Genomic DNA, 55,621 nt, shown 5'->3' on the forward strand with positions numbered 1-55,621 from the left:
TCTTTGTTCTCTTCTGTCAATGTGTTCACGTCCTTATGCTGATATTCGTACTCTGTTCTATCATACCGTTTTTTTCCGGGGGAAGCAAACAGGCGAATAACTCTGTGTCTTCCCTGACCATGAAAAACAACCTACCACTTTAGGCAGGTTGTTAGCTGATTACTCACTATACTCTTGAAGAACACCCTTTTCAAGCAAAAATGCTTCTTCGGCCTGAAGAATGGTCACGATCGCTTCGCGTTTAACATACATCCCTGCAGATGCCAGACGGCTCTCAATCGCACGAAGCAGTTCTTCAAAATCAATGATCTGCACTTCTTGGTCGCTCACAAAAAAACCTCCCTTTTCCCATGCAACTTTTTCATTGTACACGAACAGGTCGTTTCTTCCAACTCCACCATTTTCGACGGATTGGTTTTAACAAATAAGCGCTCCATATGACAAGCACAAAGGAAAGAACCACGTACACACATGAGAAAAATAACCATGGTGCAAAACTGATATCATCTGATTGATCGAATGACTCGCCTAAAATATCGAACAACACGATGATCGGGTTCATCCCTGCCAACATCTGCAGTTCATACATGCTCCAAACATCTGAATTGACGTATCGTTCCGGATACGTCTGTTGCAAGGACTCACCGATGAAAAAGAATAGCAAGCCAGTGCCTACTACAAAAAAGAAGGCAATCCCGTATGTGGTGACCGTCGAGATCGACGTTCGTTTAATCCAGGTAGAGCAGAACAACCCCAACGACCCTAGAAAAAACATATTCACCGCGAGAAAGAGGACAAGCTGGGCCATTTGTTCCGGAGATACGCTCCCGTACAGCATCACGATACTGTATAGAGGCATCGATGCAACCAAGAGCAGTGTGGAGAACGCCAAAGATGTGATGAGCTTGCTCAAAATAATCGTGCGCGTCGACAACTGGGTTGTCAGCAAAATATGCAAGGTCTGGCGTTCTCTCTCTCCACTGATCGCTCCAGCAGTCAAGGCAGGTGCCACAAAGCAAACCATCGCGTAGTGTATACCTGCGGAAATCAGGAACAGATCCCGGCTATCCCCTAACGATTCGGCTTTCAGGGGGTCCATGAGCAAAAAGCCCATCGGTATTCCCCCCATGACAAATAAGTAAACGACCAAAATGAGCATGGTCTTTCTCGAGCGGAATCTGTCCCGCATTTCTTTTACCAAAAGAGGATTGAACAAGAAGTCGCTCACTCCATACCGACTCCTTCCGTAATCGCTAAGAAGACGTCTTCTAAATCTTTCTTGGAATCGCCATAGTAGACGACTGCGACTTGCTCATCCAGCAGTTCTTGAAGCAAATCAGCTTTTTGTTGCTCCGTCCCTTGAAAGTAGAAGCGAAAGCCTCCCATATATTCCGTCAATTGATGTACATACGGAGAGCTCGCTAACAGAAGTCCAGCTTTGTCCAAGTTCCGCAGGGCTCTTAGTTGCATACGGCTTTGTCCTGTGTCCCGATTGCTGACCTCGTGTACAGAACCATACGCAATTAATCTGCCTTTTTCAATGACACCAATATCATCACACAGCTCGGCTAGCTCTGGCAAAACATGGGAGCTGATAATAATCGTCTTGCCCATTGCACGTAGTTGCTTCATAATCTCGCGCAACTCGATACGAGCTCGCGGGTCCAGTCCTGATGCGGGTTCATCCAAAATCAGTACAGCTGGATCATGTACCAGACAACGGGCTAACCCCAGGCGCTGCTGCATACCTCGAGACAAAGAATCGACGAAAGCGTCTGCTTTGTGAGACAGATTCACCAGTTCCAAAAGATCAGCGACGAGCGCCCGTCTTTTGGAGGTAGGAATTTTGTAAGCTCCCGCATAAAACTCCAAATACTCCACCGCTGTTAAATTGTCATACACGCCAAAAAAATCGGGCATGTAGCCAACAGACTGACGCACACTCGCAGGATCTTTTCGTACATTGTAGCCACAGACAAATGCTTCCCCTTCACTCTGTTCAAGAAGCGTAGACAAGATAAGCATCGTAGTCGATTTGCCGGCGCCATTTGGACCAATGAAACCGAACACCTTACCTGGCTCGATCGAGAGGTTCAAATCTGTCAATGCTTGCAAATTGCCGTATCTTTTTCCTAAATGAACGGTTTCGATTACCATTTCCGCACCCCCTCTACCTGGAAAATTGGCTCTGGTAGAGCTAATCGCGACGTTCCATTGTGGGAAAAGCGAAGCAATAATGTTTGATTTGGCGTCAATACTTGCTGGATTTCATTGTCGAGGACAAGTCTCCTCCCGCGCTCAACAGGTATCCACCTACCGCTCTGTTGGTGGAAATATTCTATCCGGAAAGGCTTGAATGAGCTGTGATTCAGCGGAACCGTTATTCGCTTCATATTGATCGCAGCTTTGTCTGTACGCAACTCAAACGTAATGTTGCCCTTTCCAAGCTGCCAAATGTATCCGGTACTGTCAAAGTCCCCTGTCACTTCATACATATCAGCATCTAGCATGCCATAAGGAAACGTCACTATGCCTTGTTCATTCGGTTGGATTTGAATAGGCTGCTGTATGACATTCCAGTAAAGCGCTTGATGAGGTACCTGCATTGTCATGAGAGGAAGAGGCTCTGTCGTTGTGCCAATGATACTTACCTGATTTCCCTCTTCATATTCAACGACTCTTTCCTGCATTTCTTTGATTCGTTCTTCAATCGTTTGCAATTCTTTTTTTGCCTGTGGTTTTCTTGGCATAAACAAGGGCTCAAGCACACTGTCAATCTGCTTTTCTTCTCCCTTTTTCAATGGCCCAAGCGGAATTCGCTGAAAACCAATTTCAATATAAGTCTGATCGTAGGCAAACTCCGTATTGTTTTTCACGTGCCCTTGCAGACGATTCTCATTGATTCGCAAGGAAGTATCGAAAGCCCCCATGTCATGCTTTACCCCGATACCGATCGCCTGTTTCGGTGTCAAATAGGGGAGATTGCGGAAAGAGAGAACCTCATCGCCATCCATGAGTCCCTCTGGTCGATAATCATTTCGCCCCACTGTCAAGGGCAGGGCAACGATCGACGGTTCAAGCTGAACGTCGTATTCGTTTTGATCCACCCCCAAAAACGTTGCGGCTGAGCGAACATGAGCCAAAGACTCATCTAAGATGTCGATCTTGGTTACTGCGTAGCTGGTACTCGTTTTCACAACAGCAGGCTTTCCTACCGCGAATATAGCGATGGTCAAGAAAATTCCTCCTGCCGGGATGACTCCCCACGCCCATTCAGGTTTTCTCATTCTTTTCAAAATGAAGTATGTCAATGGTGCGAGTACAATGACATACCCGCCCCACAGCGCCACCATCCAGATCGGCAGAGGAGTCTGTACTTCAGGGATCTTTTTGCTCAAGTCAAGAAAAGGTCGGGTCATTTGATCCATATAAAGCTTCTGTTCAAAAATCTTCTTGGCGCCATGCTGGATCATTGCATTCTGCCACAGTTGTGGATTGAACTGCCATGATGCCAACGGCTCTGCTGTCACATCATAGTTGACAAAAAGCAGCAATCCTCTGCCGTACGATTTTGACACAAATAAGGGCAAGTCACGGTTGTATACACCTATACTGCCATTTGGAGCGACTTTCGCAATGTCATACTCACTTAATGCTTGCTGTAGCTCAATATTACCAGCTTTTCCGGCTTCCACAGGAAGGATATCAGCAAACCGCTGGATCATTCCATCTTGATTAGGACCTGCGGAAACAACCACGATCCCTCCGAGCTGGATCCACTCCTTGATCGCAGCCATCTGTTGATCATTAATCGTGGAACCACTATTGCCTGCCAGCGCTAACATGTCTATGTTTTCGTAAATCCACGATTGGTCAGGCAACATTTGTTCCGTGAGATTTTGTACGGACAAGGGGCGATTCATTTTGGATTGTGATTGATTGACAGCAAGGAAATGAAACGCATTCCCCTCTTCGCTGATCACCCCAATGGTACGCCCGTCTGTTGGATAAGGGATACGCAACTTTTCGCTTTTGACAACTTGACCGTTTTGCGTCACCTGGACGTACCAATCATCGAGCAAGATTTGGGAAGGCATATCAAAGTATACGGTTGTACTTTTTCCTTGCTCAAGCTTTATTGGACGCCGCAGCTTAAATTCATTATTTTTTTTGACTTGTCGTTGAGATAACTCCACAGCCCCAGTGAAATTCTGTTCCTGGCTGGTTACCTTTACGCCTAGTCTCATCCATGATTCATATTTGACGATACCTCCTAAAGGTATCTCGAATTGTATGTCTACGTTGTTCTCTGCCATAGCTGGGCGTATCGAAAAGCTAAGCCATGTGATGACAAAGATTAACACCCATTTCCATCTCATGCTTGTTCCTCCGCTCATTTTCGTGACGCCAAAGAGATAACCAGTTGTTGCAGTTGATCATGGCGTGAGATAAGCAGTAAGTGCTTACCTTTGTTTGCCCAGTTGCCTTTGATCAGCTCTTCAGATGACTGGTTTCGCAATGGTAGCTCGCGTGTCACAAAAGGCTCTTCACCCACGTTTACTTCCATCAGCGTTCCATTTGGGTGTGTATAGGTCAATTTCGTATCGGAGCTCCACGATGCCCACTGTCCCACTGCAAGCGAGGTAACTTTCCCCGTCCGCACTTCCATCAGCTGTACTTCACCGGCTTTATTGAAAGCAAGCAAGCTTCCATCTGGTGACCATTCAGGCTGAGAACCTTCTACAAGCTTCCACTCTTGGAACGATACTGTACTGCTCACCCAAATTTCTTCGACGCCATTTTTGGAGCGGGTAAAGGCAAGCGAATCATCATGTTCAGACCAGCTTGGTGAAGAATACAATACCCCTTCTTCTTCTTTCAGCAATCGGCTACTTCCCATGCTGTAAGCCGTCGGCATCTCCACAATCCATATCCGCGATAATTTTTTATCCTGCTCGACAACAGCAATTTGGTTCCCAGAATTAGACCACGCTACTCCCGTATATTTGCCTTCGGTTGGCGGCAGCTTGATCGTGACTGGCTTTATTTCCACATTGATTGGAATGGTTTTCAGTTCTACATTGTTATTGATATAAGCAAGCTGCGACGCTTTCCGATCAATATCAACAAGCTCCGCGGTCGCTTGTGCTGGCAGCTTAAGTACTTCATGCTCTCGAACGGCAAGAGAGGCATTGTTCCACCACACAAAACCTCCTATGGCAATCGTAAGAGCAGCAGCCGCGATTCCGCTCCAAACCAACCTCCCCCATTTTTGGGGTGCGGCACTTGGAGCTTTTGCCTGTTTGGCTTCGAGTTCTCTCATTTTCTGGAGCAATTGTTTTTTGAGGTCTGATTTCAACTCATAATTGACAGGAACCGATCCGCGCATCTGCTTCAAATGGGCTAGGAGTTGGGTTACGGTCTGATCATCCGATTGATGGTCCTGGGGGTGCTTCTCCTCTTCTCTCATTCGGAGTCCCCCCTCTCATACATCTTCTGAAGTTTTTGTAATCCGCGATAAGAAATCATTTTGATACTCGATTCTGTTTTGCCGAGCACTTCAGCCACCTGACTGATTTTGAGATCAGCAAAATACCGGAGCATCAACACGTCTCGTTGATCCTGAGACAACAAGTCCAGACGATCACGAAGCAGACGAATCTCTTCATTCGTCAGCGCCTGCCGTTCTGGTTGCCATGTGTCGTCCGGTTCTGCTCCTAAAAAATCTTCCTGGTCAACCGGTAACTCCCTGTTTTTTCGCATAAAATCCACATATGTATTGTGAGCAATACGAAAGATCCACGATGCGAAAGGACTTGTTCTGCTATATTGCTCGAATTTTTCTAGTGCTTTTAAAAAGACCACGGTAGTCAAATCATCGGCATCCCACGAACTTTGAACCCGGCATCGTAAATACCGGTTGACGCGATCAAAATATTCGTCATACAGTTCCGTAAATGGACGAGATTCATAATAATCCCCGGATGATGGCCCCGACGGTTGCTTCATAGCCATTCCCATTTGCGTTTTCCTCGGTTTCTTCCAGACTAAAGCATGCTCTCAGAATGGACTTTCTCCACTGCATTCTGAGACTACTCTAACTAAGTATTACGTATTACTTAGGAAGAAAGTTTCAAAATGTGGCAAAGTTTTTTGAATTATTTCCCTAATGCGGCATCTAATTCTAACTGAATGTCTTGAACAGCCTCAATTCCGACCGATAACCGTACTAGTCCCATCGTAATTCCAGTCTCCCTACGCTGCTCCTCAGAAAAAGCACGGTGGGATGTCGTAACAGGATGAGATACACTCGTCTCCACACCTGCAAGGGACGGAGCCAATTTGATCCAGTCAAGTTCCCGGTAAAAGTCGTAAATCTTCGTCTCGTCTGCCAAAACAAAGGATACCATTGCCCCCTGTTTTTGCCTTGAAAAAAAGAAGGTATCCGTAGGACTTGGGTAATACACCTGTCCAACTGCAGGATGATCACGGAGAAACGCAGCGATCTGGCTGGCATTATCGCATTGACGCTCCATTCTCACTGCCAATGTTTTCAAACCGCGTGATGTCAACCAGGCCTCAAAAGGACTGAGCGATGCACCGTAGTTGGCTACGATCTCCGTGGCACGCTTGACTGTCGCATAGGTTCCAACCAAGACACCCGACGTCACATCGCTATGTCCACCTATATATTTGGTTCCACTATGTACCACAAGATCTGCACCGAATGAAATCGGTTGTACCAAATACGGAGTCGCAAACGTATTATCCACCATGACGATTAAGCCAAGACTCTTTGCTTCCTTGATCCAGTAAGGCAGATCCACAACTGTCAATAGCGGATTGGTGATGGTCTCCAAGAAAAACATCCGCGTAGTTGGGCGAACATGATCGGCAAGCTTTGTCTTTTGACCAAGCTGGATGCACTCAAGATCGATCCCAAACCGAGAAAGCTCCTTGTGCAGTAGTGCGTAGGTACCACCATAAATTTCATGGGAAGCTAGCACGTGATCACCAGGAGAAAGAACGGCAAGTAAACCCGACATGATCGCTCCCATACCGGAGGCAGCACTGACGCCTGCTTCTGCGCCTTCTAAAACAGCGATTGCACGAGCCAGCTCTGCTTGGTTGGGATTACCATTTCGGGTGTACAAGTATTCTCCTTCGCCGACGTAGTACTGTTCTACTTCTTCCAAGCCTTCGAAGGCAAAAACGGAGGTTTGATAAATCGGTGTAGATTTGCTCTTTACTCCCCGCAAAGGGTCATGTCCAATATGTACCGTTTTGGTCTCAAATCGCTCTGCCACATTGCTCACCCTTTTCTCCCAATCATACCACGCGAGATTGGAAAGGAAACTAGCGGATTGGCAAAAGCTAGACTATCTGTGTTATAATTCGAAACCGAACCACCCAACAGTACGAAACAAAGGAAGGTGCATAAGATGAGAAAAATGATTACAACTCTGTTCGCATGTCTGACGGCAATCGCCTTAGTTACGGGTTGTTCTACCGGAAGCAATGAGGCCGCTCCTAATCAGCCGACTACGCCAGCAGAGAAACCAGTATCCAAAGAGCCTGCTAACCCACCGGGTCCAACCGGTGAGAAGAAGTACGAGAAGGCTCCGGCTATGCAGATTGACAAAGCGAAGGACTACCAAGCGAAAATCTCTACTTCCATGGGAGACATCACGATCGATCTGTTTGAAAAAGATGCCCCGATTGCTGTAAATAACTTTGTTTTCCTCGCAAAGGACAAGTACTATGATGGCATCACATTCCACCGCGTCATCAAAGACTTCATGATTCAAACAGGTGATCCATTGGGCAGTGGCATGGGTGGTCCTGGATACACGTTTGAAGACGAGTTGAAAAATGGTCACAAATATGAACCAGGCGTGGTTGCCATGGCGAATTCTGGCAAAAATACGAATGGTAGCCAATTCTTCATTGGCTCTGGACCTGACGTGACCGGATTGGACAACTCTCCGAATTACACGATTTTCGGAAAAGTTACGGGTGGCATGGATATCGTTCAAAAAATTGCAGGAACTAAAGTAAAGAAAAACCCACAAACAGGTGAACCAAGTATTCCTGAGCAAACGATTACCATTAAATCCATTACGATTACGGAAAAATAAGAGTAGCCTCCAACTGCACACGAAAGCCACTTTCTCATAGGGAAAGTGGCTTTTTTTATAGGTGAATTCGTCCATTCATGAAAACACTTTCACAAACCGACTTTATTTGTAAATAGTCCTATGGAACCGATTCCCTCTTGAACCATTCCGACAAGACCGATAGACTTGCAAAAGACCTGATTCGCTTCCGCAATCAAAACGCAAAAAGCGAAAAGGAGTGGTTCACACCATGTTGACACGAGAAGCGCCAACGCGCTTTTTCTTCTTTTTGAACAGTTTTGGCTTGATGCTGTTATGCTTATTTGTCACACCGACAAGTGCAATGGCACCACAACCAGTACCAATACTCCCTGTTCTCGGTAGTGCACAGGCGCCATCGGAACAAGTTTCGAAGAAGGAAAAGAAACCAACCACATCTGCTACAGCAGTAAAACGCGAGTCTGTGCAGATTAGTCGTGATAGTCGCCCAAAAGTGGTTCGCAATGGAAAAGTGAAGATTTCGGAGAGGGATATGGAACTGCTCGCCCGGTTAGTGTATGCGGAAGGCCGGGGAGAACCGTATGAAGGACAGGTAGCGATTGCTGCCGTTGTATTGAATCGGGTTGCTTCAGATGCATTTCCAAATACGGTACGGGAGGTTATTTATGCTCCCAACGCGTTTTCGCCTGTCCATGACGGCAATCTGACACATCAATCAGATGGGAGTACGAGAAAAGCGGTCCAGGACGCGGTGAATGGAAAAGACCCGAGCAACGGTTCCCTTTACTTCTTCAATCCTGATACGGCTACATCCAAGTGGATTTGGTCACGTCCTGTAACGGTTGAGATCGGTAACCATCGTTTTGCTCGTTAACGCGCTAATTACAGAAAAAATTTAATAATACTTTATTTTTATTTTATTGATGTTTTACTTTTGCTTGCTATGTTGTAGGTGTAAGCACTTTTTCAACGCATTGAGAAAAAGCTCGATTATCTTCTTTGGATGACTTTTTAACGTAAGCATGTTTAGATCGAACGTTCAATCTGAGTATGCCTACGCTAATAGCTTTGATTGATTGACTGTTTTGGGTGAGAGCAAAACAGTCATAGAACAATCAGTCGTTCTTTTTCTCAATCGCCCCCAATAATTAGGCATTCCCAACTGGGAATGCCCCTTTTTTTATTAAAAGCCGTAAATAGACATACCCCCATCGACCGAAATCGTTTGACCCGATATGTATGAAGCAGCATCAGAGGACAGGAAAATTGCTGGTCCTACCAAATCCTCGACATCCCCGATTCGGCCACTCGGTGTTCGCTGCAACACCTCTTGGACAAACGCTTCGTCGCTAAGCAAGCTCTCCGTTAATGGCGTACGGAAATACCACGGCGCGATCGCATTTACGTTGACGCCAAACTTGCTCGCCTCGACAGGAAATGCCACCCCGCCTTTTGCTTCGATCTCTGTTACCACTTCTTGCAAATCGGAAGATGTCGCGAGACTACCGCAACCTCCGCACCCGCTTCTGCAATACCCAACGCAAGTGCCTTCCCAATTCCTCTTCCAGCACCTGTGATGATTGCTTTTTTCCCATGCAAATCAAAACGTGTCATTTTTGAAACGACTCCCCTTTCGTTTCCTTAGAGGATTCTGCATCCATCGCCTTTTCCCTTGTCTTTTGCTACAATATACCTGTATGGAAAGGGGGGCAGTCCGTTGCGTTTGTACAGTCAGATGACACTCGCCGAGCTGCAGGAGGAAATGGAGCGCCTGCACGTCGAAGCGAACGAGAAAAAGAAGCTTGGTGATCACTCACAGCTCGCTATCATTACACAAAAGTACTTCATGGCGAAATCGTACTATTTAGGAACGGATGAGTTCCGAATCGGCAGCAAATACAGCGTGCCTGATTACGATCAGCCGTTTACCATCGATTATTTCAACGGCGTCTTTGCTTGGGGACGTTTTCCTGATTCGGATGAACAGACAGGTTTTCCAGTAGGAATGCTGGAACTGTGGTTCGACTAGTAAAAAGAGATCGGCACTCGCACTCTTGTGCAATGCCGATCTCTTTTTTCTTACCCGGGCACATGTCGCAGCAGCATGGATATACTAAGAAAAACGAAAGTGAGCCAACCTGCATATGGACTGGATTTCTATCATCCTCTTGATACTACTGGCGCTCGGTGTCGTCGGTAACAACGCAACCGTATCCATTGCAGTTGCGGTCCTTCTCTTAATGAGGCTCTTGTCATTGGACCGATTTTTCCCGCTGCTCGAGCAGCATGGACTACAACTCGGGATCATTATACTCACAATTGGCATCATGACTCCGCTTGCAAGCGGCAAAATTAACCCTTCGTCCATCTTGGAGATTTTTATGAACTGGCAATCGATACTTGCCGTCGGCGTTGGTATATTTGTTGCCTACCTGGCCGGAAAAGGAACCATCTTGATGACGCAAAACCCGTTGATCGTTACAAGCTTACTGATCGGTACGATCGCTGGTGTCACTTTTTTCCGCGGAGTTGCAGTCGGTCCTTTAATTGCAGCAGGTATTCTTGCCTTTATTTTGCAATTTCTCCCTAAGTGATTAGCCCCAGCGCTCTTTCAGCTGAAGGCCATAAGCCAAAATTTGCTGTGGCGTAACCATGCGAAAGCCTTGCTGCGCACGATAATCAATCGTAAGGATATCAGACCCGATATAGGCAATGGTTTCGCGATCTATCAGAAATGTCAAAGAATCGACCTGGTAGACTTCATCTTCTGGACCTTGGGTATCCCACCACAACGCATACTCTACATTCATCCCGCAACCACCGACTAGCTCACCGTTGATCCGAATGGACTTGTCTGTACTTGCCATGCGTTCTACTGCTTCTTTTGTGACTTTCACTATCATGTTTGGTGCCACCCTTCTCATGATTTTCCAGAATGCTGGATGCATCATCTCTTTCATGATAGCATACAATGCTTGAAAGGCAGCAGAAAGGACGATCATCAATGAACATCTACGAACAAGATGGGATTTTTGTCGCGGAAACTGAGTTCCAATCGGAGCAAGTTGTCATTTTTGCGAATACGTGGGAGGAAGCCAAGGAAAAACTACTCGTTCGGCTTCTCGTACTAGAAATGATTGGTTGAGCAAAAAGCGGGTCGCCCAGTGGACCTGCTTTTTTCCATGTAAAAGAGAAGGAGCTACCGATGACTTACCTGACAGCTACGACAATCGATGACCAGCACCTGATTGCTCAAATCAGACAAGCAACAACCAAAGCCAATCGCAACAATGTCACCCGCACACAAGCGTACCTCGCCTTTTATCTCGAACACCAAGAAGTTCACTGGGCGTTATTGGCCCATATGGTCTCACGAAATGGCGGGTGGAACATAACCGATTTAAAAGGGGAATGGCTAGCGCTGATCATGGATGCACAAGCGATTGAGCCCTTTTTTTGGTTTTTGGAGAGATGTAACTGGCTGATTTTTCACGATGCCTATCCGCAATTACTTCTCTATGCGGAGATGAAACGAACGGGAACAGATTTAACAAAGCTTTTAACGCCACTTGGTGTTTCAGTCTTTATGCAATCGTATTGGCAAGAGTTCCTCGCTTCCAAAGACAGCGCACGCATTTCACATGCACTCATCGTCAATGAACAGCAGTATATCGAACAACGTGTCGTCCAAAAGCCGTTTACACTGAATCGTATCTTCGCTTCGTTTGCTTTCGTCGCCCAATCCGCTCTCTCAATGAATCAAGTGCTCATTCCTTATAAAGCCCATCCCACTGACTGCCGACTCAGCTTAATCGGGTTGAATGTCCATCACTTTCCCGACGTCGACAGCCGCATTCAGATTGGAAAGTCGTTGTACAAGCAATTATTTGGGGATCGGTTTCGCTTTGAGAAAATCGTCTCCTACTGCTCTCGTATTCCTCATACAGGCTCACGAGCGGATTATTGGCCACATTTGTTCACTCATGATCATACTCCGCCGATCACAGAAGATGAGTACCAGTTGCGATTGGATGGACATGAGCTGCTAAAAGGAAGTCCGAAAATATACAGTCCGCGCCTACAAGATGCATGGACTGATTATGGACACGATCCGGCAGATGGGGTAGATTGGTTTCGAGATGAAAAATGGCACAAGGTGGTGAAAGAACCTGCTTCTCTGCCTTCTATCGACAGTGATTCTTATGTGCGTTCCTTGCAATGGATCGAATACGGAGTCAAATTCGTCTCAGCAATCAAGTAGCTGGAGAGGAGATCAGCCTCATGGAAAAATGGATGCAAGAAATGGCGTTGAATCAAACACGTTTTTTGCTGTCCTGCCAATTGCCGAGCGGTACCTTTCGTCTTGGCCCCAAACGTGATCAAATCAATCCGTACTTCACCAATCTCGGACTGATTTCCCTCATCCGTATGAAGGAGGTAGAGGCTGTTCGCGGTCATCTTGAATGGTATTTGCAAAACCTGAATGCGGACGGCTATATAAATGATTTTCGTCTTGAACAAGGCAAAGAAATCGATACAGGCACAAATGATAGCGAAGATAGCTACCACACCACTTATTTTAGCTTGCTTGCGGAATGGATACGAGCAACGGGGCGTATGGACTGGCTGCTTGCCAACCACGCTAAGCTCTTGACCCTTCTCGAAGCAGTTGCCCGCCTCCAACAGAAGGACGGTCTGACCTGGGCGAAGCATTCGTATCGGGTCAAATATTTGATGGACAATTGCGAAGTGGCCAAGGGGTTGGCAGATGCTTCGTATCTATTTTCGCTGATCAAAAATGTGGAGGCTGCCGAGGAAGCAGCTGCACGCGCTAAGGCATGCGAACTCGGCATCAGTGGGATGTATAGCCGGATTCGCAAGTCGTTTGCGATGTATGATCGTACGTACCCCGGCTGGCGAAAATGGTACCCGGACGTTACTTCCCAAGCGTTTCCCATTGTCTACAGCTTGACTGATGCCAACACCGCTTCGCTGCTCTATCAGAGGATCACAGACGCGTTCCCGCATTTTGATACATTTCAAACTGGTGATTTATACCCATGGATGACGATGGGTGTATGCGCGCAGAAAATGGGTGATACGAACCGGGTGAAGACGATGCTCGTCACTGCTACAGATTTGTACATACACGGTCCCAGATTTCCGTATTGGCTTATTCAAGATGCCGGGCGCTATGTTGAGTTGCTACTGGAAGTCGGGTCATGAGGTTCAGATAAGAGCTGCTTTACCCAACGGTAGCAATGCTCAAGTTGTTCGTCTGTTACTTGGTCGGAACGATGCTCGAACATGATTTTTACGTGCGGGTTTTCTTTCCGGATAATTGTCAGATAGTCCTCGATTGGAGCCCATCCTTCTTCACGAAACGAACTAATGAATAACATCATGATACCATGAACGAAAAAAGAAAAACGCGGGAAACATCCCCCGCGCTTGGTCTACTTTCTTTCAATTTTCGTACCCGAATCATGCGTCACTACGAGAAATGGGGTCAATTCCCCTTCCTCCCAGTAATATGGCAAGACAGAAATCGGCACTTGCCCTTTCGATGCAAAATCATAGGTGAGACGCGCTAACAGGTGCGCTCCGGCCTCTCCGGCCATATCCGCCACAATCAGCACATCCTGATGAGGAATCGCGACACCGAGCGAGTCTCCTTGCTTATTTTGATCCATCTCCGCCAGAAATGAATCAAGCAAAATTCGACTTGCCGCGTATCCATCTGTCGGACTTATAAAATGGATGCGCTGACCACCTACCTCTTGTGACTTCACTGAAAAGGGGAGCTTTCGCAGGTTTTCCATCGCATATGAATGAAGCTGCTCGCTTGTCCATCCGGCTTCCTGCAACATCCGCTTCTCAATCAATGCGTAGCCCTCGCCTTGATCAAGGGCGTACAGTACATACGTATCTGCCGTATGCTCCTTCACCACCCACCGCTCCGGGTACTTGTTGATCATGGAGGCATGACGCAAAACCGGGTAGATGTTATGCTCTTGGCCACTTACTCTTAGTTGTTGATCCAACTCCCCCACTCCCTTCCCTTCGTCTATTACCAAGGTGGACTATCATCGTCCTCCGTTGGCGTGCTCACCGGGGTATATGAAACGTTATGGCTTCTCTCTTCGATTTCTCTCACGATGTCCGCCAATGCCTTTGGCTTTAAAAATTCAACAGGGGACATGCCACGCTCGAATTGTAGCTGTTCGCCCTCTAATAGCACCAAATAACGCCCATTCACTTTGGCGATATGCATGCTGGTACCGTAATCCGCCAATAACGTGCGGATTTGCATATGATCCAGCTTGAACTTCAGCTCGACCTCTGGTTGGCGATCTGTAATGATTTGCATCGCTTCCATCACGGTCTCATGCTCCCATTTTTCTGCGAGCTCCCGCTTAGGGCTTGCAGCAATGAGTTCAATCGCTTCTTCTTCCCGTACCCGCTCCTCGGACTCTTCGGGATACGTATACTCGATGTGCTGTCTCGCCAATGAAATGACTTCTTCAGAGACGATCTGCGTCATCGTTTGTGGATACTCGATAAAACGCAGGAATTCCTCGAAATACCGCGCGTGAGAGAACTGGTGAATTTTTACGTGATACGGGTCATTCATCCCCGACTCGATCATGTACGGATACATCAGCGATTTCATGTTTTTGGCATTGATTGCCATGCGCACATTCGATATCAGGCTCTTTTCATCGGTGATGACCGCTGTTTTTTGTTCGAAATCGCATTTTAAAATAAAGACATAGCGCTCGTCAATCAGCTCTAACCTCGTCCGCACGACAATCATGACGCCGCCTCTCACCTGAGAGGTTCGCAAATACGACTGAATCAGCTCCTGACAGGGCTCTTTGCTCTCCCCTGTCGTTTCCGCTGCCAACAATCGATTCAAGAGGGCATAGTTGGGGTTCGAGTCCAAGGGATGTCCAGGCTCCAGCACAAATTGACCCAGTTTTGTCGGCGTGCCTTCTGTCTTCGGATTCATCTCGACTTTTCTTTTGGCAATCCGGGCGAATTCTCCATCGAGAAAATCTTTCAGCTCGCTTCTCTGATATTCATCGTGGCTCAAATAGCGCGTCATCCGCACTTGTTTAATGCCATCCTCTTCTTCAGGCTGTTCCATTAGATAAAAGGATAACCAGTCAATTGTAAAATTCATACCCTTCGCTCCTGTCTGCATGTAACGAACTGATTATAGCAAACCTATTGAAAAAAAGGTCAGCTTTTTCAAATCATGATAAGATGAAGGGAGGAGGGGAAAATCAAACAATGTGGACTCGTATGAAGTCATGGTGGAACGCAACGATACGCGATAAGCCTTATCAGCCCGGCCACATGGCAGGACAGTATGAAATTACAAAAGTATTAGGGATGGGAAGTTACGGGATCGCTTATCTCGCCAACCACAACCCTACAGGTAATCAGGTCGTGCTCAAACAAGTGAAACCAAGCCTGCGTCATACTCCAAAAGGCGAAGCCATGCAAGCGTATGAAAAAAAGGTGCTGATGTCCCTCTCGCATCCGCAAATCCCCCGCTGTCTGGATTCCTTCACGTATCGGCAAGACTCGTTTATGGTCATGACTTATATTGCAGGTCCGACACTCGAAGACATGTTGTTTGATCAAAACATCGTGGTTGATGAGCAAAAATGCGCTGAATGGCTCCGCCAAATCGGGGAACTCGTGGCCTATCTCCATGAGCAAAATCTGATTCACCGCGACGTACGCATCCCCAACGTCATCTGGAAAGAGGACAAGCCGTACCTGATTGATTTTGGCCTCGCTCGGTTCGTTGGTGATCGCCCGACGTACACGGCTGATACCCTTTCTGCTTACCCGTCTGAAAAACAATTGAAGCGAGAAGTTGCTCCTTCCAGTGATTTGTATGCTTTGGGACATTTCTTTTTATTCTTGCTCTATTCCGGGTATGAATCTGAACCAAACACACCTGAAAAAAGCTGGGAAGAAGAGCTTTCACTCTCTGCTCCCATTCGCATAATGATTCGGCGTTTGTTACAAATGGACGCCCCTTATGAAAGCGTACACGATTGGCTAAGAGAGCTGGACCGATATTTAATCCAATACCAAGAAAAAAGAGCAGGGCATCCGTAGCCTTCACGGATTCTCCCTGCTCTTCTTCATTTTCATTCTGCAATCGGCTCTTGTTTCGCCTGTTCCATCTTTTCTTTCAGTTCCCCTGCTTCCTGGCGCAGCACTTGTCGTTCGTGTTTCGTCAGAACTTCTCCACCAACTGTGCCATTTACCAGCAAATCCTCTTCATATAACCGATCTTTGCGCATGGAAACCTCCTGCAGACAAGTTGTGTACTTCTTGTCCTACTTTGTTCCAAAGGTGCCCTTCTTATGTGCGCGATTTTGATTCCGTTTTGCAGGACTCGCATTTTTGGATGGAGCACCTGACTTTTGTGCTGGAGCAGGCTTCCGTACAGGACGCGGATCTTCCAGTGCTCCGTGCGTCATGAATTTTTCAGCAATAGGTAGGCCAGTTTGCTTGGAAAATTTTTGGATGATGAATCGTTCCTGTGTGGTAATGATCGAAAATACCAGTCCGGCACGCCCCATGCGCCCAGTCCGACCACTGCGATGAATGTACGTGTCACCATCGGATGCAGGATCGTAATGAACAATACATTCCACACCCGGAATATCAATGCCACGTGCCGATACATCTGTGGTAATCAACACAGGGAATGCTCCATCCCGGAATTGTTGCAGGGTGCGAGCCCGATCTTCTTTCGTAGCATCGCGGTGTAGAAGTCTACACGGCAAATTGTGGTAATTGAGCTTCGAGACAATCTCGTCCACTTTTTCGATTTGATTGACAAAAACAATCGAGGAGCGTACATTCACAAGCCGCAACAGACGACGGAGCGTGTCCACCTTTTTGCGTGGGTCAGTGACCAAATACATGTGTGCTACTCCCGCGGCGCCTTCTGGTGCTGCTGCGCGAATGACAACGGCATCTTTTGTAAAAATCTCAGCCGTATGTACAACTTCCTCTGCAATTGTCGCTGAGAATAACAGACGTTGCGTATCACGCAGTGTCTTTTTCATGACCTCTTGAACTGGCTTGCCAAAACCCGCATCCAGCATCCGGTCTGCCTCGTCGACTACGACTGTCTTCACTTCATGGACCTTTAGCTTGCGCTGCTCGATCAGCTCCAGCAGTCTTCCTGGTGTTGCTACGATCAATAGAGGCTTCTTTTTCAGTTTCTCGATTTGGCGTTTCACATCGACTCCGCCAATAATGGACATCACGGCCGTGTCCTTCCCTGGCAGAAGGCTTTCTGCTTCCCTCGCAATCTGAACAACGAGCTCATGCGTCGGTGCAAGTACAATGGCCTGTACATCTTTTTGCTCCACATTGATTTTCGATAAAATCGGCAAGAGATAAGCAAACGTCTTGCCTGTTCCTGTTGGTGATTCGATCAAGGCATCCCGACCAGCCATAATCAACGGGATGGCTTCACTCTGTACAGGTGTCGGTTTTTCCATTTTTCGCTCTTGCAATATAGTCAACAGCGGTGCGCTAATTTGTAAATCTGCAAACGTGGTGCTCACAAAAACCCTCCTGGCATAAATTCGTGCATTGGGTAAGCTTACCACACTTTGCAGGTAGAAAACAGAGGTAAGACCCATAGGAGATAGATAAAAACAGGCGAAATCCGCTATGGACTTCGCCTGACCTTCCTTCTACCCGTTATTGGAATCGATACGGGTTTCCTGCTTCTCGCCCTGGTCTTGACGGTCCCGGCTGGTGGTTTGGTTACGTGTCCCTTTTGGACTTTCCATGTACTCTTCTACTTCCTTTTGAAACGCCTCATCATAGTCACGCACACCTATCACCTCCTGTTCTTTATTTTGACCAGGGTGATCACATATTATTTTCCTGAAACCTTTTACCCGGTCATACGTCTCTTCATATAGGAATGATAACCCTAGAACAATTTGTTAGATGGATGTGAATATGGAATGGAGACGATATCGCGCACTCGCACACACAAACGAGCCAAGCGCAAAAGACCATGGCGTTGGGTTAAGAAATGGATGCTCGGCACTGCCTTAACCTTTACGACCGTAGCTTTACTGGGAATTATTTTTTTATTTGGAACGAAAAACGGAGAAGAATTACGAGAGTGGGCGGCAGGCACTTTGTTGACAACCCAGCACGATTACTGGGCCCCTTATACGTTTTTACCTGAAGAAAAACTGAAAGAATTGAAGCAACAAATTACACATCCAACCGTTATCAATTCCGAAGACACAGGCACAGCCACTGTAGGACCACCTGTTCCGACGAAATCGAATCTGGTAACGGTCACACTTCCACAGAAACCAAAGGAGCTAATCGAGATCGAGGAACTTGACGTCTCGAAAGGCAGTTATTACTTTAAAGGAAAAATCATGTACATTAGCGACCCGAGCAGAGTACGGCTCGTCGTCACGAATCGGAAGGACCGTGGAGATCTGCTCGATGAGTTTGTGAAGAAGACAGGAGCCATCGGAATTGTCAATGCGAGCGGATTCGCTGACCCAGACGGCTACGGCAAAGGAGCGCGTGCCTATGGAGTCGTCATCCACGACGGGAAGATTATGCAGGGTTACAATCCGAGAAGTGGAGAAACCGCATTAGGGCTTACTTATGACGGTAAACTGATTACAGGCAGTTACTCGGCTGAGCAGCTCGTAAAGATGGGCGTGCGTGACGCTGTGAGCTTCCGGCCCCAGTTAATTGTAAACGGGAAAAATATGTTTGAAGGAAAGCCTGCCAAAAGCTGGGGGATTCAACCCCGTACCGCGATTGGACAAAAAGAAGACGGGACGATCGTATTTGCTGTCATTGACGGACGCCAGCCCGGGCATTCCATCGGTGCAAGCATGAACGATATGGCGGAACTATTGGCCGAGCGCGGTGTGGTTACGGCAATGGCTATGGACGGTGGTTCCAGTTCCATGATGCTGCACAACGGCGAAGCCATCACGAAGACGTCATCTCCATATCATCGAGGGCGCTATTTGCCAAATGCGTGGGCTGTTTTTTAAGAAAGTATTGAAGGGATAGAGGAGGTCATCGGATTCGTGCGAAGACTCTTTCATTATAGTGAAGACCCAACCATTACGATTTTTCAGCCTTCCCTCCCACCCCACACTTGCACTCGCTGTATGGGCGATTGATGAAGCACGAGCGCCGATGTATTATTTACCGCGAGATTGCCCGAGGATTTGCTTTTACAAAAAAGCAGATTCCGAGGTGGCAGACGTTGAGCGCTTTCTTGGCTTGACGAGTGCCAAAATGGTTATCGCGATCGAAAGCAAATGGTATACGGTTCTTACACAAACAAAGCTATATGAATATACCTTCTCTCCAGAATCTTTTTATTGCTGGGACGACGGTGCGGGCTACTATTTATCAAAGGAAGCCGTTACACCACTAGACGTAAAGCCATTCGGAGATCTCGTGCACTGTCTTAGCCAAGCGGATATTGAGTTGCGAATCACGCCTTCGCTGGTACCGCTTCGAGATTCATTGCTACAAAGCAGTCTGCATTTTTCCATGATCCGTATGCGAAATGCGTCGCTCACATAAAAAACAGGCAGTCTCACCCAATGGTGACTGCCTGTTTTTGCTTTTACAATTGAATTGGTGTTTTTGCCTGCTCCAAGCTCCATTTCTCAACATCCCACGTCTGTGTGACCCAATCCTCATAAAATTCAGGTTCGTGGCAGACGAGAAGAACGGTCCCTTTGAACTCCTTCAAGGAGCGTTTGAGTTCTTCCTTGGCGACGACATCCAAGTGGTTTGTCGGCTCGTCAAATACCAGCCAGTTGCTTTCGCGCTGTAGTAATTTACAGAGACGAACTTTCGCTTGCTCGCCCCCGGATAGAGCATTCAAATTGCGATTGATGTGCTCATTTTTCAAGCCACAACGTGCCAATGCTCCGCGAACCTCATGGTTATTCATGGAAGGGAAATCATTCCATACATCATCGAGTGCTGTAATTGGCTTCGCCTTGACTTCTTGTTCGAAGTAAGCAGGATGGAGGAAATCACCTTTCTCCAGCTTTCCATTCAGTGGAGGAATTACACCCAGCAACGTTTTCAATAGGGTAGACTTACCGACACCGTTCATGCCGACAATCGCTACTTTTTCACCGCGCTCCAACTTCACACTCAACTTTGGCAGCAGTGGTTGAGCATATCCGATCTCCAAGTTTTCAGCCTCAATGACAAAACGGCTACTTGCCCGGGATTCCTTAAAGATAAACGAAGGTTTAGCAGCCGTTTCCGGCTTGTCGATTCTGTCCATTTTATCGAGCTGCTTTTGACGGCTCTTCGCGCGGCCAGTAGTAGAAGCACGAGCTTTATTGCGTGCAATAAAATCTTCCATTTTTGCGATTTCTTCCTGCTGCTTCTCGAACGCATCAAAATGCTGACTGCGTTTCGTCTCAGACTGTGCCAGGAAGGATTCGTAGTTACCCGTGTAACGATTCAGCTTGGTAAATTCCAAATGATAAATCACATTCACAACTTCGTTCATGAAAGTCGTGTCATGGGAAATCAGCATGAAGGCGTATGGATATTCCTTCAAGTAGTTTTTCAACCACACGATATGCTCTTCATCCAGATAGTTTGTCGGCTCATCCAGCAAAAGAACGGTTGGTTGTTCCAGCAGCAATTTTGCCAAAAGAACCTTGGTACGCTGACCACCAGAGAGCGATGCTACGTCACGCTCTAAACCGATTGCACTCAAACCCAAAGCGTTAGCGATTTCATCTACTTTCGCATCGATCAAATAAAAGCCGCTTGTTTCCAGCTTGTCTTGAATTTCACCCATCCGCTCCAGCAATTCTTCCAGTTCCTCAGGAGTTGCCTCGGCCATCTTTTCACCGATCGTCATCAGTTCAGCCTCTTGCTCCAACAGCGGCAGGAAGGCATCCTTGAGTACGTCGCGAATCGTTTTACCTGCCTGTAGCTTCGTATGCTGATCCAGATATCCGTATTCGATTTTTGGCATCCATTCAATGCGACCGTTATCAGGCAAGTTTTGACCAGTCAAAATCCCCATCATCGTTGATTTTCCGGTACCGTTTGCGCCTACGAGTCCCACACGGTCATTCGGTTGCAAACGGAAAGACACATCTCGAAACAAAACACGGTCCCCAAAACCATGGGACAAATTCTCTACAATCAAAACACTCATGCTTTATTCTTCCTCCTGATCTGTTTCCTCTACGAGGCTTACAACAAAATTCTTTCAAAAAAAGTAGGAGCGTGCCGTGCCACATAAGATTCGCCTGTAAATACCAATTCGTCCAGCCGGACACGCATATCCTGAAGATTGACACCTTCACCAGCGATGTTCAAGATCGCTGCTCGTGTCATCACCCTCAGCATATTGACTTCTGTAGCCAGCTTGTCACCGAACAGCTTGCCGCTATGCACAATCTCTGAGCGATGATTGTACGATTTTTTTACAAACTGTGCAATCCGTTCACGCTGCAAGGCGGTGTCTCCAAAATAGTACGCCATTCGAACACGCAGTTTATAGGTAATCTCGCCTTTTTTGCCATCGGGAACGAACAATGATTCCAATGCAATCCACAGATCCAACAGCTGATCCTCATAATTTTTCTTCTCCAGCGAGAGCGCATAACGACGAAAAGCAAGGGACGGCAGCTTCTGTTCGACTAATGAAGTGAAAATACTCGCAGCTTCATCATCAAATGTGTACTTGTCACCATCAAGTGATCGCTTCAAATACGTAATGCCATACATATTGGCATTAACAGTGATGATGTAAGGAATCGAACAAGTCCCCTGTATGGACGCTAGATTCAGCTTATTTTCGATTTCTTCAATCCACACCCGCTCATCCGTTACTTTCATCTCTTCGTGATCCCCAACTAAAAATAAACTACTGGGATCCACACGCAAATCAAAGGTTCGCTTGTTCTCGTCCATCTCATTGCGCAAGAAACGAGACGCGATCTCATATGGCTTCTTGGCGCCTGATATGAGAGTGTACGAATTCGGCAAATCGATCCGAACGGGCTGCGCTGTGGTTGAATTGAATACGGGGGCGATTAAGACTGGCATAGTTCTCGCTCCTTCCAGACCAGCAGAGCTCGTTTATTGTTTACATAATAAATATTATGTCCTATAAACAGTATCGTGCCATTCTGTAGTTTTGACAACATATCAATTCCTTCTAAATGTGGACATGCTTCCTTATAGAATACCAGCATTTCCTATGATTCGTCATCATGTGTTTACGCCAAACTAGGTGAAGAAGGAGTTGATTTTATGGAAAAGGACCATATTCTTGATGAAAATCCGCATCAAACTTACAATAATGTAGCTCGACCGCTGGAACAGACTGGCGAACCCCAGCACGGCTCTAAAAAAGTGAAGCAGCAAAATCACTCGCGTTCCATTCAAACACGAGAAGGATAAAGAATGGCACCTGGCTCAATTGCAGTCGGGTGCCTCTCCCTTCCTTTTTTTTACATCGAAAATGATTGAATTGTCCCACAAGGATGCACTATGATAAATTTAGTATCCTTGATGGAGGTTAAGTGAAGATGATCAACATTCCACTTCCGGGCAACCATAGCCCTCTTTCCAATTTGATCAGCTATAGTGTATCCCCGCTGTACGAGATGGCTGCTAGTTTGTATACACTCGCCCAAGAGGCACCTCCCGAGCGATTTGCGTATTGGACCGAAGAAAAGTTAGAGCAGTTTGAGTCAGCCCGTCTTTTAAATGAATGGCGTTATTTTGTCCCGCTCTTTCGATATGGGATCCCAGACTCATTTGACCCCCTACATACAAAAGGTGTGATGGCCGTAGATGATCAATATGAATACTTCGTAACACTTCCCACTGATCATTTTGTGCGTAGTATGAAACCGATCATGGAGGCGTGGATATCGCATCACGATACTCCTGCGGTTGCCTTCGATTTAGAAGAGGATGCCGATTATGTGAAAGGCCGTTTTAGCCTGTTCGTTTCATCTTATTGGCAGTTATTTTTTGAGGCGAATTGGGAGGCGATTGCTCCAAAATTTGTGCGTGAAGCAGAACGGATTTATTACTCTTTACAAGGAATCAGTTCCCTTACCACCTATCTGCAATCCATTTCTCCCGCAATTACCTATGACACAGAAGCTCATCAGCTTACCTGTCCGAGTAACGGCCCAAGCTATGATGCCCAGCATCTCATTCTATATCCTAGCTATTATTATGCCCAAGAACCTACGCTTACGAAAAAAGGCTGGAATGCCCATTTGCTGTATTCCATCTCGGAAATACCCTCTCAACCAAAAACGCCCTCATGAAGGGCGTTTTTCATGTTGCATATGTGCGACAATCAATTTATCTAATTGTTGGCTGATTCTCACGATTTCAGGGTCAAGAAAATTGTAACCTGCATCTTTTGCTGCGCGTTCTAGTTTTAGTCGCAAGTCATCAATCATCTTACTCGTAATTTCCATGCTGCAGACCCCCACCTCACGTTGTCTCCCACTATTTTACATTATATAAGAACAGGTGGAAAGGGTAAGATGTGGAAGAAAAAGCCTTGCACCCAATTCCGGCACAAGGCTTTTCCCAGTTACTATTTCATGACGTGGATCGGACGACCCAGAGCCAATTCAGCAGCTTCCATTGTTACTTCACCCAGAGTTGGATGTGCGTGGATGGTCAACTCGATGTCTTCGAGTGTTGCACCCATTTCGATCGCCAATCCGATTTCTGCGATGATGTTGGATGCTTCTGGACCAACGATTTGCGCACCCAATACGAGATTCGTTTCTTTTTCTGCAATCAGCTTCACGTAGCCTTCGCCTGCATTTACAGACAGAGCGCGACCGTTTGCTGCGAATGGGAAACGACCTACAACATAATCGATGCCTTTTTCTTTTGCTTCTTTCTCGTTGATTCCGACGCTTGCGATTTCTGGATCGCAGAATACAACCGCCGGAATCGCCTTGTAGTCCACTTCTGCCGGATGTCCAGCAATCGCTTCGGCAGCAACCTTACCTTCGTAGGAAGCTTTGTGAGCCAACGCAGGACCTGCTACGATATCCCCGATCGCGTACACGTTAGGAATGTTCGTGCGGCCTTGCTTGTCAACAACGATCAACCCACGGTCAGTCACGTTCATGCCGATATCGCGAATACCGAGTTCATCTGTATTCGGACGACGTCCAACAGTAACGAGTACGTATTCCGCCTCGATCTTTTGTTGCTCGCCTTTTACTTCTGCTGTAACAATCACGCTGTTGTCTGTCTCTTCCATTCCTTGTGCCAGCGCTTTTGTATGGATGGTAACGTCGAGCTTTTTCAGCTTGCGTTCCACCAAACGTGGCATGTCTGGCTCAAATCCTGGCAAGATCTGATCGGAACCTTCCAAAATCGTTACTTTTGTACCAAACTTCGCGAACACAGTACCAAGCTCGATACCGATGTATCCGCCGCCGATTACCACGAGGCTCTTCGGCAGTTCAGTCAAGGACAGCGCTTCAGTGGAAGACATTACGCGCTTGCCAAACGGGAATGCAGGCAACTCGATTGGACGCGAACCAGTTGCAATGATGCAGTGCTGGAAGCGATAACGGTTAACATCATAGCCGTGGAACACGCGTACTTCATTTTCACTTACGAACAGTGCTTCACCAGGGATTACCTGGATTTTGTTGCCTTTGAAGAGGGAGCCTACACCGCCAGTCAGTTGCTTCACGATGCCGCTTTTCCACTCTTGTACTTTGGCAAAATCCACTTTTACATTTTCCATGGTAATACCCATGGATTCTGTATGTTGTGTGTGCTCATACGTATGTGCAGCGTGGATCATTGCTTTGGAAGGGATGCAACCTACGTTCAGGCATACGCCGCCCAGCTCACCTTTTTCCACGACAGCTACTGTTTTCCCCATTTGGGCTGCACGAATCGCTGCAACATATCCACCTGGGCCAGCACCGATTACGAGCACGTCTACTTCTGTAGTAAATTCACCTACTACCATTGTCTCTTATCCCTCCATGACGAGCAGCGTTGGGTTTTCCAAGAGCTGCTTCACGTAGTTGACGAAACGCTGTGCAGGTTCGCCATCAACCAAGCGGTGGTCAAAGCTCAAGGACAGGTGCAACATTTGACCTACCACGATTTCTCCGTTTTTCACAACTGGTTTTTCGCTAATGCGGCCAACACCCAGAATAGCTACTTCTGGATAGTTAATGATTGGCGTAAAGAACATACCGCCAGCAGAACCGATGTTTGTGATGCTGAAAGTAGAACCTTTCAACTCATCTGCAGATGCTTTGCGGTCGCGTGCTTTCTTCGCCAGATCGCCGATTTCGCCTGCGATTTGGAAGATAGATTTGCTGTCTGCCGATTTAACAACTGGAACGAGCAAACCGTCTTCTGTCGAGGCAGCGATACCGATGTTATAGTACTTTTTGAAGATGATTTCTTGTTTCTCATCGTCGATAGAAGCGTTTAGTTCTGGGAATTTCTTCAGACCAGCTACAACTGCTTTCACGATCATTGGCAAGTAAGTCAGCTTCACACCACGCTCTTCAGCAAGTGGCTTCGCATCTTTACGCATAGCGACAAGCGCTGTAACATCCACTTCGTCGAAGATCGTTACGTGTGGTGCTGTGTAAGCAGATTTCACCATTGCTTTCGCGATTGCTTTACGCATACCTTTCAACGGAACGCGCTCTTCCAGCTCGCCAGCTGTAGGTGTGTGGTGAACAGTTGGAGCCGCGGCTGCTTGTGCTACACCAGTAGCTGCTGCAGGAGCCTCAGTTGCAACTGGAGCTGCCACTGCTTGTGCAGTTGGTGCTGCTGCTCCACCAGATACGAAGCGCTCTACGTCTTCGCGTGTGATGCGACCCAATTTGCCTGTACCCGGTACATTAGCCAATTGCACGCCTTTTTCACGAGCGTATTTACGAACGGAAGGCGTAGCCAGTACATGTTTACGGTCAATTGGTGCCGCTACTGCTGTTGCAGTTGCTTGTGCCATTGGCGTTTCCAGTGCTTGGTTCGCATTTGCGCTCACTTGGGAACCGATGTCGCAGCCTGGCTCCATTTTGTCTGCAGCTTGAGGCGCTGGTGCCGCTTCAGCAGCGTGGGAATCGCCATGACCATGGTCTGGCAGGTTCGGAATTTCGCCTTCTACGTCAAACTCGATCAGTGGATCGCCGACTACCGAAACCGTACCCTCGGTTACTTTCAATTCGATAACTTTACCTTTAACAGGCGACGGTACTTCTACAACCGCCTTGTCATTTTGTACTTCCATGATGACTTGGTCTTCTTCTACGGAATCTCCGGGCTGTACGTGCCATTTGACGATTTCGCCTTCATGGATACCCTCGCCGAGCTCCGGGAGTCTGAATGTAAAACGACTCACAGTATCTCCTCCTTATAGAGATTTATCATTTATTTTTAGTTATTATCGGTAGAAAGAAGGCGGAAAGCTCTCAACTTTTCCGCCATTATGTCCGTTTCTCAATTAAAAATCGAGGACTTGAGTCAGACCATCTACTACGCGTTTTACGTCAGGCAGCCATACATCTTCTGCTTGTGCAAACGGGTAAACGGTATCCGGTGCTGTAATACGCAACACTGGTGCTTCGAGGTGCAAGATCGCACGCTCGTTGATTTGCGTGATGATTTCTGCCGCAACACCAGACGTTTTTTGTGCTTCTTGAACGACGATCGCACGGTTTGTTTTCTTCACAGAAGCGATGATCGTATCGATATCGAGTGGGCTGATGGTGCGCAGGTCGATTACTTCTACTTTTGCTCCACGCGCTTTCTCGATTTCTTCTGCTGCTTTCAGGCTGGTATGCACCATTGCACCATAGGTGATGATGGTAACATCGCTACCTTCTTTTACTACGTTAGCCTTGCCGAGCGGAATCGTGTACTCGCCTTCTGGAACTTCTTGACGGAAGGAACGGTACAGCTTCATGTGCTCCAAGAATACAACTGGATCGTTATCGCGAATCGCGGAAATCAACAATCCTTTTGCATCATAAGGGTTGGAAGGGATAACCACTTTCAGACCCGGAGTTTGCAACATCAAGCCTTCCAAAGAGTCAGCATGCAACTCAGGCGTTTTCACACCCCCACCAAATGGGGAACGGAATGTGATCGGACTGTTGAAACGACCACCGGAACGGTAGCGCATACGAGCAGACTGGGATGCTACTGCATCAAATGTTTCAAATACGAATCCGAAGAACTGAATTTCTGCTACAGGACGGAAGCCATTGATCCCAAGACCTACAGCCAAACCGCCGATACCGGACTCAGCGAGTGGCGTATCGAATACTCGTTGCTCGCCAAACTCAGCTTGCAGACCTTCTGTTGCACGGAACACCCCGCCGTTGTTTCCTACGTCTTCACCGAAGACAAGTACGGTTTCATCGCGCTTCAATTCGACGCGCATTGCATCCGTAATGGCTTGAACCATTGTCATTTGTGCCATGGCTTATTTCGACTCCTTCGCCAGGAATTCTGCCTTTTGCTCTTCGAGTGCAGGTGGCAGTGTCTCATACATTACATCGATCAGTTCGGTTACTTTCATTTTAGCTGTTTCGTCCGCTTTTTTGATTGCGTCCGCAACAGCTGCTTTCGCTTCTTCGATTACAGCTTCTTCGTCTTTTTCGCTCCAGAGGCCTTTTGCTTCGAGGAACTTACGGAAGCGAATCAGTGGATCGCGCAGTTCCCACTCGCTTTGCTCTTCACCTGTACGGTAACGAGTTGGGTCGTCACCAGCCATGGTGTGAGGACCATAACGATACGTCATTGCTTCGATCAAAGTCGCACCTTCGCCATTTACACCGCGCTCTTTTGCTTGTTGAACCGCGTAGTAAACCGCGAGAATATCCATACCGTCAACGCGTTCGCTAGCAATACCAGCAGCAACTGCTTTGATTGCGATATTTTCAGAAGCCGTTTGTTTTTCGAACGGCAGAGAGATCGCATATCCGTTGTTTTGGGAGAAGAAGATAACAGGCAGCTTGTATACCCCTGCAAAGTTCATACCCTCGTAGAAGTCACCTTGGGAAGTCGCACCGTCACCAAAGTAGTTGATTGCAACTTTCTTTTCACCGCGCAGCTTGTAACCCATTGCAACACCTGTTGCTTGTGTACATTGAGCCGCGATGATGATTTGTGGCATCAATACGTTTACACCTTCAGGAATTTTGCCACCCTCAATGTGTCCGCGGGAGTACAGGAATGCTTTATGCATAGGGTAACCATGCCATACCATTTGTGGAATATCACGGTAGCTAGGCAGGACAAAGTCTTCTTTGTTAAGAGCAGCCTCAGAACCGATCATGCTTGCTTCTTGACCAGCTACTGGTGCATAGAAACCAAGGCGGCCTTGGCGGTTCAAGCTGATTGCGCGTTGGTCCCATACACGGGTAAATACCATCTTACGCATCAGTTCACGTAATTCATCATCGGAGAGCTTAGGCATCAAGTCAGGACGAACAATCGTACCATCCGGGGCAAGAATTTGCAGCGGGGCGTTGTTCTCTGTTTGTTCAACAGCAGTGGATACGCTCATCACATTCACCTCGTCACTAGAATAAAGGGACTTCCTATTCCACGTCTTGCACCCAACCTCTTCGACTGAGCATCTGCTCAATCAACGGCGAATGCTATTCGCGGTGGAAGTGACCCTGATAAAAACCAGAAGAAAGTTGCATGGTGCAAGAAAGGGCTTACAGCGCCGTTTGCAACACCCTGTTATATTGCAGACAAAATACCTGTTTAATGTGTTACAGTATTGATATTACAGGGTTTATTTCCTCTCTGTTATCATTTACTATATAAGCTGTATCAGTTTTTTTCAAGGCTTAGTTTTTCATTTGAGCAAACAGGGAGTGTGAATCGATGTCTGACTATGTAAAGCGAACAATTGTAAAAGAAGAAGTGCCCAGCATCCACGTGGACACTCCCCGCTCGGTCAAAGTATACCTACCGCCGGGGTACAATGAGCTTCTTTCTTACCCTGTTGTTTATTGCCAAGATGGGAACGACTTTTTTACGATGGGGCGAATCGCGACCATCTCCAATCAATTGATTCTGGAAGAGGGTATCGAACCCTACATCGTCGTCGGTGTCTCAGTCGATCGTAACAAGCGCACGAGCGAGTATTCCCCATCTGGGTCGAGAAACGCAGCCTATCAACGTTTTTTTACTGAAGAGCTGATCCCTTACATTGAGGATCGTTATCCTGTACGCCGTGATCCCGCTTCCCGTGTACTGGCAGGAGACTCTTTGGGGGGAACCGTTTCCTTGCATCTCGCACTGGAACACCCCGACCTCTTTCCACAAGTACTAGCGCTGTCCGGGGCATTTTTCCAAACCACAATCGACCCACTTTTGAGTCAGTCCAATCTGTCCTGGCTGCGAATCTGGATGGTCGTTGGCCTTGATGAGACAGCCGTAGAAACGAGTGCGGGTACTTTCGATTTCGTTCAATGGAATCGCGAGGCAAAACAGATTCTTGAGAACAAACAAGCAACCTTGTCCTATCGAGAAAAACCAGGGAATCACGTCTGGGGTTTGTGGCAAAAAGAGCTACCTGATGCCTTGCGCTACTTCTTTCCCCCTCCCCGTCTGTAACCATTACGAGCCATTGATTTCTTTGATGTCCTCGTAGCCGTAGTACCGGCCATCCACTAAGAAAATGCCTTGGTGGTTGGCTTTTTCAATTTCGCCAGCAACCTGATTGGCGTCGTTTAGGACGATGTTGACAATCTTGCTCTCATCCCGTTTCATTTGATTGAGAATGCGTTCTCGCTCTTTTGCCGAGATCATAACCATCCCTCTTTTCCCCTATGTTGGATAGCTATAGTATTTCATTGGCGAGTCTGAATTACACACAAGCGAGTCAACCGAATGGAACAAAAAAAAGCCTTGCCGCTCTCCCATTTTCCGGGCACGGCAAGACTTTAAGACGTCTTTGTTTATTGTTCGACTGTTGTATATTTAAAATCTCTACCACCAAACGGGTTGCTCAAAAACCCTTTGACTTTGTCATTTTTTATATAGGGTCTTGCGCCATAATACACAGGAGCAATCGGCATTTCTTCCATTAAGATGGTTTCTGCCTCATGCATGATCGCATTACGCTTCGTTGGGTCTTTTTCTAGGTAACTCTGGACGATTAGCTCCCGGTATCTGTTGTTCTCCCAAGCTGCGTCGTTCGTCCCCACTGTTTTGTCCTTGAAAATTTCCAAGAAATTGATCGGGTCATTAAAATCAGCACCCCAATTTCGGTAAGCAAACTGATAGTTTTTGGAGCGCTTGTTTTGTAAAAATACTTTTTCTTCCAACCCACTGATTTTTACATCGACCCCTAGACTTCTTTTCCATTGATCCTGAAGAGCTTCAGCCAGCTTTTTCTGACGATCGTCACCTGAACCATATGTGTATGTCACTTCAGGCATCGCAGAAAGCCCCAGCTCCTTTAACCCTTCAGCCAATAGCTGTTTGGCTTTATCCACATCCTCCTGAAAATAGTCATTTCCGCTGAGCTGCATAGAGGGCGGTACCCATGCAAAAGCCGCAGGCACCCCTGTCTGCACGATTCCGTCTATGAGAAGCTGCCGTTGGATCGAATACGAGAATGCTTGTCGAATCTTTTTATTCGTAAAAGGGGGCATTGTCGTATTAAAGGTGACCGCAACTGTATTCGGATACGGAGCCATTACAATTTTCCCTTCATCTTGTAAGGCAGGGATCACATCGACAGGCAACACGTAGGTTGGATGCCCTCCCCAATCCAATTCACCAGAATCAAACAACGCTTGAGCGGTGTTGGTATCGGTAATCATGCTCCAGACGATTTTGTCGAGCTTTACGGCATCTTTGTCATGATACTTCTCGTTTTTCACAAGAACCAACTTGTTTTTATGCTCCCACAGCTCCATTTTGAAAGGGCCGTTGCCCACGTAGTTATCTGGAGACGCTGCCCAGTCCGGATGTGCCTCCAAGGTTTTTTTATGTAAGGGAAACAATGTCGGGAAAGCCGTCAGCTCGTAAAAAAATGGAGCTGGCGAATTGAGCTTGACCTCAAGTGTAAAATCATCGAGCGCTTTGACCCCTACATCTTCATGCGATCCTTTCCCTGTGTTGAATTCCTCTGCCCCTTTAATGAAATAAAGCATGTAGGCGTATTCGGATGCTGTCTTCGGATCGAGATTTCTTTTCCAGGCGAATTCAAAATCATGGGCGGTTACCGAATCTCCGTTGCTCCATAGCGCATTCTTTTTCAATTTGAACGTGTATGTCGTCAGATCCTCGGATACCGTATAACTGTCGGCAATCGCGTTGGCTATTTTCCCATCCGGTCCATAGCGAGTCAATCCTTCAAAACAGGCTGTAATGACATCAAAGGAAGTGCCATCTGAGGCAAGTCCAGGATCTGCTGTCGGAGGCTCCCCACCGTCTGCGTTCCAATTCAATACCATCTCTTTTCCTGTTGGTTGCGATGCCTGCTCATTCGGTTTGTTGTTTACAGTCGTTTCGCTTGTACTGCATCCTGCTAACACTTGAAGCAGCAAGAAACAGCTCAAAACGAAGCTCATCCTCTTTCTCATCGAGACCATCCCCCTTGATTCGATCCGATTCCTTGCACCAGTCAACGTTATAGCTTTATTACACTACCATGATAACGTAAGTGGTTACGAAACAAATCAGACGGTATGGCGAAAAACAGTTGGCATATAGACTCTTATTTTGTACAAATTGTCTAACTATTTAGAATTTACGTTTTCAGGCAAAGAAAAAAAGCCAGTCTTCTCTTCGACTGGCAACAAGCGATTGACATCATTACTTCGTTTCTAACAATTGCTCTACTGCTTCTAAAACACTCTTACTATGTTGATCACTAATGTGTCGATGAGTCGTAAAGCGAACCATATACTCATCAAAATCAACAGCGAGTACTCCTTTTTCCTCCAAACGCTCCATGAAAGAAACTGCCGTTTGGCCGATTGACTCCGTATTAACCAGTACGATGTTTGTATCGACCTGCTCGACCTGAAGAGATAGTTGACGCAAGCCTTTTGCCAATTGCTGTGCCCGTTCATGGTCTTCTGCCAACCGTTCGGTCATCTGTGTCAGAGCGATGATACCCGGTGCTGCCAAATACCCTGCTTGACGCAGCCCGCCTCCTAATTTTTTTCTCCACCATCTCGCTTCCTCGATAAACGCACGCTCTCCAGCCAAAATGGAGCCAACTGGAGCACTAAGCCCTTTGGACAAGCATATTTGAACGGTATCGGCAAAAGCGCTTAGCTCACTGACTGCAACGCCTTGGGCCACAGCCGCATTAAAGAGGCGAGCACCATCCATATGAACGGGTATACCGTGTTTTTGTGCTACATCATAGACACTCTTCATTTGCCCGACAGAGATTACCGCCCCACCCGCGCGATTATGCGTATTTTCGAGGCAGATCAATTTGGTACGTGGAAAATGGATATTGTTGCCCCGAATCGCTTTCTTTACATCTTCTGCACGCAAAGCACCACGTTCTCCAACCAGTGTCCGTGTTTGCACGCCTGCCAACGCCGACATAGCGCCGCCTTCATAGTAAAAAATGTGCGAATCCGCTTCCGCAATGACCTCATCTCCGTTGACACAATGCGTCAGAACAGCCACTTGATTGCCTTGCGTGCCACTTGTTACGAACAAGGCAGCTTCTTTTCCAAGTATTTCAGCCGCGATCGCTTCCAAACGATTGACAGTGGGGTCCTCTCGGTAAACATCATCACCAACTTCCGCTTCCAACATGGCTCGAAGCATCTCCTCGGTTGGTTTCGTAACAGTATCACTGCGCAAATCGATTTTCATAGATGACTCTCCTTCCACCCGGTTGTTATTCTCTAGACATGTCGTAACACTTTCAACATTGCATCCTGATTTCCCTCTTGCTAAGATGGAGGGGTAACTTACATACAGTTAGGAGATTTGACCTGTGAAACTAAAAATCACGCGTAACGCTGCCAAGCAATTGGCTCCAATCATCGAACAAGAAGAAGACAAAGAATTGAAACTGCGCGTTTATATTACTCACTCTCACGGTGATCATGCACACTACGGACTCGCTCTGGACAAGCCAACAGACGAAGATGTTGTGATCTCAACAGACAAAGAGATCGATGTGATTGTGAAAAAAGATGACCCATTGCTGGATGGCATCATCATTGATTACCTCTTCTTGCCGCAAGAAGGTTTTGTTATTACCAACCCTTCTAAAGGTAACACAGGCGACCACTAAGCATGATACAGATAAACCCTCTGCTTTTTTTGGTCTTACCCCTGTCAAGTAGACAGTTTGAAACAAGCCATCGTTTAGGTGTTCGTTGAAAATTAAGTTTTAGACTAAGCCTAATACATGAAACAGCGGCGACTTAAGACCTGATATAAGTCTTAAACTCACCGCTGTTTTTATTGAACTATCGATCCCCGTTAGTTGAAATAATTAAAGTAATTTAAGTAATTTAAGTAATTTCACTTTTATAATAAAGGCTACTAATTAATACCTAAGCTTTTTTCAATGCTTTCTAAAGCCTTTTGCAATATGGTTCTAGGACATGCAAAATTAATTCTTTGGAAATGTTCTCCCCCAACGCCAAAGATATAACCATCGTCCAGGGCGATTTTAGCCTTTTTCTGCATCAATTGCTGAAGTTCTTTCTCCGTGAATTGAAGATCACTAAAATCAAGCCACGCCAAATAAGTCCCCTCTGGTCTAATTATCTTTACTCTTGGAATCCGTTCCTTTAGAAAGTTATCAATGAAATCAAGATTCTCTTGTAGGTAAATAATGAGTTGCTCAAGCCATTCTTCCCCTTTGTTGTATGCTGCTATTTGAGCTACAGATGCAAAGGAGCCCGGATCAATATCAATTGTCGATAATTTATGGTTCAATTCGCTCCTTAACTTTTCATTCGGTATTATAATGTCAGAAATGTGAAGACCCGCAAGATTAAATGTCTTTGAAGGTGATGTACATATTATTGAGTTCATCTTAAATTCCTCAGAAATCTTACCAAATGGGATATGTTGATTTGGCTGATAGATTAAATCCGAGTGAATTTCATCTGAAACCACCAGCACATCATTCTCCAAACAAATCTTACCCAACCGTTGCAATTCTTCAACTGTCCATACACGCCCAACGGGATTGTGGGGGCTACATAAAAACATAAGTTTCGTTCTGCTATCTTGAGCAATTCTTTCTAATTCAGAAAAGTTCATTTCATATCTTCCATTATTAAGTACCAATGGGTTATTAGCTATTCGACAACCATTATTGGTAATAATATTGGCAAAGGGATAATAGACAGGACTTTGAATGATTACTTTATCGCCTGGATTGCAAAATGTTTCTACAATAAAGTTAAGTGCTGGAATGATACCTGGAGTGAAAAGTATCCACTCTTTTTCAATGTCCCATACATTTCTTTTTTTTTGCCAGTTAACTGCTGCTTCCAAAAACTCATCACTCTTATGACCATAGCCAAAAATACCATGTTGTGCTCTCTCTGTTAATGCCTCAATAATGGGATTAGCCACTTTAAAATCCATGTCTGCAATCCACATTGGAATGCTTTCTTCGTTTCCAAAGTTTCCTTGTAGATGTTTTTTAGACCATTTAATAGAGTCTGTTCTCACTCTATCAATTACTTCATCAAAATTGTATTGATTCATAATATTACCTCCCTAAGCATAAACGGTACTCCAAAACATTATTCAGGTCCTAAACTATAAATAGTGTAGAACCTAAACAATATTTTGTAAAGAGAGGTTTTATTAATGTATGAAATTAAAATACTCTTTTTTATTCTTGACGAGGCATATCTAACAATTCAGTATACTGTTGCATAACTTTATAAAATACGTCAATTTCTTCAGTCGTAAAATGTTTCTGCAATGTTGCATCCGCCCAAGTAAGCTCTTTAATATCATAATCTTTGTGTGCTTTACTTAGGACTTCTCCTTTATCAGTAACATACAGATGTACATTTTTTGCGTTGTCATGTTCCTTTTTTCGTATAATCAACCCCCGTTTTTCTAGTTTGGTAATAATCTGTGATACTGCACTTTTTGTACGATTCCACTCCAATGCCACCTCAGTAACGGTGATTCCTGGATTCTCCTCAATAACAGTCAGTGTATGCACTTCCATCATATTGATGGTTTCCCCAGTACCATAATCACGAGCTGCTTTTATATAATCAGAGTAGGTCATAACAAACTTATAAATAATATTCGCCTTGGCATCCAATTCATGGTATTTTGCATTTTTTTGGATTATATTTTCAGTATCTTTCATTTTTCCTCCAGCCATTCATTCCATTTTTCAAAACGAAAAAAAACGAAGTCTAACTACTGTCATAACCTTGAGAGACTGTGCTGTTCCAAACTGTCCATAATCCAAATTGTTTCTAAGTGAGAATTTTGCTGGAAGCATACCTATGACTGTAATTCTTTACTCATGTTGTACCAAGTTGCTCCAGCATGTTCAGATCTTGAAAAACCTTTGTTGATATAGCCATGTCTTTCATAGAAGGGAATTAAGTTCTCTTTACATGTAAGTGTTATTGTTTCACGCTTTTTCACTCTTGCTTCCGTTTCTAGATACGTAAGTAACCTTGATGCTACTCCACGATTTTGAAAATGTGGAGCCACTGCTAATTCTAAAACGCTTTGATGCCAGTTAGTCTCTCGATTTTCCTTAATGTCACTAAACAAATCATCCGTTATGAATGCTGTTTCAATCACTGGTCCATTCACGAAACCCGCAATTTCACCATCTTCTTCAGCTACATAAAAGCTATCTGGAATTAACTCAATGCGCTTTTCAATTGCTTCTTTCGTTGCAGCCTCTTCTTTTGAAAAGCAAAGCTGTTCAATGGCTACAAGTTGAGGCAAATCTTCTATTTTTGCATTTCGTATTTTTAACATTTAACTCCCCTCAACTTCAATAATGTCACCAGATGGTTCAGTTTCTAAGTATAATCACCGGTGTGGATTTTCAAACCCGGATACAACCTTCTCTTTTGAAAGTATCATTCTCATTAGATTTTCGTAAAGCTGATTGATACTGTTCATAATACTGCCCGTTAGAAATGGCTCAAGTTAGTCTAAAGCATTATTTTCTTAGTCTACAACTACATTTTCAAAGTCTAAAACATTATTTTTAGTGAACACTAGGCAGTCTGAGCTCGGTATTGCACAGGGGCTCAGATTGTTTAAACGGACTTGAATATGCTCATTATTATAAAAATGAATATATTGTTTAATGGCCTTCTGTACCTCTTCATCCTTCATAAAAGTGTTTACGTACAAACATTCTGTCTTAAGATGGCTGAAAAAGCCTTCGATACAAGCGTTGTCCAGGCATTTTCCCTTCCTTGACATACTTACGGTAATATTAGATGCTTGTAGAAATTCGTTTTATTTTTTTGATGTATATTGGTATCCTTGATCACTATGCAAGAGGACACCATTCACATCTCGTTTTTTAATAGCTGCTTTTACCGTATCCATAACAAGCTTCAGATCGTTCCGTTTACTGACTCGATAAGCAACGACTTCATTATTGAATAGATCGTAAATGACCGACAGATACAGGTGACGTCCATTAAAGATTACAAACGTAATGTCCGTTGCCCATTTCTCAAGAGGACGTGAAGCAGTAAAATCACGATTTAATTTATTTTCGGAAACGACAACTTGCTCTCTTCGGCCAAAAAACTTACTTTTTTTCCGAATGCGTGCTTGAATTCCTAATTCCTTCATCAGTCGATACACGCGTTTGTGATTGATTTGAATGCCATGTGTTTTGCGGAGCCAAGCTTGTATCCGTGGATACCCATAAATGCCTTTAAATCTTTGATAAGCAGCCGTGATGATCATTTTTAGCTTTTGTTCTTCCTTCTGCCTTTGGGTCGGATACTCTTGGTCATGCAGCCATTTATAATAGCCGCTTCTTGAAACTTGAGCACCTTACAAAGAAGTGAAACAGGAAACCATTTAGCCAACTCAGTAATGATCTTAAATTCTACTGTTTTCTTCCTAGTCTTCTTCTCTCTCTTCTGGCTTCTAAGAGCTTTTTTAAGAATTCTACCTCTGCCTCGAGACGCTGTATTTTCTCCTCCGGGGGAAGAGATTTTTCACGAGTGCTCTCTGTTTTTCTTGTTTTCCCTCTACGATCCTCTAAGCCCTTCAATCCATCATCTCTGTATTTTCTAACCCATCTGCGAAACATTCTTAAATCAAGACCGTATGTTTCTTTGATCTCCCTATAAGTAGTCCCTTGCTCAAAACATTCCACAACATGATGTTTGAATTAAAGGAAATACGACTTTTTAGTACTGCTCATAAAAATTCCCCTCCATGTAAACAGTAAAGGGCTTCTTCTTACTGTCCACCTAAAGGGGATAATACCATTTATAGGCAGAGGGTTTTCTTTGATGATGAGATTCCTATTCGTCTATAGCCCTGGTGTACAGCTCTGAGGGTAAATCTTTCAGCAACGGGGAAGAAACATCATCAACCTGCGTCATAACAAGCCGATGAACCGGACGCGTCATCCCGACATACAACAGTTTTGCGTCCCATTCATTATTTTGATAAGCGTCTACATCCAGTAAAATGACCACATCGAACTGCAAGCCTTTTGTTAGAAAAGCAGGCATGACGGTTACGCCACCCGGGAATTGGTTATCCTTGCTGCCCAACAGAGTCAAATCGGCTATCTTGTCTTGCAGGCCTTTATGTGCTTTTTTACTCGCTTGAATGGTTTTCGCAACGATCGCAATCGTCTTGAAGCCTTCCGATTGGTAGGCAGCTACACGCTGAGAGATGTCGTCCCACTGTTGCGCTCGTGAACGAGTCTTGACCATGATTGGTTTTTCACCATGTCGCAAAACCGGTTTGGCCAATACCGTCTCTGGCAATTCAATTTGCCGTAATACTTCATTGGCACAGTGCATGATCTCAATTGTCGAGCGATAGCTTTGCGACAGCGTATAATAGGAAGGAAACAGCTGTGCAAAAATTCCCTTCGTTAACTCTTCCCACGCATGAATACCCCGGTAGCTATGAATGCCTTGAGCAATATCTCCCACAATCGTAAGCGAGTTTCGCTTGGTAGCGAGTGCAATGACCGCGATTTCCAACGCACTCAGGTCTTGCGCTTCATCTACGACCGTATGATCGAAATGCTCTGCTTTATTCATGCCCTCAACAATATGCTGTAAGTATAACAATGGCGCGATATCTTCCGGCTCCAATCTCTCCTCTGCAAACAGTGCTGCACTTGACTCGGTCACATCGCGCACGACCTCGTCTGAAATGTCAGCCGGTACGAGTTTGCGCAACAATTCCTCATCAGCAATCAGCTCGCGATAAGCTGCGAAGATTTCCAGTCGCGGAAAGGTCGTCAGGTACGTATCCAGTATTTGCTCCAGCATTTTCTCGAATTTGTACAAGCCTTCTTTGTCCAAATCGACTTTTCGCTCTCGCAAATGGGCAAACAATTGTTTGTTCATTTCTTGTTTCAGATGCTTGCGAAGCGCTTCTACCCGCCGATGATACGGCATATTGGCGAATAGCTCCAAGAAGCATTGGCGGATAAAATCACCCGGGATCGAAAAGACTTGCTTCGTTTTGTTGTATAAAAAGCTGAGCTTCTTAAAAGGAATTCTTGTTTCGACGATATACCGAATGTATTGCTCCAGTGCCTCCCGGCAAGCGAGCGATCCTTTGAAGCGAAGCCTGTTTCGCGTCATTTCTTGCTGGCGCTCATCCTGCCCCTCTTCGAAGAACAATTGAAGTGGCTTATCGGGACTGACGATTCTCCATCCTTTTGGCAGCAGAGGCTTCACTAGACGCGCCGCCCAATCTACAAAGGTAGACTGTTGAACGTCATCGACTCCCAGCTCAGGCAAGACCTCGGATATATAGGTAAGAAACATTCGGTTGGGTGCAAACACCATGAACTTTTTTGACATCATGGAATCCTGGTAGTTATAAATCAAATAGGAGAGTCGGTGCAGGGCAATCGTTGTTTTTCCGCTCCCCGCTACCCCTTGCACCACAATAGGCCGTTCTTTTTCCGCACGGATAATATCATTTTGCTCGGATTGAATCGTAGCGACAATGTCTTTTAGCCTGCTATCGTTCGCCTGATTCAGATTGGCTGCCAAAAATTCATCAATAAAGCCCTCTTGCAAAAACTCGTCGGGATGCCCCATTTCGCGGTTAATCGTTTCTTTTACCGCTCCATCAAAGATACCGACAATCTTTCTGTCTTCGATCGCAAAATTACGCTTTAATCGGACTTCTCCACGCACGATTTCGCGGCCCATCCGGTAGAACGCGTCTTTGCTCTCGCCGGAATAATAAAGACTGGCGATAGGCGCACGCCAATCCACGACGACGGAATCAAACGTATCGCTGCGTACAATTCCCCGTTTTCCTATGTAGACCTGATCCAGCTCGTAGATTTCATCTTTCAAAAAATCCACTCTGCCGAAATAAGGCTTCTCTCGACCCTGATCTTCCAGGTAGCGCAAATCCTTTGCTTTCTTATAGTTAACGACCTGTTTCACATAGTCATCTGTTGCCTCGCGAATATCATTGCGAAGTTGCTCGATTTCTTCGTCGATCGCTGAAACTGTTTCATCCAGCTTTTTTTGTTCCAACTCATAATCACGATGCTGTGTACTCACATTCATTCCCCCTCACATGTATCGTGTCATTGAACGTATCAGGACCATTGCCTAGCCATCCATATTCCAACTGCACAAGAAAGTAGACCGACTCCCAAACTGAGAAGAGCGTACAAAGTGCCACGCAATAGATGGCCTTCTCCCCAAAACGAGACCACTTCCAAGGAGAAGCTTGAGAAAGTCGTAAATCCTCCCATGACACCCGTTGCAAATAAGAGATAGAGTGTCGGAGATAAAAAGTCACGTTCTTTCCCTAGTACGAACAAGATGCCGATGATCAATGATCCACAAACATTCGCGATCCAGGTTCCCCACGGCCATCCTGGTTGATTAGCGAGCAAAGACAATAGGTAGCGCAAAAGAGAGCCAACTGCTCCTCCAACCGCGACAGCTATCCACGCCATCTCCTTCCCTCCCTGGCTAGTAAAATGTTCTCGTTATGTATGTCACAGAAAAAGACACCCTAGCGTCAAGCGAGGATGTCTGTCGTATCAGTAATTGTTATCTTACTGTTTTGGCTTATTTTCTTCAAGGTCTTCCACATAACGGATGGAATCCAAATTTGCTCTCAATGAAAGCTTAACGGCGTCAATGTACTTTTGGCGCAACGCTTTTTGTTCGAGTTTTTCTTCTTCGGTCAAACCTTCTTCGCGAGATTTTTTGACCAATTCGTTAATGCGCTTAATTTCTGCGTCAGATACCACTGCTGGTTCCTCCCACTCTGTAATGGTGCCGCTTCATTATACCACATTCGAATGATCCCGCAAGACAGCCGAACACTTACGAAGCATCAGGAAGGAGCAGAGTTTGACCTGGGTAAATCCTGTTGCTCTCCAATCCGTTCGCATCCTTAATCTCTATTATATAGTCACGAATATCCATTTGCTGATCTGCTTTGTATCGAACGGCTAACGTCCATAGGCTGTCTCCGGATTGTACGGTTACTTCTGTGCCGTGTGGTTCCTCTTTAACCGAAGAAGCAAACACTAGTTCGGTCAACAAATAAAAAAAGAGAGTAAATGTAATAAGAAACAAGAGAGCTTGTCCTCTCGTGATACCAAAACGAACACGGCGTTCTTCCTTTTTCTCGAAACGATTACGTACTGTCAATGAATTCATGATAATGGCCTCCTAACAAACATACGTTCTGTCCCCTTGTAACCTCATAATAAATGAGAACATATGTTCATGTCAACGATGAATCGAACTTATGTTTGTCGAACGCAAGCTCCCATGGTATAATATAGGAAAATATGTTCGAGAAATCAGAGGTGTCTTTCTATGTCAAAATTATCGAGTAGACAACAAGCCATCATCGAGTTCATCCGAAAGGAAGTTCGTGATAAAGGATATCCACCATCTGTCCGTGAAATTGGAGAGGCTGTCGGACTAGCTTCCAGCTCAACGGTACATGGACATTTGGCACGTTTAGAGAAAAAAGGCCTCATTCGTCGAGATCCTACCAAGCCGCGCGCTATCGAATTGCTATCCGATGAAGATCGTTTTCAAGACAATTTCGAAGACTCTGTCGTTCGTGTGCCTGTAATCGGAAAAGTAACCGCTGGACAACCGATTACTGCCATTGAGGATGTAGAAGAATACTTCCCGCTTCCAGACAATATCGTGACTTCTGACAAGGTCTATATGCTACGCGTCTCCGGAAACAGTATGATTGATGCCGGGATTCTCGACGGAGACTACGTAATTGTTCGCCAACAGCACGTAGCGAACAATGGTGACATTGTCGTAGCTATGACAGAAGAAGACGAAGCGACTGTCAAAAGATTTTTCAAAGAAAAGAATCACTTCCGACTACAACCGGAAAATGCCACAATGGAACCGATCATTCTGGAGCATGTCACCATTCTCGGTAAAGTCATCGGTGTCTATCGACTCATTCACTAGTCTCCACGTAAAAAAGGACAGCCTCTGCTGTCCTTTTCGTTTTCTGTATGTTATCTGGCGATAAAAAACCAGATGATCATCGTAACTTGCAGAATGACTTTTACGACCGCACTACCCAAAAATCCGATCAATGAACCTACGCCCGCTTTCACTGCTCGCTCCATCGACTGCTTCTGCACCATCAGTTCTACCAGGACGACGAATACGAACGGCAAGATCAGCATTCCAAACGGTGGGAAAACAAAAATCCCGAGGATAATTCCGACCGCAGCGGCAATGGACGACCACTTGGACCCCCCGTACCTTTTCACGAAGTACATGTTCGTCAGCAAGTCAGCACCGTAAAGCAGAATGCTTAGAACGACCATTCCCCACCAAAAGGATGCCGGCAATCCCGCTCCCGGATCTGCTATGAAAAAGTGATAGAGCAAAAAGCCCGCCCACAGCAATATTGTATCAGGTAGAACGGGTAAAAAAATTCCTGCGATGCTTAGCAAGAACAATAACACAACCACGACCCACAAAAATATTTCCATCCATTACACTCCCTTCATCTAGGTATACGAGTGATTACCGATTTCGTTGCGTACTTATTCACTTTTGTCTAAACTATTTTAAAAGAAAGCAGACATGGAGGTAGTCGCATGAGAAATTGGTATGATCTCTCTTACTTGGGCAGAGGAACGCTGCGTCAAAAAGCGGCGTGGGAAGCGATTCAAAAGACTCACATCATGGAAGTCCTATCCGTTTACCGCCCAGTGCTTGCCGGAACGATTCCATTGGATATTGACGTCAAGCAAAGCGATCTGGACATTATTTGCGAGAGTCATGATCTGGAACAATTTGAGCAGGCTGTTCGAACAGCGTTTGGCTGCTTGCATGGATTTGAAGTGACACACCTAGATGTGAAACGTATTCCCACGTGCGTCATTCAGTTTTTCACAGCTGACTTTTGGTTTGAATTGTTTGCTCAACCCGTAGCTGTCGAAAAGCAAAATGCTTATCGCCATATGGACATCGAAGCACGGCTGTTAGACATAGGCGGCTTGGATGCGTACCAACAGATCAGGTCTCTGAAGAAAAGCGACATCAAAACAGAGCCTGCCTTTGCTCAATACTTTGATATTCCGGGTGAAGATCCATATGAGGCATTGTTGGAATTAGAGCTGTTATCCGAACAGGAATTACGTGAAAGAGTTCAGTTCTGGCGAAAAGTTTAATCTACAAATAAAGAACCGACCTCTACTTCTTGAATACAAGAAGGATCATCATTTTTGGGGCTGCCCACTTTGGTCGATACCGGATACACCCTCATCTCGCTGGAATCATAGGGGGTAAACAGCGACTGAAGCTGCAACTGATCATACCTCTCCCGATCAAGCCATATACCCTCGATCTCTTTCTTTAAGATGACAGGCATTCGCTTATGTATATTCTCTATGAGCTCATTCGCCCTTGTCGTTACAATTGTACAGGTATGTACTTTTTCTCCCTCTTGATTCGTCCACGTATCATACAGGCCTGCAAAAGCGAATGGTTCTCCGCTCTTCATCATAATCCGCATAGGTTGTTTCCCTGTGATGGCGTTCATCCACTCATATAATATGTAAGGTTAATTTCTATTGAATACAGTTTAATTCATTTAATTTCAATGATTTGATAGAATGTACCATATTATATGATAAAGGGGAATCCAATCAACAATGAAGGACGGTTATTTCTATAAGATTTGCCCCAAAGGGATCAACAGTAAGTACTCCCTCATAGTTTTTGATATTAGAGGAAACCTTTTTGCCCCCCTCACAAATTTTTATGACCATGAAAAGGACCGAATTGCTGAATCCTCTGCTCGAAATTATCTTGACATATTAATTCCATTTTTTGATTGGCTTAATCAATTTAGTAATTATAAGGGCAAGCGTGTTTGTTGGGATATGGAACCAGATTGTATAAGAGTAGCACTAAAAGATTATCTCGTGGAGGAAATGTACTGTAAGGTTCGTCCATATGAATCGTTTGAATTTGTGCATCTAACACGAAAGAGTCCAAATACCATTAATCGATTTTTGGCGGCAGTAAAAGTGTTTTACAAAGCTATGATTCACCGAAGATTCTACTCCTACCCTAACCCCTTAATTGATTCTATGGCACTTTCTAATGAGGCTAAAATAAGCCTGATGGGTGAAAGAAAGGAACTCCCTAGGATGCCCTCGGTTGCCGGTACAGAAAAGCCTTTACCCCATGAGTATCGCCGCCAAACCGATTCATTCTTTAAGATTATCAATGAAGAATGGCACCCTATAATCATAGATGACCCCTCCCTACCTTTACAAATATATAAAGGCGGGAAAGATACAGGCTGGAGATTACGAGATGAAGTCATAACCAGGTTACTATTTGAAACGGGTGCAAGAGCAACAGAGGTAATTCAAATAACGATTGGGGACTATCGTGCTAGGAGGTCAATTAGGGAGGCTTCAACCTTCAAAGGGAGTCATGGCCGACGAGTTAAATACTTACTATTCAGTGATGATACATACACCCTACTGATGAGATATATAAACAACGAACGAAAGAAATGTGACTTAAATGGGTATTCGTTTGAGGAATTACCAAATGACGCCCCTTTATTCTTGACCGAAAGAGGAACTGCGTACACCTATCATGCATGGTATCCCCATTGGAAAAAGACAATTAAAGAAGCCGGATTAAATGTGAATCCTCACAAGGCAAGACATTGGTATGTTACTAATGTATTGCGTGTTATTTATGAGACATCTCTAACGGAGGTTGAAAGATCAATACGTTTAAAGGAATTTATTAGATATATGAAGTGGAAAAGCAAAGAAACGCTAGAAGTCTATGAGCATTTCTTTAACGAAAAGGAACAAATAAAATTGATCGAGCAGGTTCATCAGAAGATGAAAGTTGCTGAGGAAGAATACAAGATTGAGAGAAAAAAGAAAACGGTCCGTTCCAGAAATGATCAATTAATCCCTCAGAAGGTAATTATCGAGGATGAAGAAATACTCGACTTTTTTGCAGGATTGGAGGATTAAACATTGTCAACAGCAAGTGAAGTGGATTCTAAATGGTATAAGGCGCTAAAAGGAAAAATCGCAGAAGAAATACTAGATATCAGGGATGGAAAAGGCAACCTTGCTTGGGAGAGCGTTCACGAAAAATCTTTGGGATATTTTATTAGAAATTGTTTAGAATTACCGTGGACAAATCACTTAGCCTTAATTGTATTAGTCAGAACATTAAATCAATATGACTTGGTAACCGTTCTTAGATCCATGCAAGAGATAAATCCGAGATTGAAAGACCTTTTTTCGACTTATGGCCTGACTTCAATCGATCAATTAATACCTGATGAACATATTTATAAATATCTTACTAATCAGATTTTGGAGACACATAGTAGCGCTAAAAGATTAAAATTTTTAAACTTCTATAACTCATGTAATCGGCTTGTCCATGAATGGCTTCGAACAAAATATGATGAGATTATAGTCTCTAAATTAAAGCAATATGTGTTTCCTCCCTTCTCGTATCATCCAAAAGAAATTCATCTATGGAGATCTGCAAATGAACAGGCAAAACAAACTCGAAAAAACGAGACGGATGCCATTGTTCCGCTTTATCCTCGCCTTCGAGCAGAAGCACATTTAAGATGGAATCAATTGAAGCGTCTCCGTGTCCAATTTTTAAAGGTTATAGAGGAAGTTGAATGTAAAAACATACCACTTCCTCTAGAGTTTAATTACGACGATAAAGATGTCAATGATGTGACAATCAAAAATGCAGTAACATTTTTCTTTCGTCTTTGGGATCAACGATCTTTCGTACTTTCTCATCAAGATAAATATTCAAAAGAGAAAGTGAGAGAGGCAAAGCGTAAAGCTAGGACATATTCTGATGAAAATAAAGAGTTCTTTTTGGAATTTGTAAAGGCTGAAAATACTAAAGAAGCACTTTGTGGTCAATCTGAACCAGAAGGGCTATGATTTGAAGATTTACTCAAAGAAGGTGTGTTAGGAGGTTGGGGAACAAGCACTAATCATGAAATTAAAGAGAGAAAAAAAGAATTTCTACTCAAGTGGGGATATGGTGATGCTCTAGCTCCTAATTCTTACCCAAAGCCTTTTGCAGTTGACCCCGTCGGTGTTATGACACAAGGGAGTTTTATTACAAGGACTCAGAGGAAATCAGAAGGTACCATTTTTCAACCCGAGCCATTATTTTCTGCTGCTACCTTTGGATTAGCAGCTCTTGATATTATTACGACGACTGGAGCAAGAATTAATGAAGTACTACAAATTCGTAATACGAAAGATTGCTTTATAGTTAAAAACATAACGGACGGTGACAAACAAATAACAAGGTATTTATTTAGAGCAATACCTAAGGGACGTACAGAACCTGAGAATTTTTATTTGTCAGATGAATCTGTGAAAGTTATTCGAGAAGTTCGAAATTTGCTCATCAATCATTATATCGACGGTAAGATTCCTAATGTAAAGTATGGAGGTTTACGAGGTCAACTTATCGACAAAGAATCACCCTACTTGTTTCAATACAGCCATACTGGTCTTAATAGACAAGATCTTACAGCTTGTATGCGATTTTTATTACACGTAATGATTTTTGAAGACCAGGAAAACAATCCGATTATCATTAAACCTCATTTGCTGCGTCACGCGTTTGCAAACCACTTACAATATGCCCCAAAAATGCCAATCGATTTGATTGCTTCTATTTTGCATCAAAAAGATTTTAATACAACAGAATATTACGCTGAGGCAACCGACAGCCAAGTCGCATTAAAGACCCATGAGTTACATCAAATTATGGCTACGTATATTGAAATAAACTCTACAGTTTTACGTGAACCCAATGAATTGCTTCAGGCTCTGGAGAAAGCTAAAAAGAATATCGGTGTTTACACCCAGACTGTGGGAGGTTTATGCTCTGTTGATGCGGTTTGCCCCGTAAAGATGGCTTGCGTTGGTTGTGGAGGGAAAGTTCCTACACCTGAAAAAAAGCATGAGCTAATTGTATATAGAAATTGGGCGGAACAGAGTTTGAAGTTGTGGGAGGAGCAACACCAACCTCTTGAAGCCCAAAAAATGAAGGCCGCGATAAGAGCAGCTGATAAGGAATTACTCGAAATTGAGTTAATTGAGAAATATAAAAAGGATGAACTGTATGAGCCTAAACTCCGAATCCAAGAATAATAAAAATGACCCCCAATGGTTACAGGCTGCGCGTCAAAAACGATCTAGTCGTTCATTAGAGCTTGGAGTAAAAGCAATAAACGAGTTAGTTCGTGAGGCCAAGGAAATCACTTATTCACTTATTGTAAAAAAATCTAAAGAGATAGATCCAGATGGTAAGGGAATACATCAAAATACGATCCGAACTAACCAAGAACTGCATACATACTACGTTCAGCATAGTACTACATATAAAAAGAATTTAGCCTTACAAAATCGTCGTAAAGTGAAAAAAGAGACTACTTCAACAAAGCATTTTTATCATATTAAATTAGAACGTAATCTGAATGATGTCCGTAAACGTTACAGACAGATGACAAAAGAACAGCTAATAGATCAATTGATTTCTGCGGAGCAATTTATTGCTGAACAAATGCAGATTTGGATCTCAGAACAATTTAAGGCTTTTCCGAAATAATTCTTCCGAATTATTGTGAAGAGTTGTTTAACGGAACTAGTCATTCGAGGTACAGAATAGAACACTACAACCCTAAATCATTAATGAGGTGATTTTCATGTGTGGAAGGTTTACGCTCGTGGTCTCAGATCCAGAAGTGTTGATGAATCGGTACGAATTAGAGGATGGCTCTTTCCCAATTCAAGCGAGATATAACATTAGTCCTGGAACAATGATTCCAGCGGTCATCAATGACAATGGAACCAATCGCATTGGATTGTTAAAGTAGGGGTTAGTTCCTTCTTTCTCTAATGATGATAAAGTCGGTAATAAAATGCTAAATGCCCGTGCAGAAACCCTAGTTGATAAACCAAGCTTTCGTCACCTATTACCGAAGAAGAGATGTCTACTCATTGCTGACTCATTCTATGAATGGGCGAATACTGAGAAAGGCAAGACTCCCATGCGATTTATGATGAAAGATGAATCCATATTCTCTTTCGCAGGGTTATATGACACTTGGAAAACTACAGATGGTCGAGTAGTACACAGTTGCACTATCATCACAACCAAGCCTAATTCACTTGTCGCTGAGGTACACGATAGAATGCCAGTAATTATTCCACGCAGTCAGGAGGCGTTGTGGTTAGATCGTAGAGTTACGAATCTGGACCTTCTGCAGTCCGTTCTCCAGCCATTTGATGAAAAATTAATGAAGGTGTACCCAGTCAGGTCTATAGTTGGTAATGTTAAAAACGATGTACCTGAATGTATTGTCCCATTAGCGTGCCACCAACATAATGGAAATTTTGTACGCTAAGCAATTTTTTACATAAATAAAGCAGATTTCCTGTACGTTAAGGAAATCTGCTGATATCGTACTAATTTATAGCTCTTTTCGTAAGAATTTTTGATTTTTTTGAGCTGACAAGAGATTAGATCTTGTCAAGGGTCCGAATGAATGTAGTGACATTGCCCAAACAACAGGCTCCTTGTGGGTTATTAACCTCACATCCACAACGATTAGCTTGAACTTGTTCTTGTATATGGTCAATTGGATGCTGATTTTCCTGAACAGCTTGTATTAAGCGTTCTCTTGTCCATCCAAAGCAGTAGCAAACAGGTACATCCAACGCATCGTCTTTTTGGAACACCGAGACTTTGAGCATATCTTTGCCAAAGGTCTGTTCATCACTAAAATAGACAACTTCGCAAGATGAATTCGTGCAAAAAGCGTAAGTCAATTCAGGGTGAATGGTTTCTAACGCTGTTGATTGAAGCAATGCCTTAATCGTAATCAATTGAATACTTTTGCCCTTTTTTTGACAAACAGGGCATTGAATTGGTGTTGTTGGCTTTTCAAAGGATGTTTGACAACAGCTTTCCATTTTGTATCACTCCTTATGCAGTTTATTAATTCATCACTGTTTCAATAATGGGGCATTCGTAAATATCTTTGTTATCGGGGCATCTTTCTTTAAGATCCACCAGCATTCGTTTAATTCTTTGGAGATCTTCAATTTTACGCTGGATGTCCTCTATCTTTAGAACAGTGAAATCATACATATCGCGGCACTTTACTTCATCTCGATCAACAACACCTAACAATTTGTCGATTTCATTTAATGCGAATCCCAATTCCTGCATGCGTTTAATAAAACTTATACGGTCGGCTGTTTGTTCTGAATAAATTCGGTAGCCTGAACTGGTACGAGAAGGTTCTGCAATTAATCCGATTCGTTCATAATACCGAATAGTTTCTTTGTTAACGTTACATTTATCAGCAAGTTCTCCGATACGAAACTGCATTTGCCTCACCTCACATGTAGTATAAACCCTGTACTTAAGTACAGAGTCAATAGATATTTTTCTCTCTTAGATGGGGGACCACCCACATTTTAACGAAAATATACGCTAAGCAAATTCCATAAAAAAGAAAATGGGCTTTTCTACTCTAAGGAAAAGCCCACTCTGAGTTTTTATTGTAACAACTGGATATTACTGTAAGTTCTTAGTTTCTACTTTTCTCTGATTCATTACTAAAGTTAAAATGAACAAAATCACGCTTAAAAATAATATCATGAGAAACACCTGTTGATAACTTCGAGAAAAGTCACGTATAATACCTGCTAAAACAGGAATAAGTCCACCAATCATATATCCCCCTGACTGCATCATGGCAGTCCATGCACTTGCATCTTCCGGTGTATTTGTTTCATCCAACGGTAACATGAGAGCCAACGGAAATAATCCACCAAGCCCAATTCCAAGTAAAATAGAAGGAATCCATGCTGTAGTCAATGGATATATCATGAGTGACAAACCTATTACCACAAAACACACACTACCTAATAACCAAAATGTTCGATTTTTATAAAAATCCGCTAAAGTTGGAATGACAAAGCTACATACCATTTGAACAAATGTAAAGACGGTAACCAGAGTTCCAGCTTGCTGACTATTTAACCCTACACTTTGAGTTGCTGGAGCAAGCCAAGTGGTAATACAATAAAAAATACCTGATTGTAGTCCAAAAAAGATTGTAAACAACCATACCTTCTTATTTTTTAATGGTAATATATTGTTTTGTTTATTATGTGTTTTTGTAGTTTTATCTAGTCTCATAACGGGATACCAGAAGAGAAGAGCAACAATGGTAAACACACTCCAAAATGCAAGTGCCATATTCCAAGAGTCTTTCAATACATGTTGTAAAGGGATAGTCATCCCTGCGCTTAAGGAAGCACCTGTTCCCATTCCAACTGAATATACTCCTATCATTAAACCAATCTTAGTAGGAAACTTCTCCTTAATAAATCCAGATAGCAATGGACCAGCAACCGCAATACCAATACCAATAAATAGAGAGCTAATAAGCAATGTGAGAACTGAATAAGTAAAAGCTCTCATACATGTTGCAACTCCAATTAAAATCAGACAAGCTAAAATTGCCTTTTCTGTTCCATACTTCTTGTTCACCTTACCTGTAAGTAATGCAAACACACCCATACATAATACGGGAATAGATGTCAGAAAACTAACGGAAAAGTTGCTCATGTTTAAGTCCTGACGAATTGTCTCTAATAAAGGTGAGATTGATGTGATTCCTATACGTAAATTAATAGAAACAAAAAATAATGCCAATATATAGATATAGGTTCGTTTTCTATTTTTCAAATTATATATCTCCTCTCTCAAAACATCAATATTGAGTATATCATCTGATGTTTCAAGGTGTAATTATTTATTTAATCGTTTCAATAGTAACTCTCTTAAACTGTCCGATAGTGCATCCACCTCAATAATTCTTTCTAGTGCTTCTTTATTGTATTTATTGTGGAATTTAACATGATTGACTTGTGAAATCGATACCCTTTTAGGATGCGATGCAACAAGTTGTAAACAATCACTTGCCGACACACTACCTTCTTGTAGCACTCGACATAGGAAACCGGTATATCCTGTTTGTTGCATTTCAAACGCTAGATTAGGAACGTCGTATTTTTTAGCAAGCTTATAACATGGATTCCTTGGCTCGGAAACCTGTATGACTGCTTCTCCGAAAGCGAAGATATCCCCAATATGAACCTTTTCTTCAGTCAAACCGTATACCGTGATATTTTCTCCAAAGAGTGAATCATCTATCATGTTATGGATTATATTGCTCCAATAGGCGTAACGATTATAAGAATACACACACAAAGCTTTATCTTTTCCGCCATGTTCTTTATAGGCTTGTTCATCTCCAATTAAACCTATTTTCGTTAAAAAAATCCTTCCTTGGACAGGACGCTTTCTTATCGCTGTTGAAATAACAGTTTTTCCATAGCTTAGATTTTCAACTTTGCCAATATTGATGGACTTTACTTGAAAAATAGTTTCTGACATTTTCTATCTCCCTTCATAATTCATAATATCATCTGATGTTTTTAGTCGTTATTAAAGGAGCTTATTTCAGCTCCAAATTTTGAATAGCGTATGTTTGTGCTTCTTCTGCATTTTGATTTAAAATAGCCTGGAACAATTTTTCGTGAATAACAGAGTTGTCTTGATAGTTATTTGTATTTAATATCAATTGGGTTAGGATGTGACGAAGAACGGGTACAAATGATTGATACAAATCCAACAGAACTTGGTTCTTACTCGCTTTTGCAATAGATAGATGAAATTGAATATCTGCATCTATATATTCTAAATAATTTCCCTCGTGAAGAGCGTTCTTCCTCTTATTTAAATATCCTTTTAGGAGTAAAAGGTCATCCTCATCGCGGCGTTTTGCAGCCAGCATAGCTACTTCTTTATCTAACATATTTCTTGCTTCATACACATGGTCTATATTGGCATCTTGTAACCGTTTTTCAAATGAATCTTGTACCATACTTAGTGATACAATACGAGTACCGTTTCCTTGCCGAACCTCTAGTATGCCGGCATGTACTAAGATTTTTATACTTTCTCGTAGCGTCGAACGTCCTACGCCTAGCTCTTCCATTAATTGTGGCTCTGTAGGAAGTCGATCGCCTACTGCGTACTCACCAGAAAAAATTTTTTCTTGTAGACGTTCTAAGACCTCATCCACTAACTTCCTATGAGAAACTTTCGAAAAAGACTTTTTTGAGTTTGTATTCATCTGCTCATCTCCTGTTTTATTCGTTTTTATGATAACCAATTTAAGTTACTTTGACAATGTCATAAAGGCATTAAGAGAAATGGGTAGAATTGAAAAAACTATCTTTATTCTAGATTATCTTTCAGATAAAACGTTACGTAGAAAAGTTCAACGAGGATTAAACAAAGGGGAAGCAATGAATTCACTAGCAAGAGCAATATTTTTTGGGAAACACGGAGAATTCCGTGAACGTGCTCTCCAAGACCAATTGCAACGAGCAAGTGCATTAAGTATTCTCATTAATGCCATCATTATATGGAACACCGTATATTTAAGTAAAGCTGTAGAAATGTTAAGAAGTACGCATGGGTTTAACGAAGAACTATTAAAACATATCTCACCACTAGGATGGGAGCATATCAACTTTTTAGGTGAGTACCGATTTAATATGAAAGATACAACAACGTTAGAATGTCTTCGTCCTTTACAACAAGTTTAAAAATAAGAGTCGGATTTTTTCTTAGAGTAGAAAATCCGGCTCATTTTATGTCGAAATTTGCTTAGAGTATATTTTCGTTAAAATGTGGGTGGGACCCCTAGATTAAAAAGAATTCATTACCGAAAACGAACGTTTTTGGGGCTTTGTGAAGAGCTGAATAACCACTTCTATAGACACGACGTTTACAGGTAATTTTGTTATACATTTTGTTTTTAGCCAAGATAAGAAAAGGTTATTGCAATTCTGTTAGACATTTAATAAAAAAAGCTGTCAGCAGGAAGGATGCATCGCTTTCGGGTGAAAAGCTGTTTGAATGCAGGCTTTTCATTTAATGTCTCGCAACGCGCTTTTAACCTATATACTCAAAATCACGTTCAATACTTTAAAATGAAGGAATAAAGATATAGAATGGTAGTTCGTATATGAGGAAATAAATTAACAGAACGATGGATTATGTACAATAAGTCAAAAAGCTTAAGTAAAAAATGAAATGTCTCAAAAAGAAAATGTACTTTTTGACATGGCCACGAAACAAAGAGGGCTAGAAATTAGTTGTTGACAAACTTTAATGACAGGGATACTATGACAAAGTCAATAATAAGTCCTCGTTAGGTGAGGCTCCTATACAAACATAGGCCATTGCCCGGAAATATCGAAAGATGCCAATGGGTAGAACAGGAACTGCCGGACTAAGGCTTTTCTTAAGATGGCTAAGGATTTTTCCTTTACGTTGTATAGTGCCAAAGCTCTGCTAGGGGGAGATAAAGTGGTGTTGTTTCGTGCGCTTATCTAACCCTCTATGTACTCGGAGGGTTTTTTATATTTTGAAAGGGGGGAACATTTTTATGGATAGTAGTCCAAGTAGTCCAAGTAGTCGAATGTATAACGATATATATCCTGTTCAGAGAACTAATCGGCCTTGCGACGCTCCTACATGTTTCCCATACCTTATTATCATTCGTCTTTTTTCTTAGGACGACTGTATGTAAGTATGCTTATTTGACATGCTCGCGTAACACGGTCGTTTCCGATTCCTCGGCTCTCTCTGATTACAGGGAGAGCTTTTTTGTTGGTTCTTCGAGGGTAAGGAAAATATTTTATGCGGAAATCTATACCGCCGATTCGTTACATGCGAAAGGATGAATAAACATGTTGAGAATTTATAAAACTGATGTTACCGGAAAAATAAAAGAACTCGATCAATTTGAAAAAGGGTGCTGGATACATCTTACCAATCCCGCTGAACAAGAAAAGCAAAAATTGGTCAGCGATTTGAATATTGACCTTGACTTTCTGCAGGATGCCCTTGATGACGAAGAAATTGGGCGTATCGACAAAGACGGAAATCGAGTTATACTCTTTGTGGAAATACCCGTTTCCACAAAAGAAGGTATGAAGGATATCTATACTACTGTTCCGCTGGGTATCATGGTTATGGAGGATTATTTCTTAACCGTTTGCCTAGAAGAAACGGCAGTCATGAATGAGTTAGTCCAAGGTAAGATGAAAAATTTTCATACTCATATGAGATCGCGTTTTGTTCTGCAAATTCTATCTAGTACCTCTCTTTATTATTTGCAGTACTTGAAAAGAATCAACAAGCAAATGGAAACCCTTGAAAAATCCTTGCGGCAATCAATGAAAAACAATGAACTGCTTACCTTGCTTGAATTGCAGAAAAGCCTTGTCTATTTTTCGACGTCCTTAGAGACGAACAGTCTACTGATTTCACGGCTTTGGAGCGGTAGTTATCTGAAAATGTACGATGATGATAAGGAACTGCTTGAAGAGGTAAGAATCGAAACCAAACAAGCTATCAAAATGACGGAAATATATACCGCAATTTTAGGAAGCATTATGAACGGTTTCGGCTCCATCATTTCCAACAATCTGAATCAAGTAGTTAAGTTGCTTACCTCGATCACCATCGTCATCACATTACCTATGGTGATCGGTACCTATTACGGTATGAACGTCGAGCTTCCTTTGCAGGATCACCCGCAGGCATTCAATATCATTATGATAACCTCTGCAACAATTACGACAGTCACAGCACTCCTGTTCTGGAGAAAGAAGTACTTTTAATTTCTAAGCAGAATTTTAATTAAACGGAGGGAGGAGCGACAGTTAAATGATAAGAAAAGAAGGATGGTACTATCTTTTAATGTTGCTTGTTCTGATCACAGGTTTAGGAAGTTCATGGTACTTATATACCCTGGGGATGGTGTCGTAACGTTAAATCGTTACACATCATCAGAATCTGAGTCATTACGCTCATGGGTTCGATAGTTTAGGCTGCCGAAAGGCAGCCTATTTCTTTCTTGGAGATCAATCTTTGCAGCAACTTTGAAGTCTCGTTGTTCCATCTAAGAAATTTTACACGTCGACCATTGCTACCCTTGCAAAACGCATTCGCTTCCCTTAAAAGTCCCCTGGAGTACCAGTCTCCGAGTGTCAGTCCAATATCTTCGGACACACGTCCTCCCGACTCAAATAGGTACGTATTGGCACTACTCTGACTTGTCGCGGCATGTGCCTCTTTTGCAAATACGGTCAAAGGTAAATGTATTTTATTGTTGCGATCAAAAACAATAACCGGGAAACCGTGCAAAGTATCTGACGGCCTCCTGACAACCCTGTACGGCTTACTCAGCAAATACCATTCTTCCTTTACGCAAGATATCCTTCAATGGAGAATAAAAAAACTACCAGTTTATAGAAACTGGTAGTGCATCATTTACATATTGAAAAAACCATTGTCAGCTGGTTTCAAAGTATTAGGCAATTAGAGTTGCATTGATCATTCTGTAGCTGCTCTTCTCATCGGCAGCCCACGATGGCACTAACCCCCATCTCAACTGACCCATACGTCGCTTACCGCGATCAGCAATAATCGCTGGAATGAACTGACCCGGTGCAATATTGTACCGTAGCTTTGCATTAAATGGAATGACTTCGATTTGGAACCGTTCCTTCCATT

General features: G+C 43.9%; 63 protein-coding genes, 5 pseudogenes and 1 riboswitch (2 of these 69 running past the window's edge). Of the genes and pseudogenes, 24 read left to right on the top strand and 44 right to left on the bottom strand.

Features of this window, described 5'->3' with window-relative positions; genetic code table 11:
• The 8 genes from ACFYU8_RS05315 to ACFYU8_RS05350 form a co-directional block, all read right to left on the bottom strand.
• Positions 1-20 carry the 5' portion of a DUF1292 domain-containing protein gene (locus tag ACFYU8_RS05315; protein ID WP_007718819.1) on the bottom strand. 280 nt of this gene lie to the left of the window's left edge, so only the first 20 of its 300 coding nucleotides appear in the window; the start codon lies at positions 18-20; the stop codon falls past the left edge of the window.
• A 139-nt stretch (positions 21-159) separates the two neighbouring features.
• Positions 160-372, bottom strand: coding sequence for a hypothetical protein (locus tag ACFYU8_RS05320; RefSeq protein WP_390295137.1), 213 nt, complete (start codon positions 370-372; stop codon positions 160-162).
• Complete coding sequence (locus tag ACFYU8_RS05325) at positions 362-1,228, bottom strand: ABC transporter permease (protein ID WP_390295135.1); 867 nt, start codon at positions 1,226-1,228, stop codon at positions 362-364. Before ACFYU8_RS05325 ends, ACFYU8_RS05320 begins: the two co-directional genes overlap by 11 nt.
• On the bottom strand, positions 1,225-2,157 hold the full coding sequence (locus tag ACFYU8_RS05330; RefSeq protein ID WP_390295133.1) for an ABC transporter ATP-binding protein: 933 nt from the start codon (positions 2,155-2,157) through the stop codon (positions 1,225-1,227). The genes ACFYU8_RS05325 and ACFYU8_RS05330 overlap by 4 nt, the downstream gene beginning before the upstream one ends.
• The gene (locus ACFYU8_RS05335; RefSeq protein ID WP_390295130.1) at positions 2,151-4,379 is read right to left on the bottom strand and encodes a hypothetical protein; all 2,229 of its coding nucleotides are present in this window, start codon (positions 4,377-4,379) and stop codon (positions 2,151-2,153) included. The genes ACFYU8_RS05330 and ACFYU8_RS05335 overlap by 7 nt, the downstream gene beginning before the upstream one ends.
• A gap of 14 nt (positions 4,380-4,393) precedes the next feature.
• Entirely contained in the window at positions 4,394-5,470 is a 1,077-nt protein-coding gene (locus tag ACFYU8_RS05340) for a TolB family protein (protein WP_390295128.1), read from the bottom strand.
• Positions 5,467-6,021, bottom strand: a complete 555-nt coding sequence (locus tag ACFYU8_RS05345) for an RNA polymerase sigma factor (RefSeq protein WP_390295126.1) — start codon at positions 6,019-6,021, stop codon at positions 5,467-5,469. Before ACFYU8_RS05345 ends, ACFYU8_RS05340 begins: the two co-directional genes overlap by 4 nt.
• 137 nt (positions 6,022-6,158) lie before the next feature.
• Positions 6,159-7,316 (bottom strand): trans-sulfuration enzyme family protein, encoded by a 1,158-nt coding sequence (locus tag ACFYU8_RS05350; protein ID WP_390295124.1) that lies wholly within the window; start codon positions 7,314-7,316, stop codon positions 6,159-6,161.
• Between the two features lie 126 nt (positions 7,317-7,442).
• On the opposite strand from ACFYU8_RS05350, the gene ACFYU8_RS05355 reads away from it, so the two are divergent.
• Both ACFYU8_RS05355 and ACFYU8_RS05360 read left to right on the top strand, forming a co-directional pair.
• Positions 7,443-8,138, top strand: a complete 696-nt coding sequence (locus ACFYU8_RS05355) for a peptidylprolyl isomerase (protein WP_390295122.1) — start codon at positions 7,443-7,445, stop codon at positions 8,136-8,138.
• A gap of 229 nt (positions 8,139-8,367) precedes the next feature.
• Positions 8,368-8,991: a cell wall hydrolase gene (locus ACFYU8_RS05360; protein WP_390295120.1), complete on the top strand. Its 624-nt coding sequence runs from the start codon at positions 8,368-8,370 to the stop codon at positions 8,989-8,991.
• A gap of 309 nt (positions 8,992-9,300) precedes the next feature.
• Here the strand turns inward: ACFYU8_RS05360 and ACFYU8_RS05365 are convergent.
• Positions 9,301-9,731 (bottom strand): annotated as a pseudogene (locus ACFYU8_RS05365) (SDR family oxidoreductase).
• A gap of 103 nt (positions 9,732-9,834) precedes the next feature.
• Here ACFYU8_RS05365 and ACFYU8_RS05370 point away from each other — a divergent pair.
• Both ACFYU8_RS05370 and ACFYU8_RS05375 read left to right on the top strand, forming a co-directional pair.
• Complete coding sequence (locus ACFYU8_RS05370; protein ID WP_106840654.1) at positions 9,835-10,146, top strand: YfhH family protein; 312 nt, start codon at positions 9,835-9,837, stop codon at positions 10,144-10,146.
• A gap of 115 nt (positions 10,147-10,261) precedes the next feature.
• The gene (locus tag ACFYU8_RS05375) at positions 10,262-10,711 is read left to right on the top strand and encodes a DUF441 domain-containing protein (protein ID WP_390295118.1); all 450 of its coding nucleotides are present in this window, start codon (positions 10,262-10,264) and stop codon (positions 10,709-10,711) included.
• Here ACFYU8_RS05375 and ACFYU8_RS05380 read toward each other — a convergent pair whose 3' ends face one another.
• The gene (locus ACFYU8_RS05380) at positions 10,712-11,020 is read right to left on the bottom strand and encodes an iron-sulfur cluster biosynthesis family protein (RefSeq protein ID WP_390295116.1); all 309 of its coding nucleotides are present in this window, start codon (positions 11,018-11,020) and stop codon (positions 10,712-10,714) included. It lies immediately after the preceding gene.
• A 101-nt stretch (positions 11,021-11,121) separates the two neighbouring features.
• Between ACFYU8_RS05380 and ACFYU8_RS05385 the strand changes: the two genes are divergently transcribed.
• The 3 genes from ACFYU8_RS05385 to ACFYU8_RS05395 are packed head-to-tail and all read left to right on the top strand — an operon-like array spanning position 11,122 to position 13,343.
• Positions 11,122-11,262 (top strand): hypothetical protein, encoded by a 141-nt coding sequence (locus ACFYU8_RS05385; RefSeq protein WP_167402490.1) that lies wholly within the window; start codon positions 11,122-11,124, stop codon positions 11,260-11,262.
• Positions 11,263-11,322: 60 nt separating this feature from the next.
• Positions 11,323-12,378: a DUF2515 family protein gene (locus ACFYU8_RS05390; protein WP_390295114.1), complete on the top strand. Its 1,056-nt coding sequence runs from the start codon at positions 11,323-11,325 to the stop codon at positions 12,376-12,378.
• A 20-nt stretch (positions 12,379-12,398) separates the two neighbouring features.
• Positions 12,399-13,343 (top strand): hypothetical protein, encoded by a 945-nt coding sequence (locus ACFYU8_RS05395; protein WP_390295112.1) that lies wholly within the window; start codon positions 12,399-12,401, stop codon positions 13,341-13,343.
• 230 nt (positions 13,344-13,573) lie between these two features.
• Here ACFYU8_RS05395 and ACFYU8_RS05400 read toward each other — a convergent pair whose 3' ends face one another.
• A complete protein-coding gene (locus ACFYU8_RS05400) occupies positions 13,574-14,170 on the bottom strand; it encodes a DUF1444 family protein (RefSeq protein ID WP_390295110.1) in 597 nt (198 codons plus the stop codon).
• A gap of 17 nt (positions 14,171-14,187) precedes the next feature.
• Entirely contained in the window at positions 14,188-15,303 is a 1,116-nt protein-coding gene (locus ACFYU8_RS05405) for a DUF3900 domain-containing protein (RefSeq protein ID WP_390295108.1), read from the bottom strand.
• A gap of 110 nt (positions 15,304-15,413) precedes the next feature.
• Here ACFYU8_RS05405 and ACFYU8_RS05410 point away from each other — a divergent pair, with 110 nt between their 5' ends.
• Positions 15,414-16,256, top strand: coding sequence for a serine/threonine protein kinase (locus ACFYU8_RS05410; RefSeq protein WP_390295106.1), 843 nt, complete (start codon positions 15,414-15,416; stop codon positions 16,254-16,256).
• A gap of 32 nt (positions 16,257-16,288) precedes the next feature.
• Here ACFYU8_RS05410 and ACFYU8_RS05415 read toward each other — a convergent pair whose 3' ends face one another.
• The 3 genes from ACFYU8_RS05415 to ACFYU8_RS05425 form a co-directional block, all read right to left on the bottom strand.
• Positions 16,289-16,444 carry a hypothetical protein gene (locus ACFYU8_RS05415; protein ID WP_007718860.1) on the bottom strand — a complete coding sequence of 52 codons (156 nt, stop codon included), beginning with the start codon at positions 16,442-16,444 and terminating at the stop codon, positions 16,289-16,291.
• 36 nt (positions 16,445-16,480) lie between these two features.
• A complete protein-coding gene (locus tag ACFYU8_RS05420) occupies positions 16,481-17,725 on the bottom strand; it encodes a DEAD/DEAH box helicase (RefSeq protein WP_390295104.1) in 1,245 nt (414 codons plus the stop codon).
• Between the two features lie 132 nt (positions 17,726-17,857).
• Positions 17,858-18,001 (bottom strand): hypothetical protein, encoded by a 144-nt coding sequence (locus ACFYU8_RS05425; protein WP_007718864.1) that lies wholly within the window; start codon positions 17,999-18,001, stop codon positions 17,858-17,860.
• A gap of 135 nt (positions 18,002-18,136) precedes the next feature.
• On the opposite strand from ACFYU8_RS05425, the gene ACFYU8_RS05430 reads away from it, so the two are divergent.
• Positions 18,137-19,207, top strand: a complete 1,071-nt coding sequence (locus ACFYU8_RS05430; protein WP_390295102.1) for a phosphodiester glycosidase family protein — start codon at positions 18,137-18,139, stop codon at positions 19,205-19,207.
• Between the two features lie 148 nt (positions 19,208-19,355).
• On the top strand, positions 19,356-19,751 hold the full coding sequence (locus ACFYU8_RS05435) for a DUF6886 family protein (RefSeq protein WP_390297241.1): 396 nt from the start codon (positions 19,356-19,358) through the stop codon (positions 19,749-19,751).
• 43 nt (positions 19,752-19,794) lie between these two features.
• Here ACFYU8_RS05435 and ACFYU8_RS05440 read toward each other — a convergent pair whose 3' ends face one another.
• Complete coding sequence (locus tag ACFYU8_RS05440) at positions 19,795-21,366, bottom strand: ABC-F family ATP-binding cassette domain-containing protein (protein ID WP_390295100.1); 1,572 nt, start codon at positions 21,364-21,366, stop codon at positions 19,795-19,797.
• Positions 21,367-21,404: 38 nt separating this feature from the next.
• Complete coding sequence (locus ACFYU8_RS05445; RefSeq protein ID WP_390295098.1) at positions 21,405-22,262, bottom strand: hypothetical protein; 858 nt, start codon at positions 22,260-22,262, stop codon at positions 21,405-21,407.
• Positions 22,263-22,469: 207 nt separating this feature from the next.
• Between ACFYU8_RS05445 and ACFYU8_RS05450 the strand changes: the two genes are divergently transcribed.
• Together ACFYU8_RS05450 and ACFYU8_RS05455 are read left to right on the top strand one after the other, a co-directional pair.
• Positions 22,470-22,619, top strand: a complete 150-nt coding sequence (locus tag ACFYU8_RS05450) for a small acid-soluble spore protein P (RefSeq protein WP_390295096.1) — start codon at positions 22,470-22,472, stop codon at positions 22,617-22,619.
• Between the two features lie 128 nt (positions 22,620-22,747).
• Positions 22,748-23,503, top strand: coding sequence for a hypothetical protein (locus ACFYU8_RS05455; protein ID WP_390295094.1), 756 nt, complete (start codon positions 22,748-22,750; stop codon positions 23,501-23,503).
• On the opposite strand, the gene ACFYU8_RS05460 is transcribed toward ACFYU8_RS05455, so the two are convergent.
• The 5 genes from ACFYU8_RS05460 to pdhA form a co-directional block, all read right to left on the bottom strand.
• Positions 23,498-23,659, bottom strand: a complete 162-nt coding sequence (locus ACFYU8_RS05460; RefSeq protein ID WP_390295092.1) for a Spo0E family sporulation regulatory protein-aspartic acid phosphatase — start codon at positions 23,657-23,659, stop codon at positions 23,498-23,500. The two genes, ACFYU8_RS05455 and ACFYU8_RS05460, sit on opposite strands and share 6 nt — an antisense overlap.
• A 122-nt stretch (positions 23,660-23,781) precedes the next feature.
• Positions 23,782-25,191 (bottom strand): dihydrolipoyl dehydrogenase, encoded by a 1,410-nt coding sequence (gene lpdA / locus ACFYU8_RS05465; RefSeq protein ID WP_390295090.1) that lies wholly within the window; start codon positions 25,189-25,191, stop codon positions 23,782-23,784.
• A 6-nt stretch (positions 25,192-25,197) separates the two neighbouring features.
• A complete protein-coding gene (locus ACFYU8_RS05470) occupies positions 25,198-26,586 on the bottom strand; it encodes a dihydrolipoamide acetyltransferase family protein (RefSeq protein WP_390295088.1) in 1,389 nt (462 codons plus the stop codon).
• Between the two features lie 102 nt (positions 26,587-26,688).
• Positions 26,689-27,669 (bottom strand): alpha-ketoacid dehydrogenase subunit beta, encoded by a 981-nt coding sequence (locus tag ACFYU8_RS05475; RefSeq protein ID WP_390295086.1) that lies wholly within the window; start codon positions 27,667-27,669, stop codon positions 26,689-26,691.
• Between the two features lie 3 nt (positions 27,670-27,672).
• Positions 27,673-28,758, bottom strand: coding sequence for a pyruvate dehydrogenase (acetyl-transferring) E1 component subunit alpha (pdhA, locus tag ACFYU8_RS05480; protein WP_390295084.1), 1,086 nt, complete (start codon positions 28,756-28,758; stop codon positions 27,673-27,675).
• Positions 28,759-29,087: 329 nt separating this feature from the next.
• Between pdhA and ACFYU8_RS05485 the strand changes: the two genes are divergently transcribed.
• A complete protein-coding gene (locus tag ACFYU8_RS05485; RefSeq protein WP_390295082.1) occupies positions 29,088-29,822 on the top strand; it encodes an alpha/beta hydrolase in 735 nt (244 codons plus the stop codon).
• Between the two features lie 3 nt (positions 29,823-29,825).
• On the opposite strand, the gene ACFYU8_RS05490 is transcribed toward ACFYU8_RS05485, so the two are convergent.
• The 3 genes from ACFYU8_RS05490 to ltaE all read right to left on the bottom strand — a co-directional run bounded on the left by ACFYU8_RS05490 (position 29,826) and on the right by ltaE (position 33,059).
• Entirely contained in the window at positions 29,826-30,023 is a 198-nt protein-coding gene (locus ACFYU8_RS05490) for a hypothetical protein (RefSeq protein ID WP_390295080.1), read from the bottom strand.
• 143 nt (positions 30,024-30,166) lie between these two features.
• Positions 30,167-31,801, bottom strand: coding sequence for a peptide ABC transporter substrate-binding protein (locus ACFYU8_RS05495; protein ID WP_390295078.1), 1,635 nt, complete (start codon positions 31,799-31,801; stop codon positions 30,167-30,169).
• 232 nt (positions 31,802-32,033) lie between these two features.
• Positions 32,034-33,059 (bottom strand): low-specificity L-threonine aldolase, encoded by a 1,026-nt coding sequence (gene ltaE / locus ACFYU8_RS05500; RefSeq protein WP_390295076.1) that lies wholly within the window; start codon positions 33,057-33,059, stop codon positions 32,034-32,036.
• 124 nt (positions 33,060-33,183) lie between these two features.
• On the opposite strand from ltaE, the gene ACFYU8_RS05505 reads away from it, so the two are divergent.
• On the top strand, positions 33,184-33,486 hold the full coding sequence (locus ACFYU8_RS05505) for a HesB/IscA family protein (protein ID WP_390295074.1): 303 nt from the start codon (positions 33,184-33,186) through the stop codon (positions 33,484-33,486).
• Between the two features lie 254 nt (positions 33,487-33,740).
• On the opposite strand, the gene ACFYU8_RS05510 is transcribed toward ACFYU8_RS05505, so the two are convergent.
• The 10 genes and pseudogenes from ACFYU8_RS05510 to yneA form a co-directional block, all read right to left on the bottom strand.
• Positions 33,741-34,922 carry a MalY/PatB family protein gene (locus ACFYU8_RS05510; RefSeq protein ID WP_390295072.1) on the bottom strand — a complete coding sequence of 394 codons (1,182 nt, stop codon included), beginning with the start codon at positions 34,920-34,922 and terminating at the stop codon, positions 33,741-33,743.
• 130 nt (positions 34,923-35,052) lie between these two features.
• Positions 35,053-35,547 carry a MarR family winged helix-turn-helix transcriptional regulator gene (locus ACFYU8_RS05515; protein ID WP_390295070.1) on the bottom strand — a complete coding sequence of 165 codons (495 nt, stop codon included), beginning with the start codon at positions 35,545-35,547 and terminating at the stop codon, positions 35,053-35,055.
• Between the two features lie 140 nt (positions 35,548-35,687).
• Positions 35,688-36,179, bottom strand: coding sequence for a GNAT family N-acetyltransferase (locus ACFYU8_RS05520; protein ID WP_390295068.1), 492 nt, complete (start codon positions 36,177-36,179; stop codon positions 35,688-35,690).
• A gap of 195 nt (positions 36,180-36,374) precedes the next feature.
• A complete protein-coding gene (locus ACFYU8_RS05525; protein ID WP_390297238.1) occupies positions 36,375-36,647 on the bottom strand; it encodes an IS3 family transposase in 273 nt (90 codons plus the stop codon).
• Between the two features lie 24 nt (positions 36,648-36,671).
• Positions 36,672-37,205: pseudogene (locus ACFYU8_RS05530) on the bottom strand (IS3 family transposase); the annotation flags it as partial.
• 73 nt (positions 37,206-37,278) lie between these two features.
• Positions 37,279-37,551 (bottom strand): helix-turn-helix domain-containing protein, encoded by a 273-nt coding sequence (locus ACFYU8_RS05535; RefSeq protein WP_390295066.1) that lies wholly within the window; start codon positions 37,549-37,551, stop codon positions 37,279-37,281.
• Between the two features lie 151 nt (positions 37,552-37,702).
• Positions 37,703-39,952: a HelD family protein gene (locus ACFYU8_RS05540; protein ID WP_390295064.1), complete on the bottom strand. Its 2,250-nt coding sequence runs from the start codon at positions 39,950-39,952 to the stop codon at positions 37,703-37,705.
• Between the two features lie 38 nt (positions 39,953-39,990).
• The gene (gene crcB / locus ACFYU8_RS05545; RefSeq protein WP_390295062.1) at positions 39,991-40,356 is read right to left on the bottom strand and encodes a fluoride efflux transporter CrcB; all 366 of its coding nucleotides are present in this window, start codon (positions 40,354-40,356) and stop codon (positions 39,991-39,993) included.
• 102 nt (positions 40,357-40,458) lie between these two features.
• The gene (locus tag ACFYU8_RS05550) at positions 40,459-40,656 is read right to left on the bottom strand and encodes a DUF896 domain-containing protein (RefSeq protein WP_007718933.1); all 198 of its coding nucleotides are present in this window, start codon (positions 40,654-40,656) and stop codon (positions 40,459-40,461) included.
• Between the two features lie 76 nt (positions 40,657-40,732).
• Positions 40,733-41,071, bottom strand: a complete 339-nt coding sequence (gene yneA / locus ACFYU8_RS05555; RefSeq protein ID WP_390295060.1) for a cell division suppressor protein YneA — start codon at positions 41,069-41,071, stop codon at positions 40,733-40,735.
• 162 nt (positions 41,072-41,233) lie between these two features.
• Between yneA and lexA the strand changes: the two genes are divergently transcribed.
• Positions 41,234-41,857: a transcriptional repressor LexA gene (lexA, locus tag ACFYU8_RS05560; protein WP_007718939.1), complete on the top strand. Its 624-nt coding sequence runs from the start codon at positions 41,234-41,236 to the stop codon at positions 41,855-41,857.
• Positions 41,858-41,907: 50 nt separating this feature from the next.
• Here the strand turns inward: lexA and ACFYU8_RS05565 are convergent, their stop codons facing one another.
• Positions 41,908-42,393 (bottom strand): DUF456 domain-containing protein, encoded by a 486-nt coding sequence (locus tag ACFYU8_RS05565; protein ID WP_017249168.1) that lies wholly within the window; start codon positions 42,391-42,393, stop codon positions 41,908-41,910.
• A gap of 108 nt (positions 42,394-42,501) precedes the next feature.
• Here ACFYU8_RS05565 and ACFYU8_RS05570 point away from each other — a divergent pair, with 108 nt between their 5' ends.
• Positions 42,502-43,077 (top strand): DUF4269 domain-containing protein, encoded by a 576-nt coding sequence (locus ACFYU8_RS05570; protein ID WP_390295057.1) that lies wholly within the window; start codon positions 42,502-42,504, stop codon positions 43,075-43,077.
• On the opposite strand, the gene ACFYU8_RS05575 is transcribed toward ACFYU8_RS05570, so the two are convergent.
• Positions 43,074-43,448, bottom strand: a complete 375-nt coding sequence (locus tag ACFYU8_RS05575) for an SOS response-associated peptidase (RefSeq protein ID WP_390295054.1) — start codon at positions 43,446-43,448, stop codon at positions 43,074-43,076. The two genes, ACFYU8_RS05570 and ACFYU8_RS05575, sit on opposite strands and share 4 nt — an antisense overlap.
• A gap of 112 nt (positions 43,449-43,560) precedes the next feature.
• On the opposite strand from ACFYU8_RS05575, the gene ACFYU8_RS05580 reads away from it, so the two are divergent.
• The 6 genes and pseudogenes from ACFYU8_RS05580 to ACFYU8_RS05605 form a co-directional block, all read left to right on the top strand.
• Positions 43,561-44,916, top strand: a complete 1,356-nt coding sequence (locus tag ACFYU8_RS05580; RefSeq protein ID WP_390295052.1) for a tyrosine-type recombinase/integrase — start codon at positions 43,561-43,563, stop codon at positions 44,914-44,916.
• Between the two features lie 3 nt (positions 44,917-44,919).
• Positions 44,920-45,867 carry a hypothetical protein gene (locus ACFYU8_RS05585; RefSeq protein ID WP_390295050.1) on the top strand — a complete coding sequence of 316 codons (948 nt, stop codon included), beginning with the start codon at positions 44,920-44,922 and terminating at the stop codon, positions 45,865-45,867.
• Between the two features lie 24 nt (positions 45,868-45,891).
• Positions 45,892-47,097, top strand: a complete 1,206-nt coding sequence (locus ACFYU8_RS05590; RefSeq protein ID WP_390295048.1) for a site-specific integrase — start codon at positions 45,892-45,894, stop codon at positions 47,095-47,097.
• Positions 47,069-47,554 carry a hypothetical protein gene (locus ACFYU8_RS05595; protein ID WP_390295046.1) on the top strand — a complete coding sequence of 162 codons (486 nt, stop codon included), beginning with the start codon at positions 47,069-47,071 and terminating at the stop codon, positions 47,552-47,554. The genes ACFYU8_RS05590 and ACFYU8_RS05595 overlap by 29 nt, the downstream gene beginning before the upstream one ends.
• Before the next feature lie 97 nt (positions 47,555-47,651).
• On the top strand, positions 47,652-47,822 hold the full coding sequence (locus ACFYU8_RS05600; protein ID WP_390295044.1) for an SOS response-associated peptidase family protein: 171 nt from the start codon (positions 47,652-47,654) through the stop codon (positions 47,820-47,822).
• 12 nt (positions 47,823-47,834) lie between these two features.
• A pseudogene (locus tag ACFYU8_RS05605) lies at positions 47,835-48,353 on the top strand (SOS response-associated peptidase); the annotation flags it as partial.
• Positions 48,354-48,468: 115 nt separating this feature from the next.
• On the opposite strand, the gene ACFYU8_RS05610 reads toward ACFYU8_RS05605, so the two are convergent.
• The 5 genes from ACFYU8_RS05610 to ACFYU8_RS05630 form a co-directional block, all read right to left on the bottom strand.
• Positions 48,469-48,921: a putative iron-sulfur cluster-binding metallochaperone gene (locus ACFYU8_RS05610; RefSeq protein ID WP_390295042.1), complete on the bottom strand. Its 453-nt coding sequence runs from the start codon at positions 48,919-48,921 to the stop codon at positions 48,469-48,471.
• 25 nt (positions 48,922-48,946) lie between these two features.
• Positions 48,947-49,342, bottom strand: a complete 396-nt coding sequence (merR1, locus tag ACFYU8_RS05615) for a mercury resistance transcriptional regulator MerR1 (RefSeq protein ID WP_390295039.1) — start codon at positions 49,340-49,342, stop codon at positions 48,947-48,949.
• A gap of 189 nt (positions 49,343-49,531) precedes the next feature.
• Entirely contained in the window at positions 49,532-50,710 is a 1,179-nt protein-coding gene (locus ACFYU8_RS05620; protein WP_390295037.1) for an MFS transporter, read from the bottom strand.
• Between the two features lie 63 nt (positions 50,711-50,773).
• On the bottom strand, positions 50,774-51,421 hold the full coding sequence (locus ACFYU8_RS05625) for an MOSC domain-containing protein (RefSeq protein ID WP_390295035.1): 648 nt from the start codon (positions 51,419-51,421) through the stop codon (positions 50,774-50,776).
• 61 nt (positions 51,422-51,482) lie between these two features.
• Positions 51,483-52,163 (bottom strand): FadR/GntR family transcriptional regulator, encoded by a 681-nt coding sequence (locus ACFYU8_RS05630; RefSeq protein ID WP_390295033.1) that lies wholly within the window; start codon positions 52,161-52,163, stop codon positions 51,483-51,485.
• Positions 52,164-52,215: 52 nt separating this feature from the next.
• Here ACFYU8_RS05630 and ACFYU8_RS05635 point away from each other — a divergent pair.
• Positions 52,216-52,641 (top strand): annotated as a pseudogene (locus ACFYU8_RS05635) (Tn3 family transposase); the annotation flags it as partial.
• 254 nt (positions 52,642-52,895) lie between these two features.
• On the opposite strand, the pseudogene ACFYU8_RS05640 reads toward ACFYU8_RS05635, so the two are convergent.
• A pseudogene (locus ACFYU8_RS05640) lies at positions 52,896-52,979 on the bottom strand (SOS response-associated peptidase family protein); the annotation flags it as partial.
• 259 nt (positions 52,980-53,238) lie between these two features.
• Positions 53,239-53,406: riboswitch (M-box (ykoK) riboswitch) on the top strand.
• 384 nt (positions 53,407-53,790) lie between these two features.
• On the opposite strand from ACFYU8_RS05640, the gene ACFYU8_RS05645 reads away from it, so the two are divergent.
• Positions 53,791-54,726 carry a magnesium transporter CorA family protein gene (locus ACFYU8_RS05645; protein WP_390295031.1) on the top strand — a complete coding sequence of 312 codons (936 nt, stop codon included), beginning with the start codon at positions 53,791-53,793 and terminating at the stop codon, positions 54,724-54,726.
• Between the two features lie 692 nt (positions 54,727-55,418).
• Here the strand turns inward: ACFYU8_RS05645 and ACFYU8_RS05650 are convergent.
• Positions 55,419-55,621, bottom strand: the 3' portion of a protein-coding gene (locus tag ACFYU8_RS05650) for an SOS response-associated peptidase family protein (protein ID WP_391365458.1). The gene runs 61 nt beyond the window's last position; the window shows 203 of its 264 coding nt (coding positions 62-264); its start codon lies beyond the right edge, outside the window — the gene reads right to left on this strand; the stop codon is at positions 55,419-55,421.

Origin of the sequence: Brevibacillus sp. NPDC003359 (assembly GCF_042878995.1) — a bacterium.
Taxonomy (GTDB): domain Bacteria; phylum Bacillota; class Bacilli; order Brevibacillales; family Brevibacillaceae; genus Brevibacillus.

Bases quoted from the DNA above. Each gene is read 5' to 3' on its own strand.
- ACFYU8_RS05380 (WP_390295116.1), bottom strand. From the start codon at position 11,020: ATGATAGTGAAAGTCACAAAAGAAGCAGTAGAACGCATGGCAAGTACA.
- ACFYU8_RS05565 (WP_017249168.1), bottom strand. From the start codon at position 42,393: ATGGAAATATTTTTGTGGGTCGTGGTTGTGTTATTGTTCTTGCTAAGC.
- ltaE (WP_390295076.1), bottom strand. From the start codon at position 33,059: ATGAAAATCGATTTGCGCAGTGATACTGTTACGAAACCAACCGAGGAG.
- ACFYU8_RS05520 (WP_390295068.1), bottom strand. From the start codon at position 36,179: ATGTTAAAAATACGAAATGCAAAAATAGAAGATTTGCCTCAACTTGTA.
- ACFYU8_RS05340 (WP_390295128.1), bottom strand. From the start codon at position 5,470: ATGAGAGAAGAGGAGAAGCACCCCCAGGACCATCAATCGGATGATCAG.
- ACFYU8_RS05570 (WP_390295057.1), top strand. From the start codon at position 42,502: ATGAGAAATTGGTATGATCTCTCTTACTTGGGCAGAGGAACGCTGCGT.
- ACFYU8_RS05440 (WP_390295100.1), bottom strand. From the start codon at position 21,366: ATGAGTGTTTTGATTGTAGAGAATTTGTCCCATGGTTTTGGGGACCGT.
- ACFYU8_RS05335 (WP_390295130.1), bottom strand. From the start codon at position 4,379: ATGAGATGGAAATGGGTGTTAATCTTTGTCATCACATGGCTTAGCTTT.
- ACFYU8_RS05580 (WP_390295052.1), top strand. From the start codon at position 43,561: ATGAAGGACGGTTATTTCTATAAGATTTGCCCCAAAGGGATCAACAGT.
- ACFYU8_RS05510 (WP_390295072.1), bottom strand. From the start codon at position 34,922: ATGAATCAATACAATTTTGATGAAGTAATTGATAGAGTGAGAACAGAC.
- ACFYU8_RS05445 (WP_390295098.1), bottom strand. From the start codon at position 22,262: ATGCCAGTCTTAATCGCCCCCGTATTCAATTCAACCACAGCGCAGCCC.
- ACFYU8_RS05595 (WP_390295046.1), top strand. From the start codon at position 47,069: ATGAGCCTAAACTCCGAATCCAAGAATAATAAAAATGACCCCCAATGG.
- ACFYU8_RS05385 (WP_167402490.1), top strand. From the start codon at position 11,122: ATGAACATCTACGAACAAGATGGGATTTTTGTCGCGGAAACTGAGTTC.
- ACFYU8_RS05330 (WP_390295133.1), bottom strand. From the start codon at position 2,157: ATGGTAATCGAAACCGTTCATTTAGGAAAAAGATACGGCAATTTGCAA.
- ACFYU8_RS05355 (WP_390295122.1), top strand. From the start codon at position 7,443: ATGAGAAAAATGATTACAACTCTGTTCGCATGTCTGACGGCAATCGCC.
- lpdA (WP_390295090.1), bottom strand. From the start codon at position 25,191: ATGGTAGTAGGTGAATTTACTACAGAAGTAGACGTGCTCGTAATCGGT.
- ACFYU8_RS05410 (WP_390295106.1), top strand. From the start codon at position 15,414: ATGTGGACTCGTATGAAGTCATGGTGGAACGCAACGATACGCGATAAG.
- ACFYU8_RS05375 (WP_390295118.1), top strand. From the start codon at position 10,262: ATGGACTGGATTTCTATCATCCTCTTGATACTACTGGCGCTCGGTGTC.
- ACFYU8_RS05575 (WP_390295054.1), bottom strand. From the start codon at position 43,448: ATGAACGCCATCACAGGGAAACAACCTATGCGGATTATGATGAAGAGC.
- ACFYU8_RS05475 (WP_390295086.1), bottom strand. From the start codon at position 27,669: ATGGCACAAATGACAATGGTTCAAGCCATTACGGATGCAATGCGCGTC.
- ACFYU8_RS05415 (WP_007718860.1), bottom strand. From the start codon at position 16,444: ATGCGCAAAGATCGGTTATATGAAGAGGATTTGCTGGTAAATGGCACA.
- yneA (WP_390295060.1), bottom strand. From the start codon at position 41,071: ATGAATTCATTGACAGTACGTAATCGTTTCGAGAAAAAGGAAGAACGC.
- ACFYU8_RS05450 (WP_390295096.1), top strand. From the start codon at position 22,470: ATGGAAAAGGACCATATTCTTGATGAAAATCCGCATCAAACTTACAAT.
- ACFYU8_RS05405 (WP_390295108.1), bottom strand. From the start codon at position 15,303: ATGAATTTTACAATTGACTGGTTATCCTTTTATCTAATGGAACAGCCT.
- ACFYU8_RS05495 (WP_390295078.1), bottom strand. From the start codon at position 31,801: ATGAGAAAGAGGATGAGCTTCGTTTTGAGCTGTTTCTTGCTGCTTCAA.
- ACFYU8_RS05515 (WP_390295070.1), bottom strand. From the start codon at position 35,547: ATGAAAGATACTGAAAATATAATCCAAAAAAATGCAAAATACCATGAA.
- ACFYU8_RS05630 (WP_390295033.1), bottom strand. From the start codon at position 52,163: ATGAATACAAACTCAAAAAAGTCTTTTTCGAAAGTTTCTCATAGGAAG.
- ACFYU8_RS05460 (WP_390295092.1), bottom strand. From the start codon at position 23,659: ATGGAAATTACGAGTAAGATGATTGATGACTTGCGACTAAAACTAGAA.
- ACFYU8_RS05455 (WP_390295094.1), top strand. From the start codon at position 22,748: ATGATCAACATTCCACTTCCGGGCAACCATAGCCCTCTTTCCAATTTG.
- ACFYU8_RS05435 (WP_390297241.1), top strand. From the start codon at position 19,356: ATGTATTATTTACCGCGAGATTGCCCGAGGATTTGCTTTTACAAAAAA.
- lexA (WP_007718939.1), top strand. From the start codon at position 41,234: ATGTCAAAATTATCGAGTAGACAACAAGCCATCATCGAGTTCATCCGA.
- pdhA (WP_390295084.1), bottom strand. From the start codon at position 28,758: ATGAGCGTATCCACTGCTGTTGAACAAACAGAGAACAACGCCCCGCTG.
- crcB (WP_390295062.1), bottom strand. From the start codon at position 40,356: ATGGCGTGGATAGCTGTCGCGGTTGGAGGAGCAGTTGGCTCTCTTTTG.
- ACFYU8_RS05610 (WP_390295042.1), bottom strand. From the start codon at position 48,921: ATGGAAAGCTGTTGTCAAACATCCTTTGAAAAGCCAACAACACCAATT.
- ACFYU8_RS05645 (WP_390295031.1), top strand. From the start codon at position 53,791: ATGTTGAGAATTTATAAAACTGATGTTACCGGAAAAATAAAAGAACTC.
- ACFYU8_RS05625 (WP_390295035.1), bottom strand. From the start codon at position 51,421: ATGTCAGAAACTATTTTTCAAGTAAAGTCCATCAATATTGGCAAAGTT.
- merR1 (WP_390295039.1), bottom strand. From the start codon at position 49,342: ATGCAGTTTCGTATCGGAGAACTTGCTGATAAATGTAACGTTAACAAA.
- ACFYU8_RS05345 (WP_390295126.1), bottom strand. From the start codon at position 6,021: ATGGGAATGGCTATGAAGCAACCGTCGGGGCCATCATCCGGGGATTAT.
- ACFYU8_RS05395 (WP_390295112.1), top strand. From the start codon at position 12,399: ATGGAAAAATGGATGCAAGAAATGGCGTTGAATCAAACACGTTTTTTG.
- ACFYU8_RS05390 (WP_390295114.1), top strand. From the start codon at position 11,323: ATGACTTACCTGACAGCTACGACAATCGATGACCAGCACCTGATTGCT.
- ACFYU8_RS05360 (WP_390295120.1), top strand. From the start codon at position 8,368: ATGTTGACACGAGAAGCGCCAACGCGCTTTTTCTTCTTTTTGAACAGT.
- ACFYU8_RS05485 (WP_390295082.1), top strand. From the start codon at position 29,088: ATGTCTGACTATGTAAAGCGAACAATTGTAAAAGAAGAAGTGCCCAGC.
- ACFYU8_RS05600 (WP_390295044.1), top strand. From the start codon at position 47,652: ATGTGTGGAAGGTTTACGCTCGTGGTCTCAGATCCAGAAGTGTTGATG.
- ACFYU8_RS05430 (WP_390295102.1), top strand. From the start codon at position 18,137: ATGGAGACGATATCGCGCACTCGCACACACAAACGAGCCAAGCGCAAA.
- ACFYU8_RS05490 (WP_390295080.1), bottom strand. From the start codon at position 30,023: ATGGTTATGATCTCGGCAAAAGAGCGAGAACGCATTCTCAATCAAATG.